General features: G+C 72.2%; 41 protein-coding genes and 1 rRNA gene (1 of these 42 running past the window's edge). 22 read left to right on the top strand and 20 right to left on the bottom strand.

What is annotated here, in order from left to right; genetic code table 11:
• A protein-coding gene (locus ACFY0K_RS10585) for a serine/threonine-protein kinase (RefSeq protein WP_390639513.1) crosses the window boundary here: on the bottom strand, positions 1 to 1,629 show its 5' portion. Its footprint begins 81 nt before the window's first position; the window shows 1,629 of its 1,710 coding nt (coding positions 1-1,629); it begins with the start codon at positions 1,627 to 1,629; its stop codon lies beyond the left edge, outside the window.
• Positions 1,630 to 2,075: 446 nt separating this feature from the next.
• Between ACFY0K_RS10585 and ACFY0K_RS10580 the strand changes: the two genes are divergently transcribed.
• From ACFY0K_RS10580 to ACFY0K_RS10540, 9 genes are all read left to right on the top strand, one after another.
• Positions 2,076 to 5,969, top strand: a complete 3,894-nt coding sequence (locus tag ACFY0K_RS10580) for an FHA domain-containing protein (RefSeq protein ID WP_390639512.1) — start codon at positions 2,076 to 2,078, stop codon at positions 5,967 to 5,969.
• A 153-nt stretch (positions 5,970 to 6,122) separates the two neighbouring features.
• On the top strand, positions 6,123 to 7,499 hold the full coding sequence (locus ACFY0K_RS10575; protein ID WP_390639511.1) for an ABC transporter substrate-binding protein: 1,377 nt from the start codon (positions 6,123 to 6,125) through the stop codon (positions 7,497 to 7,499).
• A 7-nt stretch (positions 7,500 to 7,506) separates the two neighbouring features.
• Positions 7,507 to 8,838 (top strand): carbohydrate ABC transporter permease, encoded by a 1,332-nt coding sequence (locus ACFY0K_RS10570; RefSeq protein WP_390639510.1) that lies wholly within the window; start codon positions 7,507 to 7,509, stop codon positions 8,836 to 8,838.
• Positions 8,835 to 9,674, top strand: a complete 840-nt coding sequence (locus tag ACFY0K_RS10565) for a carbohydrate ABC transporter permease (protein ID WP_390639509.1) — start codon at positions 8,835 to 8,837, stop codon at positions 9,672 to 9,674. Before ACFY0K_RS10570 ends, ACFY0K_RS10565 begins: the two co-directional genes overlap by 4 nt.
• Before the next feature lie 155 nt (positions 9,675 to 9,829).
• Entirely contained in the window at positions 9,830 to 12,091 is a 2,262-nt protein-coding gene (locus ACFY0K_RS10560; RefSeq protein ID WP_390639508.1) for a CDP-glycerol glycerophosphotransferase family protein, read from the top strand.
• Between the two features lie 124 nt (positions 12,092 to 12,215).
• Positions 12,216 to 14,408, top strand: a complete 2,193-nt coding sequence (locus ACFY0K_RS10555) for a bifunctional glycosyltransferase family 2 protein/CDP-glycerol:glycerophosphate glycerophosphotransferase (protein ID WP_390639507.1) — start codon at positions 12,216 to 12,218, stop codon at positions 14,406 to 14,408.
• Between the two features lie 2 nt (positions 14,409 to 14,410).
• On the top strand, positions 14,411 to 16,615 hold the full coding sequence (locus ACFY0K_RS10550) for a CDP-glycerol glycerophosphotransferase family protein (RefSeq protein WP_390639506.1): 2,205 nt from the start codon (positions 14,411 to 14,413) through the stop codon (positions 16,613 to 16,615).
• Positions 16,612 to 17,946 carry a hypothetical protein gene (locus ACFY0K_RS10545; protein WP_390639505.1) on the top strand — a complete coding sequence of 445 codons (1,335 nt, stop codon included), beginning with the start codon at positions 16,612 to 16,614 and terminating at the stop codon, positions 17,944 to 17,946. Before ACFY0K_RS10550 ends, ACFY0K_RS10545 begins: the two co-directional genes overlap by 4 nt.
• Positions 17,947 to 18,018: 72 nt before the next feature.
• Complete coding sequence (locus ACFY0K_RS10540) at positions 18,019 to 19,488, top strand: hypothetical protein (protein ID WP_390639504.1); 1,470 nt, start codon at positions 18,019 to 18,021, stop codon at positions 19,486 to 19,488.
• Here ACFY0K_RS10540 and ACFY0K_RS10535 read toward each other — a convergent pair.
• Positions 19,478 to 19,894, bottom strand: coding sequence for an organic hydroperoxide resistance protein (locus ACFY0K_RS10535; protein ID WP_093502276.1), 417 nt, complete (start codon positions 19,892 to 19,894; stop codon positions 19,478 to 19,480). The two genes, ACFY0K_RS10540 and ACFY0K_RS10535, sit on opposite strands and share 11 nt — an antisense overlap.
• Before the next feature lie 135 nt (positions 19,895 to 20,029).
• On the opposite strand from ACFY0K_RS10535, the gene ACFY0K_RS10530 reads away from it, so the two are divergent.
• Positions 20,030 to 20,527 carry a MarR family transcriptional regulator gene (locus tag ACFY0K_RS10530; RefSeq protein ID WP_352365155.1) on the top strand — a complete coding sequence of 166 codons (498 nt, stop codon included), beginning with the start codon at positions 20,030 to 20,032 and terminating at the stop codon, positions 20,525 to 20,527.
• Here the strand turns inward: ACFY0K_RS10530 and ACFY0K_RS10525 are convergent.
• Positions 20,524 to 22,089, bottom strand: coding sequence for a glycosyltransferase family 39 protein (locus ACFY0K_RS10525; RefSeq protein WP_390639503.1), 1,566 nt, complete (start codon positions 22,087 to 22,089; stop codon positions 20,524 to 20,526). The two genes, ACFY0K_RS10530 and ACFY0K_RS10525, sit on opposite strands and share 4 nt — an antisense overlap.
• Positions 22,090 to 22,489: 400 nt before the next feature.
• Here ACFY0K_RS10525 and ACFY0K_RS10520 point away from each other — a divergent pair, with 400 nt between their 5' ends.
• The gene (locus ACFY0K_RS10520) at positions 22,490 to 23,707 is read left to right on the top strand and encodes a glycosyltransferase 87 family protein (RefSeq protein WP_390639986.1); all 1,218 of its coding nucleotides are present in this window, start codon (positions 22,490 to 22,492) and stop codon (positions 23,705 to 23,707) included.
• Between the two features lie 65 nt (positions 23,708 to 23,772).
• Positions 23,773 to 24,753, top strand: coding sequence for a UDP-glucose 4-epimerase GalE (galE, locus tag ACFY0K_RS10515; RefSeq protein ID WP_390639502.1), 981 nt, complete (start codon positions 23,773 to 23,775; stop codon positions 24,751 to 24,753).
• A gap of 33 nt (positions 24,754 to 24,786) precedes the next feature.
• Here the strand turns inward: galE and ACFY0K_RS10510 are convergent, their stop codons facing one another.
• The 3 genes from ACFY0K_RS10510 to ACFY0K_RS10500 all read right to left on the bottom strand — a co-directional run bounded on the left by ACFY0K_RS10510 (position 24,787) and on the right by ACFY0K_RS10500 (position 26,871).
• A complete protein-coding gene (locus tag ACFY0K_RS10510; protein ID WP_390639501.1) occupies positions 24,787 to 25,713 on the bottom strand; it encodes an RNA polymerase sigma-70 factor in 927 nt (308 codons plus the stop codon).
• Between the two features lie 61 nt (positions 25,714 to 25,774).
• Positions 25,775 to 26,152, bottom strand: coding sequence for a DoxX family protein (locus ACFY0K_RS10505; RefSeq protein ID WP_390639500.1), 378 nt, complete (start codon positions 26,150 to 26,152; stop codon positions 25,775 to 25,777).
• A gap of 80 nt (positions 26,153 to 26,232) precedes the next feature.
• On the bottom strand, positions 26,233 to 26,871 hold the full coding sequence (locus ACFY0K_RS10500; protein ID WP_352365145.1) for a TetR/AcrR family transcriptional regulator: 639 nt from the start codon (positions 26,869 to 26,871) through the stop codon (positions 26,233 to 26,235).
• A 368-nt stretch (positions 26,872 to 27,239) separates the two neighbouring features.
• Between ACFY0K_RS10500 and ACFY0K_RS10495 the strand changes: the two genes are divergently transcribed.
• The gene (locus ACFY0K_RS10495) at positions 27,240 to 28,157 is read left to right on the top strand and encodes an ABC transporter permease (RefSeq protein ID WP_390639499.1); all 918 of its coding nucleotides are present in this window, start codon (positions 27,240 to 27,242) and stop codon (positions 28,155 to 28,157) included.
• A gap of 22 nt (positions 28,158 to 28,179) precedes the next feature.
• Complete coding sequence (locus ACFY0K_RS10490) at positions 28,180 to 29,046, top strand: ABC transporter ATP-binding protein (RefSeq protein ID WP_390639985.1); 867 nt, start codon at positions 28,180 to 28,182, stop codon at positions 29,044 to 29,046.
• Positions 29,047 to 29,165: 119 nt separating this feature from the next.
• On the opposite strand, the gene ACFY0K_RS10485 is transcribed toward ACFY0K_RS10490, so the two are convergent.
• The 3 genes from ACFY0K_RS10485 to ACFY0K_RS10475 form a co-directional block, all read right to left on the bottom strand.
• Positions 29,166 to 34,103: an NAD-glutamate dehydrogenase gene (locus ACFY0K_RS10485; RefSeq protein WP_390639498.1), complete on the bottom strand. Its 4,938-nt coding sequence runs from the start codon at positions 34,101 to 34,103 to the stop codon at positions 29,166 to 29,168.
• Positions 34,104 to 34,727: 624 nt separating this feature from the next.
• Positions 34,728 to 35,393, bottom strand: coding sequence for an HAD family hydrolase (locus tag ACFY0K_RS10480; protein ID WP_390639497.1), 666 nt, complete (start codon positions 35,391 to 35,393; stop codon positions 34,728 to 34,730).
• Between the two features lie 92 nt (positions 35,394 to 35,485).
• Complete coding sequence (locus ACFY0K_RS10475) at positions 35,486 to 36,001, bottom strand: DUF6912 family protein (RefSeq protein WP_390639496.1); 516 nt, start codon at positions 35,999 to 36,001, stop codon at positions 35,486 to 35,488.
• Between the two features lie 337 nt (positions 36,002 to 36,338).
• On the opposite strand from ACFY0K_RS10475, the gene ACFY0K_RS10470 reads away from it, so the two are divergent.
• Positions 36,339 to 36,800 carry an Rv3235 family protein gene (locus ACFY0K_RS10470; RefSeq protein WP_382734155.1) on the top strand — a complete coding sequence of 154 codons (462 nt, stop codon included), beginning with the start codon at positions 36,339 to 36,341 and terminating at the stop codon, positions 36,798 to 36,800.
• Positions 36,801 to 36,903: 103 nt separating this feature from the next.
• Here ACFY0K_RS10470 and secA read toward each other — a convergent pair whose 3' ends face one another.
• Positions 36,904 to 39,744 carry a preprotein translocase subunit SecA gene (gene secA, locus ACFY0K_RS10465; RefSeq protein ID WP_351958281.1) on the bottom strand — a complete coding sequence of 947 codons (2,841 nt, stop codon included), beginning with the start codon at positions 39,742 to 39,744 and terminating at the stop codon, positions 36,904 to 36,906.
• 291 nt (positions 39,745 to 40,035) lie between these two features.
• Here secA and ACFY0K_RS10460 point away from each other — a divergent pair, with 291 nt between their 5' ends.
• Both ACFY0K_RS10460 and ACFY0K_RS10455 read left to right on the top strand, forming a co-directional pair.
• The gene (locus ACFY0K_RS10460; RefSeq protein WP_390639495.1) at positions 40,036 to 40,611 is read left to right on the top strand and encodes a GNAT family N-acetyltransferase; all 576 of its coding nucleotides are present in this window, start codon (positions 40,036 to 40,038) and stop codon (positions 40,609 to 40,611) included.
• Between the two features lie 49 nt (positions 40,612 to 40,660).
• Entirely contained in the window at positions 40,661 to 41,851 is a 1,191-nt protein-coding gene (locus ACFY0K_RS10455; protein WP_390639494.1) for a winged helix-turn-helix domain-containing protein, read from the top strand.
• Positions 41,852 to 41,884: 33 nt separating this feature from the next.
• On the opposite strand, the gene ACFY0K_RS10450 is transcribed toward ACFY0K_RS10455, so the two are convergent.
• The 9 genes from ACFY0K_RS10450 to mtnA all read right to left on the bottom strand — a co-directional run bounded on the left by ACFY0K_RS10450 (position 41,885) and on the right by mtnA (position 51,512).
• Positions 41,885 to 42,634, bottom strand: coding sequence for a response regulator transcription factor (locus tag ACFY0K_RS10450; protein ID WP_351958284.1), 750 nt, complete (start codon positions 42,632 to 42,634; stop codon positions 41,885 to 41,887).
• A 207-nt stretch (positions 42,635 to 42,841) separates the two neighbouring features.
• Positions 42,842 to 43,534 carry a ribosome hibernation-promoting factor, HPF/YfiA family gene (gene hpf, locus ACFY0K_RS10445; RefSeq protein ID WP_390639492.1) on the bottom strand — a complete coding sequence of 231 codons (693 nt, stop codon included), beginning with the start codon at positions 43,532 to 43,534 and terminating at the stop codon, positions 42,842 to 42,844.
• A gap of 315 nt (positions 43,535 to 43,849) precedes the next feature.
• The gene (locus tag ACFY0K_RS10440; protein WP_390639491.1) at positions 43,850 to 44,779 is read right to left on the bottom strand and encodes a ComF family protein; all 930 of its coding nucleotides are present in this window, start codon (positions 44,777 to 44,779) and stop codon (positions 43,850 to 43,852) included.
• 229 nt (positions 44,780 to 45,008) lie between these two features.
• Positions 45,009 to 46,847 (bottom strand): LpqB family beta-propeller domain-containing protein, encoded by a 1,839-nt coding sequence (locus tag ACFY0K_RS10435; RefSeq protein ID WP_390639490.1) that lies wholly within the window; start codon positions 46,845 to 46,847, stop codon positions 45,009 to 45,011.
• Positions 46,837 to 48,876 (bottom strand): MtrAB system histidine kinase MtrB, encoded by a 2,040-nt coding sequence (gene mtrB, locus ACFY0K_RS10430; protein WP_390639489.1) that lies wholly within the window; start codon positions 48,874 to 48,876, stop codon positions 46,837 to 46,839. The genes ACFY0K_RS10435 and mtrB overlap by 11 nt, the downstream gene beginning before the upstream one ends.
• A 1-nt stretch (position 48,877) precedes the next feature.
• The gene (mtrA, locus tag ACFY0K_RS10425) at positions 48,878 to 49,567 is read right to left on the bottom strand and encodes a two-component system response regulator MtrA (protein WP_015659998.1); all 690 of its coding nucleotides are present in this window, start codon (positions 49,565 to 49,567) and stop codon (positions 48,878 to 48,880) included.
• A gap of 133 nt (positions 49,568 to 49,700) precedes the next feature.
• Positions 49,701 to 50,114 carry a hypothetical protein gene (locus ACFY0K_RS10420; RefSeq protein WP_390639488.1) on the bottom strand — a complete coding sequence of 138 codons (414 nt, stop codon included), beginning with the start codon at positions 50,112 to 50,114 and terminating at the stop codon, positions 49,701 to 49,703.
• A gap of 9 nt (positions 50,115 to 50,123) precedes the next feature.
• Complete coding sequence (locus ACFY0K_RS10415; RefSeq protein ID WP_390639487.1) at positions 50,124 to 50,300, bottom strand: hypothetical protein; 177 nt, start codon at positions 50,298 to 50,300, stop codon at positions 50,124 to 50,126.
• Positions 50,301 to 50,372: 72 nt separating this feature from the next.
• Positions 50,373 to 51,512 (bottom strand): S-methyl-5-thioribose-1-phosphate isomerase, encoded by a 1,140-nt coding sequence (gene mtnA / locus ACFY0K_RS10410; protein WP_390639486.1) that lies wholly within the window; start codon positions 51,510 to 51,512, stop codon positions 50,373 to 50,375.
• A gap of 140 nt (positions 51,513 to 51,652) precedes the next feature.
• On the opposite strand from mtnA, the gene ACFY0K_RS10405 reads away from it, so the two are divergent.
• Genes ACFY0K_RS10405 through ACFY0K_RS10385 form a run of 5 tightly spaced genes read left to right on the top strand, consistent with a single transcriptional unit; the run spans position 51,653 to position 57,317 of the window.
• Complete coding sequence (locus ACFY0K_RS10405) at positions 51,653 to 53,017, top strand: hypothetical protein (RefSeq protein ID WP_390639485.1); 1,365 nt, start codon at positions 51,653 to 51,655, stop codon at positions 53,015 to 53,017.
• Positions 53,018 to 53,021: 4 nt separating this feature from the next.
• Positions 53,022 to 53,825 carry a DUF4129 domain-containing protein gene (locus ACFY0K_RS10400; RefSeq protein ID WP_390639484.1) on the top strand — a complete coding sequence of 268 codons (804 nt, stop codon included), beginning with the start codon at positions 53,022 to 53,024 and terminating at the stop codon, positions 53,823 to 53,825.
• Positions 53,822 to 55,018 (top strand): DUF4350 domain-containing protein, encoded by a 1,197-nt coding sequence (locus ACFY0K_RS10395; protein WP_390639482.1) that lies wholly within the window; start codon positions 53,822 to 53,824, stop codon positions 55,016 to 55,018. Before ACFY0K_RS10400 ends, ACFY0K_RS10395 begins: the two co-directional genes overlap by 4 nt.
• Positions 55,018 to 56,007 carry a MoxR family ATPase gene (locus ACFY0K_RS10390; protein WP_351958310.1) on the top strand — a complete coding sequence of 330 codons (990 nt, stop codon included), beginning with the start codon at positions 55,018 to 55,020 and terminating at the stop codon, positions 56,005 to 56,007. The genes ACFY0K_RS10395 and ACFY0K_RS10390 overlap by 1 nt, the downstream gene beginning before the upstream one ends.
• Positions 56,007 to 57,317, top strand: a complete 1,311-nt coding sequence (locus ACFY0K_RS10385) for a DUF58 domain-containing protein (protein ID WP_390639481.1) — start codon at positions 56,007 to 56,009, stop codon at positions 57,315 to 57,317. The genes ACFY0K_RS10390 and ACFY0K_RS10385 overlap by 1 nt, the downstream gene beginning before the upstream one ends.
• 114 nt (positions 57,318 to 57,431) lie before the next feature.
• Here the strand turns inward: ACFY0K_RS10385 and rrf are convergent.
• Positions 57,432 to 57,548 (bottom strand): 5S ribosomal RNA (rrf, locus tag ACFY0K_RS10380).
• Positions 57,549 to 57,671: the final 123 nt, after the last annotated feature.

Below are 57,671 nucleotides of genomic sequence, written 5' to 3'. Positions count from 1 at the left end.
CCTGCCCTCCCCGACCCACGTGTGCAACGGGGTCAGGTCCCAGATCAGCCAGCCCGCGACGAACAGGATGACGACCAGGAAGAGGCAGCCCTTGAGGCAGCCGAGCCCGGGGATCTTCATCGGGTTGGCGCTGCGCTGCCGCGGCTCGCGCGGGGCCCGCTGCTGCGGCTCGGCCGGAGGCGCGTAGCGCTGCTGGGGCTGCTGCGGCGGCGGGGCGTACTGCTGCGGCCGGCCGCCGCCGTACCCGGCGGGCTGCTGCTGGCCGTACCCGCCCTGTCCGCCCTGCTGTCCGCGCGGCTGCGGGCGGCGTACCGGCTGCTGCTGCGGGGGCTGGCGCGGCGGCTGCTGCTGCGGGCGGGCCACCTGGCGCTGCGGGCGGCGCCGGAGGGGGTCCTCACCGGGGTCGAGGTACTGGACCTGGGTCTGCTCGTTGCGGTCGCGGGCCGCACGGAGCTGGCTCTGCCAGGGGTGCGGCTGCTCGGGCTGCTGCTGGCCGGGCTGACCGGGCTGGCCCTGCGGCATCGGCGGCATGACGGCCGTCGGGTCGGCGGCGCCGGTGTTGGGGAGCACGGCGGTCGGGTCGGCGGCGCCGAACGGCCCCGGCCGGCCGGTGTGCGGCAGGACGCTGGTCGCGGCGTTCGGGTCGTACGCGCCCATCGGCGTGCCGGTGTTCGGCAGCACCTGGGTCGGGTCGGCCGAACCCGGTACGGCGGCCGGTGCCGGGTCGGGGGCGAGCAGCGCGCCGACGCCCTCGGCGGCCGCGATCTGCGCGGAGTTCGCGTGCACGCCGACGCCCTCGGCGACGACCCGCAGGCCGCGCGCGAGGTTCTCGGCGCTGGGGCGTTCGTCGGGGTTCTTGCGCAGGCAGCGTTCTATGACCGTCCACAGCGGGTCGGGGACGGTGGAGGGGCGGCGGGGCTCGGCGCTGAGGTGCTGGTGGAGGACTTCCAGGGCGCTGCCGCCGGAGAACGGCGGGCGGCCGGTGACCAGCTCGTACAGCAGGATGCCGGCGCCGTAGATGTCCACGGCGGAGGTCTGCGGGCGGCCCTCGGCGGACTCCGGGGCGACGTACGCGGGCGTGCCGACGAACTCCTGGGTGCGGGTGAGGCCCGGGGAGTCGGCGAGGCGGGCGATGCCGAAGTCGGTCAGCATCGGGTGCATCTGGCCGTTGTACTGGGCGAGCAGCACGTTGGCGGGCTTCAGGTCGCGGTGCACCACGCCGTCGGCGTGGCTGGCGGCGAGCGCGTCGGCGACCTGGGCGGTGAGCAGGGCGGCGGCGACGGGCGTGAGGGGGCCGTTCTCGCGCAGGTAGCGGTGCAGGTCGGGGCCGTCGACGAGGTCCATGACCAGGGCGAGGAGATCGCCCTCCACGACGAGGTCGCGGACCCGGACGATGTTCGGGTGGGTGAGCCGGAGCAGGACGGAGCGCTCCCTGAGGAAGCGCATCACGATGTCGGGGTCGCTCGCGAGCTCTTCCTTGAGGACCTTGATCGCGACGGTCTCGCCGGGCTGCCCGGGCACGGCCGCCTCGGCGCCCGCGGTCTCCCGCTGGCGGGCACGCCAGACGGTGCCGGTGGCGCCGCGTCCCAGCGGCTCCTCCAGGAGGTACTTGCTGCCTACCGGCCGCACGTCATGCGCTCCCTGCTGCTTCTGAATGGCTGCTTGCTGAATGGCTGCTTTCGGAGTGTCTCCGACCCGTGTGTCCGACCCACTCTAGTGCCGTGGTGCCTGGGACCGGGCTGTCGTCCGGCTGTGCTTTCCCCTCCCCGGTAGGGGGCCGATAAGCGTCCCGACGTATCCCCATACGTTGGCGTTCCGGCCTGCGTTCGATGGAAAGACGCTTGCTTCGGTCCGCTGGTTGCCGGGCTCGGACGTGACCGATCTCAAGTGATCGCGCGCACGGTATTGGTCAGGCACTTTTGGGGGCAGAGCTGACCAATCAAGATCACTTACCATCGGGGCGTGGGCGCGTTGTCAGTGGCAGGTGCGAGGATGCGCTTGACAGCAGAACTGGCCGACGTGCTCGTGGCGGTGGGGGGAATTCCGCGCCCGCGCAGAAGGGACCGCTGACGGCGATGCAGATCCGGCTGACCGTCGTAGACCCGCTGGGCCCTGCCGCGCAGCGGGGCCGGGCCGCGAGCCGGGACGTGCTGGTGACGGCGCCTTCGGGCACGGACCTGGCCGCGGTGGCGTCGGGGCTGGCCTCGGCGGTCACCGGGGACGGCAGCCTGGGCGGCAGGGAGCCGAGCGGCGCCCCGGTCGTGCTGTACGCCGGGACGGAGCGGCTGGACGCCCGCCGCCGCATCCTCGGCGAGCCCCCGCTGGTCGACGGCGCCGTGCTGTCCCTGGGCGCCCCCGCGGCCCCCGAGCCGCATCCCGAGCTGGACGACGCCCCGACCCAGCTGCACGTGGTCGCCGGCCCGGACGCGGGCGGGGTGCACCTCCTGCACGGCGGCCAGATCACCATCGGCCGCTCCGCCGACGCCGACGTTCCGCTCGACGACCCGGACGTCTCCCGGCTGCACTGCGCGGTCACGGTCACCGCCGACGGCCGGGTCTCGGTCGCCGACCTGCACTCCACCAACGGCACCGCCCTGGACGGCACCCGCGTCACCGACCGCCCGGTCCGCCTCACCCCGGGCTCGCTCCTGCGCATCGGCGAATCGGCCCTGCGGCTTACGCCGTCCGGGGGGCCGGGGGCCCGGGTGGGCACGGCACCCGACGGAGACGGGTGCGTGCGGGTGCTGACGGGCGGCACGGAGACCTACGGCGACCGTTCCGCCGCCGACGGGAGCGGTTCGGCCGCGCCGGCCGGGCGTACCCACCACGCCTACGGCACGGCGGGCTGGGGAGCCGCGGGCGGGGCGGCAGGCAGCCAGGAGCACGGTCCGGCGGAGCCGCCGGTCGTACCGGCTCAGGGGGACGCGCCGAGGATCGAGAGCCGGGTCGGGCAGCCGTCGGCCGGCCGTGCCGACGGGCCGCCGTGGACCGGGCGGGCCGGCGGGGCCGGAGCCGGCGGACAGCCGGGCGGTTTCCCGTCGTCCGCGGGGCAGCGGACCGAGCCGCCGTCGGCCGACCGCGGTTACGACGGTGACCGGCACGGGCACCCGTCGACCGGGAACCGCGGCACGCTGCCGGGCCCGCGCGGCGCTGCCGCCGCCGCGCCCGACTCGGGCACCGCGCACGGATCCGGGGCCGCCTACGGCGCCGGTGCGCCCCACGGACGGGGAACCGCGTACAGCGCCGGTGCGCCCCAGGGACCGGGAACCGCGTACAGCGCCGGTGCGCCCCACGGAGCAGGCGCCGCGTACGGCCCCGACGCGGCGCAGGGCCCCGGCACCGCACCCGGCTCCCCCGTCAGGCACGGCGCGGGCGACACACACGCCGGCCGAGCCGGGGTGCTGGGCGACCACCCGAGCGGCCCCTCCGGCCCCTCCGGCAGTGCCGGAGACGTCGGAAGCAGCCGAAGCTCCACAGGCGCGGGAAGCACCGCCCCCCGCCCCATGACCCCCGACCCCACCGACGGCAGCACTCTCGCCCCCGACCCCGCCGACGCCCCGTCCCCCGCCGGCAGGCGCAAGGGCACCCCCCTCCGCGGTACCGAGGCCCCCGCCCTGCCCGGCGCCCGCAGGCGCGGCGGGCTCGGCGCCTGGGCGCGGCGGCTGGCCGGCGGCCGCGGTGAGCCCCCGTCGGCCGCCGACGGCGAGACGGCGCCGCAGGACGGCATCGCCGCGTCCGCCGGTGTGCCCGACCGGCCGGAGACCTGGCCCGACCCCGCCGCCCTGCTGCTGACCGCGCTCGGCCCCGGCCCCCGCCTCTGGGAGCGCGGCCCCGGCCATCCGGAGGCGCTCACCGTCCGGCTCGGCACGGCGGACCGCCCGACGCCCGACGGCTCGGGCCTGCTCCCCGCCGTCCCGGTCACCGCCGATCTGCGCGAGGCCGGCGCCCTCGGCCTGGCCGGTCCGCGCGCCCGCCTGGCCGGCCTTGCCCGCGCGGTTGTGGCCCAGCTCGCCGCACTGCACTCGCCCGACCTGCTGGAGATCGTCCTGATCAGCGCGGACCGGGCCCGCCCCCTGGAGGAGCGCACGGCCGAATGGTCCTGGCTCGGCTGGCTCCCGCACGTCCGCCCGGGGCACGGCCAGGACTGCCGCCTGCTGCTGGCCTACGACCGTGAGCAGGCGGCGGCCCGCGTGGAGGAGCTGCTGCGGCGGACGGAGGAGCTGTCCGCCGCCCGCAGACCGGCCACCCCGTCCGACCGCCCCGCCCCCGCGCCGGTCCCCGCCCCGGCCCGTACTTCGGCGGACGCCGCGTCCCCCGAAGCCGCCAAGGGCCCGGGCCCTTCCTGGGCCCGCCACGACCTGGGTGCCGACGACGGCAGGGGCGGTTTCCCGGGCCCGTACACGGTCGTCGTCGTGGACGGCGATCCCGGTGGCTCCGCACTGCGCGAGGCGGTGGCACGGCTGACCGTGGCCGGACCGCGTGCCGGAGTGCACGTCGTCTGCCTGGCGGAGACGGCCCCCACCTCGCCCACCTCCCCGGTCGACCGGACCTACGAGGAGGCGTGCGCGGTGTCGCCGACGTTCCGGGAGTGCGGGGCGGTGGCCCTGCTGAGCGGCGACGTGGCGACGGCCCTGCACCTCTTGCGGGTCTCCGCCGGCGGCCGCACCGGCCAGGCCGGTGCGGCCGGCCCGGTCGGTCCCGGCACCCTGGCCGCGGTGGACGCGGTCTCCGCCGCCTGGGCCGAGCGGTTCGCGAGGGCGCTGGCCCCGCTGCGCCCCGACGGCCCCGGCGCCGACCGGCACCCGCGCATGGCCGCCCCGCTCCCCCAGTCCGCCCGGCTGCTGGACGAGTTGGGGCTGGCGAGGGCCACCCCGGCCTCGCTGATGGCCCGTTGGGCGGACGCGGCCGACGACACCGAGTCGCTGGGCGGCCGGGCCCGGGCGGTGCTCGGCGCCGGGCCGCGCGGCCCGCTCACCGCCGACCTGGTGACCGAGGGACCGCATCTGCTGATCGAGGGGCCGCCCGGCAGCGGCCGTACGGAACTGCTGCGGGCGGTGGTCGCCTCGCTGGCCGCCGCCGAGCGCCCCGACCGGCTCGGGGTCGTCCTCATCGACGGCCGCGACGGCGTCGGGACGGGCGCCGGGCACGGCGAGGGCCTGCGGGTCTGTACGGACATACCGCATGTCACGACCCACCTGACCGCCAACGACCCGGTGCGGATGCGGGAGCTGGCGCAGTCCCTGAGCGCCGAGCTGAAGCGGCGGGCCGAGCTGCTGGGCCGTGCCGACTTCACCGACTGGCACGCGCAGCGGGAGATCTCCGGCCGTATCGTCCCGCAGCGCGCCCGCCCCGCCGCCTCGGGCGCCGCGGACATAGAGGCCCCGCCGAGTTCGACGCTCCGGCTGCGCCCGTCGGCCGGTGCCGCGGCCCGTGGCCGTACGGAGGCGCCGCCGCCCCCGCTCCCCCGGCTCGTGGTCGTGGTCGACGACCTGGACGCCCTGGTCTCCCCCGCGCTCGGTTCACCGGGCCGCCCGGCCGCCGGTTCCGTGATGCGGGCGCTGGAGGCGGTGGCGAAGGAGGGCGAGCGGCTCGGCGTCCACCTGGTCGCGGCGGCCGGCACCGGCGGCCGTACCGCGGAGACGGAGCCGGCCAGGCAGGCCACCCTGCGCATCGCCCTGGACACCCCGGCCGACGGGCCCGAGGAACCGGCGCCGGGCCGTGGCCGTCTGACCACCCCGGACGGCCGCATCACGGCGTTCCAGACGGGCCGCGTCACGGGCCGCATCCCCCGCACGGCGACCCAGCGCCCCACCGTGGTCCCCCTCGACTGGCAGCGTATGGGCGACCCCCCGACCCGCCGCCCCGTCCGCGAACTCGGCAACGGCCCGACCGACCTGGCCCTGCTGGCAAGCGCGGTGGAGCGGGCCGCCAAGGAGGTTTCCGCGGCGGAGGTCCCTTCACTCTTGTGACCGGGGGCACAATCCCGGGTCGCTGATCACAACGTGATCACGATCCCCCGCACTGACCTGTCGGCACACTTGCCGCGTACGCGGCCCCCGCGTACACCGGAGCGCACGGGACAGAGTTCTGACGTTCAACGAAGAACGACGAACGGGGAAGTGATGCGCGCTAACAGCAGCACCATCCGGACACACAGGGCCCTCGCTACACTCGCCGCCCTGCTCGCGGGATCCCTCGCACTGGCCGCATGCGGAAGCAACGACAAGAAATCCGACGGCGACACCAGCACCGGCGCCACCCGGTCCAGCACCCTCAGCCTCCCGAAGCTCGACGGGACCACCCTCGAAGTGGCCGCCGTCTGGACCGGGCAGGAGCAGAAGAACTTCAAGCAGGTGCTCGCGGAGTTCGAGAAGCGCACCGGCGCGAAGGTCACCTTCGTGCCCGCCCAGGACCCGATCATCAACTTCCTGGGATCGAAGATCGCGGGCGGCCAGCCGCCGGACATCGCTCTGCTGCCGCAGCCCGGCGCGATCAAGCAGGCCGTGCAGAAGGGCTGGGCGAAGCCGCTGAGCGCCGACACGGTCACGGAGGTGCAGAAGAACTACTCGCAGGGCTGGCAGGACATCGGCAAGGTCGGCGGCAAGCAGTACGGCGTCTACTACAAGGCCGCCAACAAGTCGCTGATCTGGTACAACGCGAAGGTCTTCGAGAACGCGGGCGCCAAGGAGCCCAAGACCTGGCAGGACCTGCTGACGACGGCGCAGGCGGTGTACGACTCGGGCGTCACCCCGTTCTCGGTCGGCGGCGCGGACGGCTGGACGCTGACCGACTGGTTCGAGAACGTCTACCTCTCCCAGGCGGGCCCGGAGAAGTACGACCAGCTCGCCCAGCACAAGATCAAGTGGACCGACCCGTCGGTGAAGCAGGCGCTGACCACACTGGCCGAGGTCTGGGGCAAGAAGGGGTACGTCGCGGGCAACGCGTCCGGCGCGCTGCAGACGGAGTTCCCGGCCTCGGTCACCCAGACCTTCACCGGCGGCGACCAGCCGAAGGCGGCCATGGTGTACGAGGGCGACTTCGTGCAGGTCAACATCGGCGAGACCAAGGCGAAGGTGGGCACGGACGCCAAGGTGTTCCCGTTCCCGTCGGTCGGCTCCACGGCCCCCGTGGTCTCCGGCGGTGACGCGGCGGTGATCTTCAAGGACTCCAAGGGCGCCCAGGCGCTGGCGAAGTTCCTGGCCTCCCCGGACGCGGCGACGATCCAGGCGAAGCTCGGCGGTTACCTCTCGCCGAACAAGAGCGTGCCGAACTCGGCGTACCCGAACGAGGTGCAGCGCACGATCGCCAAGTCGCTGATCGCGTCCGGTGACGACTTCCGCTTCGACATGTCCGACCAGGCCCCGCAGGCGTTCGGCGGCACCCCGGGCAAGGGCGAGTGGAAGGACCTCCAGGACTTCCTGCAGAACCCGACGGACGTCGCGGGCACCCAGGCGAAACTGGAGAAGGACGCGGCGGCCGCCTACGGCAGCGGAAGCTGACCCGGCGATGGCCGCGCCTACGACCACGGCCCCCGCTCCGCCGGGCCGCCGCAGAAGCGTGACCGGCACCCGCAGGAGCGTGGCGGTTCTCTTCCTCCTGCCCGCCCTGGTGCTGCTCGGCGCGCTCGTGGTCTACCCGATCGGGTACTCGCTGATCCGCAGCTTCTACAACGCGAACGGGGACGGGTTCGCCGGCTTCGACAACTACAAGGCGATCTTCACGGACGACGGCATCCGCACCGCCCTGAAGAACAACGTGATCTGGGTGGTGTTCGCGCCGACCGTCTCCACGGCCCTCGGCCTGATCTTCGCGGTGCTGACCGAACGGGTCCGCTGGGGCACGGCGTTCAAGCTGGTCGTCTTCATGCCGATGGCGATCTCGATGCTGGCCGCCGGGATCATCTTCCGCCTCGTCTACGACCAGGACCCGGGCAAGGGCGTCGCCAACGCGGTCTGGGTCGGTATCCACGACACCTTCGCCCAGTCCTCCGCGTTCCCGAACGCCCACCCCGGCCGCGAGTCGCCCCTCAAAGCGGACCAGGGCGGCTTCATCACGGCGGCGACCGTCCACACCGGGCAGACCGTCACCCTCCCGCTCGTCGGCGTCGCCCCCGACCAGATGCCCGGCGGCGCGAAGAAGGCCGTGGCGGCCAAGGCCGACCCGGGGAAGATCACCGGCACCGCCTGGCAGGACTTCACCCGCGGCAGGGGCGTCGGCACCCTCGGCGTCCCCGACCCGTCCGAAGTCGGCTACGACGGGATGCGGATCGAGGCGGTGAAGAACGGCAAGGTGGTGGCGTCGACGAAGGCGGCGGCCGACGGCACCTTCACCCTGCCCGCCGCGGCCGACGGGGCACAGCTCCGGCTGCCCGCGAGCAACTTCAAACAGCCCTACAACGGCGTCGACTGGCTCGGCCCGTCCCTCGTCACCCCGGCCATCATCGGGTCGTACGTGTGGATGTGGGCCGGCTTCGCGATGGTGCTGATCGCGGCCGGCCTGGCCGGGCTGCCCCGGGAGCTGCTGGAGGCGGCGCGGGTCGACGGAGCGACCGAGTGGCAGGTGTTCCGCAAGGTCACCATCCCGCTGCTCGCGCCGGTCCTCGCGGTGGTCACCGTCACCCTGATGATCAACGTGCTGAAGGTCTTCGACCTCGTGTACATCATCGCGCCGGGCTCCTCGCAGGACGACGCGAACGTGCTGGCCCTGGAGCTGTACCGCAAGGGCTTCTCGGAGGGCCAGCCGGGCATCGCGAGCGCGATCGCGGTGTTCCTGCTGCTGCTCGTGATCCCGGTGATGTGGTTCAACGTGCGCAGGCTGCGGCGGGAGGAGCGGCGATGAGCTGGCTGCTGGACAAGATCAACGGCGGTCTGGTGCGCGTCTTCCTGATCGTCGTGGCGCTGTTCTGGCTGGTGCCGACGATCGGGTTGCTCGCCTCCTCGCTCCGGTCGCCGGACGACATGAGCGCGAGCGGCTGGTGGCACGTCTTCAGCAAGCCGTCCCAGCTGACGTTCGACAGCTACCAGAAGCTCCTGGAGAACAGCGACATCACCAGTTCCCTCTGGAACACGGTCCTGATCACCGTCCCGGCGACGGTCCTGGTCGTGGTCATCGGGGCGCTGGCCGGTTACGCGTTCGCGTGGATGGAGTTCCCGGGCCGGGACTGGTGGTTCCTGGTCGTGGTCAGTCTCCTGGTCGTGCCCGTCCAGGTCGCGCTGATCCCGATCGCCGAACTCTTCGGCAAGATCGGCCTGTTCGGGACGATCTTCGGGGTGATCCTCTTCCATGTCGGCTTCGGGCTGCCGTTCGCGGTGTTCCTGCTGCGGAACTTCTTCGCGGAGATCCCGCGCGAGCTGCTGGAGGCGGCCCGTCTCGACGGCGCCGGGGAACTGCGGCTGTTCACGCGGGTGGTGATGCCGCTCGGCGGGCCGGCGATCGCGAGTCTGGGCATCTTCCAGTTCCTGTGGGTGTGGAACGACATGCTGGTCGCGCTGGTGTTCACCAAGTCGGGCACCCAGCCGATCACGGTCGCGCTGCAGACCCAGGTACGCCAGTTCGGCAACAACGTCGACGTCCTCGCGCCCGGTGCCTTCATCTCGATGGTGATCCCGCTGGCGGTGTTCTTCGCGTTCCAGCGGCAGTTCGTGTCCGGGGTGATGGCGGGCGCGGTCAAATAACCGCACAAGGGGTCGTCAGCGGGGGCGGGCCGGCCACCGGCCCGCCCCCGCCCGTTCACGGAACGTAACCCACATGACGTAACGAACCGTAACCAAATCATTCCATTGGCCGTTCCCGGGCAGAACGCCCGCGCCGACCGACCCATGGATGTCCCTTGCCCAGGTTCAGTGTCATCGTCCCCGCGTACCAGGTCCAGGCGTATCTGCCCGAGTGCCTGGACTCGGTGCTCTCGCAGTCGTACCCCGATCTGGAACTGATCGCCGTGGACGACTGCTCGCCGGACGCCTGCGGCACGATCATCGACGAGTACGCGGCCCGGGACTCGCGCGTGACGGCCCTGCACCTGCCGGAGAACCAGGGCCTGGGCGGGGCCCGCAACGCGGGGATGGCTCAGGCGCGCGGCGACTACCTGCTCTTCCTGGACAGCGACGACACGCTGACGCCGGACGCGCTGCGGGCGATCGCCGACCGGATCAAGGAGGCGGGCGATCCGGACCTGCTCGTGTACGACTACGCGCGGACGTTCTGGACCGGCCGGGCGGAACGCAACAAGCTCGCGCCGCAGCTGGCCGAGGAGGGTCCGGCGCCCTTCCGGCTCGCGGACCGGCCCGGTCTGCTCCGCGTGCTCATGGTGGCCTGGAACAAGGCGTACCGGCGGGAGTTCGTCGAGGAGAACGGCCTGGTCTTCCCGCCCGGCTTCTACGAGGACACGCCGTGGACCTACCCGGCCCTGCTGACCGCGGGGTCGATCGCGACCCTCGACCGGGTCTGTGTGCACTACCGGCAGCGGCGCCAGGGCAGCATCCTCGGCACCACCAGCCGCAGGCACTTCGACATCTTCGAACAGTACGACCGGGTCTTCGCGTTCCTCGCCGAGCGGCCCGAACTGGCGGACTGGCAGCCGGTGTTGTTCCGCCGCATGGTCGACCACTTCACCACGGTGTTCACCAGCCGGAACCGGCTTCCGAAGGGCAGCCGCGGGGAGTTCCTGCGCACGGCCCGCGCCCACTACGGGCGTTACCGGACGGGCGGCTCGAACGTCCCGCTCCGCACCCGGCTCCGCCACGGCCTCGTCCACTACGGCCTGCACCGCACCTACGGCGCCCTGCAGTGGGCGATGTCCGCCCGCCGCCGCGCGGTCAAGGCCGGCGTGAAGTCCCTCCGCGGTCTGCGCTCGGCCCTGCTCCAGCTGCACTACCGGATCCAGCTGCGCCTCCCGCTGCGCGCCGACCGCGCGGTCTTCGCCGCCTACTGGAACCGCGGGCACGGCTGCAATCCCGGTGCGCTGGAGGCGGCGTTCCGCGCCCACGCCCCGCACGTCCGCACGGCCTGGATCGCCCGCCCGGAACACCACCACACGATCCCGCCGGGCCCGCGCCGGCTGCGGCCGGGCACCTTCGCCTACTGGACGGCGCTGGCCCGCTCCAAGTACCTGGTCAACAACGTCAACTTCGACCGGCGGCTGAAGAAGCGCCCGGGCCAGGTGTTCGTGCAGACCCAGCACGGCACCCCGCTCAAGCACATGGGCCTCGACCTCCAGGAACGCCCGGCGGCGGCCGCCGGCATGGACTTCGAGGAGCTGCTCCGGGGCGTCGACAAGTGGGACTACGTCCTGTCCGCCAACCGCCACACCACCCTGACCTGGGAGCGCGTCTATCCCGGCGGATACCGGACCCTCGAATTCGGCTACCCGCGCAACGACGTCTTCCAGTCGGCCACCTCGGCCGACGTCACCCGGATCCGGGAGTCGCTCGGCGTCCCCGAGGGCGCGGTCGCCCTCCTGTACGCCCCCACCCACCGCGACTACCGGCGCACCCAGCGGCCCGCCCTCGACCCGGACCGGATCGTGCGCCGCCTCGGCCCCCGCTTCGTGATCCTGGCCCGCGCCCACTACTGGCACGGCGGCCGGTTCGCGTCCGGGGACCGGGTGATCGACGTCAGCGACCACCCCAGCGTGGAGTCGCTCTGCCTGGCCGCGGACGCGCTGGTCACCGACTACTCCTCCCTGATGTTCGACTACGCCAACCTGGACCGGCCGATCGTCGTGCACACCGAGGACTGGGACGCCTACAGCGCGGCCCGCGGCACCTACTTCGACCTGCGCTCCAGCCCGCCGGGCGCGGTCGCCCGCACCGAGGACGAGCTGATCGACATCTTCGCCGGCGGCCACTGGCGCGGCTCCCGCTCCGCCCAGCTGCGCGCCGCGTTCCGCGAGCGGTTCTGCCGGTACGACGACGGGCGCGCCGCCGAGCGGGTCGTACGGCACGTGGTGCTCGGGGAGACGGCCGGGCTGCCGGAGTTCATCCCGCTGGCGGATCGGCACCCGGTGCCCCCGGCGGCCTCGGGGCTCGCCCACTCCCCGTCGGCCACCGTTCCGCAACCTTCCGGACATCTGCCCGTCACCGAGAGCCGTTGATCGCCGTTTGCCTTGCAGGGAGCTCTCTCATGCCCCCCGACACCTCGCGGCCCACCCCGTCCCGGCCGTCCACCTGGCGGCCGACGGGAAGGCCGGGCCGCATGCACACCTGAGAAAGAGCAGCATGCCCCGCTTCAGCATCATCGTCCCGTCCCACGGGGTCGCCGGCCGGCTGTCCCAGGCGCTGGACTCGGTCCTCGCCCAGTCCTTCGGCGACCTGGAGCTGATCCCGGTCTGCGACGCGCCCGACGCCCCGGCCGCCTCGGTCGCCGCCGCCTACGCCGAACGGGACTCCCGGGTCACCCCGGTGCACTCACCGCCCTCCGCCGGGCTGAGCGGGGCCCGGAACACCGGGATGCGGGCGGCGCACGGCACGTACCTGCTCTTCCTCGACGGCGACGACGTCCTGGTCCCGGGCGCGCTGGCGCTGCTGGACGCCCGGCTCGCCGAGACCGGTGCCGTGGACGTCCTGTACGCCGAGCACGAGCGCGCACCCTGGTGGGAGGGCGAGCCGGGCAACCCGGCGGCGCCCTTGCTGGCGGGCGTTCCGAGCGGCGCGTTCGCCCCGGACCGGGCGCCGCGACTGACCGGCGTGGCCCTGCCGGCCTGGAGCGCGGTCTACCGCCGGTCCTTCCTCACCGAGCGGCGGCTGAGCTTTCCGGACGGGCACTTCACGGACCTCGGCTGGGGCGGGCTGACCACCGTCGCCGCCGAGCGGATCGCGGTGCTGCGCTCGGTGGTCGTACGGCACCGGCTGCGCCGGCAGGGCAGCCGGCTCAACCTGCCGGGGCCGCACCAGCACGAACTCCTCGACCAGGCGGAGCTGGTCCTCGAGCGGGCCGCCGCGCTGCCGGGCGATCGGGCTCGGGCGTTGTTCGAGCAGGTCTTCGCGGTGGTGCTGCGGACGGCCGCGCGGCCGGAGCGGATGCCGTCCGGGCACCGGGCGTTCTTCCGGCGGGCGGCCCGGCTGCACCGCGCGCACCGCCCCGAGGGGTTCCGGATGCCGGGCGGGAGCGTGGGTGTCCAGCACCGGCTGCTGGCGGCGGGCGCGTACACGGCGTTCCGCGCGCTGCGCGGCGCCAACCGGATCGCGTCCGGCGCCGCCGGACGGCTGCCCCGCCCGCACCTGCCGCTCACCCGGCTGCGGTACGCCCTCGACCTGCGCCGCCCGCTGGACCCGGACCTCGCCGTGTACTGCGCCTACTGGGGGCGCGGCTACGTCTGCAACCCGGCCGCGATCCACGCCGTGGCCCGCGAACTCGCCCCGCACATCCACTCGGTGTTCCTGGTCGAGGCCGGCCGGGAACACACCGTGCCGGACGACGTCGAGTCCGTGGTGATCGGCAGCCGCCGGTACTGGGAGGTGCTGGCCCGCGCCAAGTACCTGGTCAACAACGCCAACTTCGCCGAAGGGGTCGTCAAGCGGCCCGGCAGCGTCCACGTGCAGACGCAGCACGGCACCCCGCTGAAGAAGATGGGCGTCGACCAGTCGACGTACCCCGTGGTCGCCGCGCAGACCGGCAGCTTCACCAAGCTGCTGGGCCGCGTCGACCGCTGGGACTTCAACCTCTCCTCCAACCGCCACTCCACCCAGACCTGGGAACGCGCCTTCCCCGGCTCCTACCAGACCCTGGAGTACGGCTATCCGCGCAACGACGTCTACTACACGGCCTCCGGTCACGACGTGGTCCGGGCCCGCCGCAGGCTGGGGGTCCCCGACGGCAGGACGGCCGTGCTGTACGCCCCCACCCACCGCGACCACCACACCGGCTTCGAGCCCGGCCTCGACCTGGAGGCGTTCTGCGAGGCGGCCGGCGAGGACGTCGTCGTGCTGCTGCGCGCGCACTACTTCTACGACCGGGGCCGGGCGGCGGCCACCGGCCGGGTCATCGACGTCACCGCGCACCGCTCCGCCGAGGACGTCTGCCTGGCCGCGGACGCGCTGATCACCGACTACTCCTCCATCATGTTCGACTACGCCAACCTGGACCGGCCGATCGTGGTCTACGCCGACGACTGGGAGGTCTACCGGGAGACCCGGGGCGTCTGCTTCGACCTGATGGCCGAGCCGCCTGGTCCGGTCGCCCACACCCCCGAGGAACTGGCCCGGATCTTCCGCGACGGCTCCTACCGGGGCCCGGAGTCCCGGCGGCTGCGCGCCGAGTTCCGTTCCCGGTACTGCCAGTTCGACGACGGCCTGGCCGCCGAGCGGGTGGTACGGCGGGTGTTCCTCGGCCGGCCGCCGGAGGAGATCCCGAAGGTGATCCCGCTCGCCGAGCGCCTGCCCGCCCCGGCCGTGACCCTCGTCAGGAGCTGACCGTGCCCCGACTCAGTGTGATCGTCCCCTGTTTCAAGGTGCAGGGCTTCCTCCGCGAGTGCCTCGACTCGGTCCTGGAGCAGTCCTTCCACGACATCGAGGTGATCGCCGTCGACGACCGCTCCCCGGACGGCAGCGGCGCGATCCTCGACGAGTACGCGGCCCGCGACCCGCGCGTGCGGGTCCTGCACCTGCCCGAGAACGTCGGCCTCGGCCGCGCCCGCAACGCCGCACTCCCGTACGCCACCGGTGACTTCCTCCTCTTCCTCGACAGTGACGACACCCTCACGCCGGGCGCGCTGCGGGCGGTCGCCGACCGGCTGGCGGAGACCGGCGACCCGGACGTGCTGGTCTTCGACTACGCGCGCACGTACTGGTGGGGCGGGACCCGGCGCAACGCCCTGGCGGAGGTGCTCAGTGCCACCGACGGCGTCTTCACGGCGGCCGAACGCCCGGAGATCCTCGACCTGTTGATGGTGGTGTGGAACAAGGCCTACCGGCGTGACTTCGTCGAGGAGAACGGCTTCCGGTTCCCGCCGGGCTACTACGAGGACACTCCCTGGACCTTCCCGGTCCTGCTCAGCGCGGGCCGGATCGTCACCCTCGACCGGATCTGCGTCAACTACCGGCAGCGACGGCAGGGCAGCATCCTCTCCACCACCAGCCGCAAGCACTTCGACGTCCACGAGCAGTACAAACGGGTCTTCGCCTTCGTCGACGCCCACCCCGAACTGGCCGGCTGGCGGCCCCGCCTGCACCGGAGGATGGGCGAGCACTGCCTGGACATCCTCGCCAAACCGGACCGGCTGCCGCCCGCCGCCAGGGCCGAGTTCTTCCGGCGGACGGCGGAGCTGTACCGGGCGTTCCGGCCGGAGGGGGCCGATCCCGGTGACCTCCGTGACCTTGATGTGCTGGCGGGGTCGTACGCGTCGTACCGGCTGCGGGAGCAGGCCGGGCGGGCCGGACGGGCGGGCGGCAGGCAGGCGCTGCGGGTGCGGCGGGCGGCGGCCCGGGCCCGGCGGGCGCTGACCGGGCTCCGCGGCCGACGCCCGCTGGACGAGGACCTGGTCCTGTACTCGGCGGCCTCGCACCAGGGGCTGCGCGGCGACCCGGCGGCCGTGTACCGGGCGGCCCGGGAGATCGCCCCGCGGCTGCGCGGCGTCTGGGTGGTGCGGGACGCGGAGGTCGCGGCGGAGCTGCCGGCCGGCGTCGACCACGTACTGCTGGACTCCCCGGAGTACCTGCGGCTGGCCGCCCGCGCGAAGTTCTTCGTCAACGACGTCAACTGGAGCGGCACGCTGGTGAAACGGCCCGGCAGCGTGCACGTCCACACCCACCGGGGCACCCCGCTCAAGTACGTGGGCGCCGACCTGCTGGGCAAGCCCGGCGCCCGGCTCGGTCTCGACGTGCCGCAGATGCTGCGCCGGGCCGACCGCTGGGACCACAGCCTGGTCGCCAACCGCCACTCGGAGCTGGTGTGGGAGCGGGCCTACCCCTGCCACTTCGCCTCGGCCCGCACCGGCAGCCCGCGCAACGACGTCCTGGTCGCCGGCGGCCCGACGGACTTCCGGGTACGGCACGGCATTCCGGCCGACCACACCGTGGTGCTCTACGCGCCGACCCGCCGCGACTACGTCCGGGGCGGGCACGTCGACCGGATCGACCTGGCCCGGTTCGCCGCCGACCTCGGGGAGGGGCACACGCTGGTGGTCCGGCTGCATCCGGCCCTCGCGACCGGTCCGGCACGCGGGCTGGGCCTGGCGGAACTGCACCGGCGCGGCATCGTGGTCGACGCGACCGGCGAACCGCACGCCGAGGAGGTCATGCTGGCCTCGGACGCCCTGGTCACCGACTACTCCTCGATCATGTTCGACTACGCCAATCTGGACCGGCCGATCGTCGTGCACGCCGACGACTGGCCCACGTTCACCGCGAGCCGGGGCGCCTATCTCGACATCACCGCCGAGGCGCCGGGCCATGTCTCGCGCTCCTACCGGGAGCTGGCGTGGCTGTTCGCCTCGGGCGGCTGGCGGGACGAGGAGTCGGCGCGGCTGCGGGCCGACTTCCGGTCCCGGTTCTGCGAGTTCGACGACGGCAGGGCCGCCGAACGGGTCGTACGCACACTGCTGCTCGGCGAGGCGATGCCGGAGCCGCCGGGCCGGGTGCCCGGTCCGGCCGGCGCGCGTGACCTGCTGGCGTCGACGTGAGACCGCGCACCTGGGTGCTGGTGCTGGCCGCCGTCTTCGCCCTGCTGCAACTCGCCGACGTCACCGGCCGGGACACGCCGGACTCCAAGAACTACGTGTCCTACGCGCTGACCCTGGCCGGGGCGGGCAAGCGGGAGGCTGCGACCGAGACGGTGGACTGGGTGTGCGCCGGCAAGGCGTCGGCGGCGGAGCGCGCGCGGCGCGTCGACGTGGTGCACTTCCGCGCGCCCAGTCCGGCGGGCCGGGTGTTCGCCGCGTGCCGGGCCGGTGAACTGCGCCGGGTGGAGCGGCGGTTGCGGGCCGGGGGCGCGCAGACGGACGGGCACGTCGTGCCGTTCGTGGCCCCCCGGCTGCGGCGGATCTTCGAGGTGCGGCCGGGGTATCCGGTGTTCCTGGTGCCGTTCGTCACCGCGTTCGGGGTGACGTGGGGGGTGTGGCTGGCGAGTGTGCTGGTCGCGGGCGCCGGCGGGGTGCTGGTCTTCCTGGTGCTGCGGACGGTGTCCGTGCCGGTGCCGCTCGCGCTGACCGGGCAGGTCCTGTACTACGTCCTGCCGGTCGGCACGACCGCTATGCGGCCGATGACGGAGGGCCTGATGCTGGCCCTGACCCTGACGGCGCTGTGGGGGTGCGCGCTGGTCCTGACCGGGAGGGTGAAGGCGGGGGCGGCGTCGGCGGCGGGCGGGTTGCTCGCGCTGTTCGCCGTGAAGCATTCGCAGGCGCTCTTTCTCGGTGCGTGCCTGGCCGGGGCGGCGGCGGTGGTCGCGCTGTGGCGGCGCCGTCGGCACGCGCGGAGACTCGGTGGCGGACGGAGCGCCGGCGGCGGACGGAGCCCCGGGCGCGGACGGAGTCCCGGGCGCGGGGTGGCCGCGATCGCGGTGGTGGGGTGCGGGGCGGTGGCGGGCACCCTGATCCTGGCCCGGCTGCTGCGCTACCCCTCCGAGGCGGAGAGCGTGCAGGACCTGCTGACCGGCCACTACACCTACCCGGACCGGGCCCACCCGTGGCGGGACTTCCTCCATCTGGAGTTCGCCTTCTGGGTGGAGTGGCTGCGGCGGCAGCTGACGGAGCCGCTGTTCCCGGCCCTGCTGGCGGCCGGGGCGTGTGGAGCGCGACGGCGGCCCGCCTTCGGTGTCTTCCTGCTGGCGGCCGCCGGAACCGGGATCCTCACCCAGGCCGCGCACCCCGACATCACCGTCTTCGGCGACCGGATGATCGTACTGGCATGGCTGCTGCCGGTGGTGGGCGTGCCGCTGCTCCTCGAACCGCTGGTGCGCAGGCCGGTCCCGGTTCCCGTGCAGGGGCCGGCCAGGGCGGTCGGTGTCACTCGATGAGGTGATGGACGGCAGCGCGGCCGGGGCGGACGGGAACACTTGGCAAATGGTCCGTCCCGTCCGTTTCCTCCAGTGAGCACCGGCGCCCTGCTCCGGCGCGCCACGCCCGGCTGCACCGCCCTGCGCGGCGGCCGCGTCCGCAGGCTCACCCCGTACCAGGTCTTCGGCCTGCTGTTCTGGCTGCTGATGACCCTGGCGTACTGGCGGGTGCCGCCCTGCTGCGAGGCCGGACTGCACGCGGCGGCGGTGGCCCGGCTGCGGGCCGGCCTGATGGACACCGCCGTCTCCCCCTACGTACTCGCCCAGGGTGCGCTCGCCCGGCTGACCGGGCTGACGGGGTGGCAGCTGCTGCGGGTGTGCGGTCCGCTCCATCTGCTGGTGCTGCTGACGGGCCTCGGCCGGCTGGTCCGCGTGCTCACCCCGCGCCCGTGGGCGCCGGTGCTGGCGCTGGGCTTCGTGTCCGTGCTGTGGGGCACGCGACCGGCGTGGGGCGGCGGCTCGCTGGCCCTGCTGCCGCTGACCGGCAGCCTCGGCTACCCCTCCGCGTTCGCCCTCGGCCTGACCCTCTGGGCCTGGGCCCTGACCGGCGCCCGCGCCCGCGATCTGCGCCGGGTGCGCTACGTCGGCCCGAGCGGCCTGCGCAGCCTGTCCGGCTACGCGGCGCTCGGCCTGCTGTACGGGACGGTGGCGCTGGTCGACCCGGTGACCGGGGTGGGCGCGGCGGCCGGGGCGGTGGCGTTCGTGGCGGGCTGGCAGCGGGGGTGGCGGGCCGCGGTGTGGGGACGGTGGGCGCTGCTGTGCACGGTGGCGGCGGCCGTGCTCGCCTTGGGGACGCACGCGCGCGTGCTGCCGCCGTCGGCGTACGGGTCGTACACCGACCTGGGCGGGTGGGCCGGCCAGTGCTGGCTGGCGCTGCTCGGGCTCCCGGCGCTGTGGCTGCGGACCCGGCGGGCGGGCGGCGCCGTGGGACGGGGGGCGGCGGGTTCCGCGGCCTGGCGTGACCCGCTCGTGCTGCTGTTCGCCCTGGAGTGCCTGGTGCTGGTGTGCGGGCGGCTCGTCGGGCTGCTCGGGCTCGTGCTGCTGGCGCCGCAGTGCGCGCTCGCCCAGGAGCTGGCGGCGGAGCGGCCCTGGTGCGGGTGGCGGTGGATGCTGGGCTGGGCCGCGGCCGGCGGGGTCTGCCTGGGCTTTCTGGCCGCGCAGGCCGGGGCGGTCGTACCGCGCTCGGTGGACCCGGTCGGCTTCGTGCAGCCGCCGCGCTGGCCGTCGTACGACTGGGCGGCCCGGCACATCGGCCCGGGGGAACCGGTGGTCACGGACGCCTACTACGCCGTGCGGCTGCTCCCCGGCTACGGCATCGCCCTGACCGACGGCCACGACCACCGCCCCCGGGTGCGCTGGCTGCTGCTGACGCGGCAGGAGCGGCTGCCCGCGGGGGCGGTGGTCGTGGACTGGAGCCGGCGAACCGGGGAGGTGCTCGCGCGGCTCACCCGAACGGGTGCGGCGTCCCGGGTACCGCTGGTCACCCGATCGGTTACTCGATGACGAGCTCGACCGGGATGTTGCCCTTGGTGGCCTTGGAGTAGGGGCAGAAGTCGTGGGCCTGGTGGACCAGCTTCTCGCCGGTCTCGTTGGCGAGGGCCTCCGGAAGCTCGACGCGCAGGGTGACCTTGAGCGCGAAGCCGCCGTCGGACTCGTCCTTGCCGATGCCGACCTCGGCGGTGACGGAGATCTCGCCGGTGTCGACCTTGGCCTGGCGGCCGATGGCGCCGAGGGCGCTGGCGAAACAGGCGGCGTAGCCGGCGGCGAAGAGCTGCTCGGGGTTGGTGCCCTGGCCGTTGCCACCCAGCGCGGGCGGGAACGCCAGCGCGAGGTCCAGCTGGCCGTCCGAGCTGACCGCCCGTCCTTCCCGGCCGGTGGCGGTGGCGGCTGCGGTGTAGATGGCGTCCATCGAAGACCATCCCTCTCGAATTGCTCGAAGTATCGGTGTCCGGCGGCTCCTGTTCCCGCCGCCCTCACGACCACAAGTAGAGCACACAATTCAATTGCACACAACTAAATGACCCGCGAGCGCTACCCTTGAGCCATGACCGCGACGACCTCGACCCCCGGCCCCGCCCCGAGTCCCGCCCCCGAGGTGGAGTGGCTCCGCCTGGACCGCCAGATCTGCTTCTCCCTGCACGCCGCGTCCCGCGCCTTCAACGGCGTCTACCGCGTGATCCTCAAGGACCTCGGGCTCACCTACCCGCAGTACCTGGTGATGCTGGTGCTGTGGGAACAGGGCGACCTCCCGGTCAAGAAGCTCGGCGAACACCTGCGCCTCGACTCCGGCACCCTGTCCCCGCTGCTCAAGCGCCTGGAGACGGCGGGTCTGGTGCGCCGCGAACGCAGCACGCGCGACGAACGCTCGGTGGAGGTGCGCCTGACGGAGGAGGGCACCGCGCTGCGCGAACGGGCCCTGGAGGTGCCGCGGCGGATCGTGGCGGCGACGGGCTTCGACGTGGAGGAGATCCGGGACCTGAAGGAGCGCCTGGACCAGCTGACGGGGACCCTGGACGCGGCGGCCGCGGAGGCGGCCCTTTAGGGGGGCGGGGCGGTTGCCGATGGGCGACCGCCGCCGCGTAGGCGCGACCCTTCCCCACCGGCCTGCACTGCGGACTCGGCCGCACCCACCCGGATCGGCCGCACGTACAACCGCAGCGCGACCCGGTCGATCACCAGCTCCTCCCGCAACACGAACTGCTGGTTCAGCACGGCCCACTTGGCCCGCTCCGTCGGAAGCCGCGGCCGGTACCCGCTCACCAGCGCGTACTTCTCCATCACGGCCCACACCTCGTCGGCCCCCGCCAACCGCCGCCGCAGCGTCCCCACCCCCACCTCACGCCCGTACAACGTCCCCGACACCGGCCCCGGCTCGGCCAGTGCGACGTCCCTCGTGGACTTGAAGTCGGCGGGGTACGCGAGTTCCGCCCCGCGCGCGTGGGCCGGCAGGAACAGCACGGGGTCGCCGGGCCGCAGCACACGGGCCACGGCCGCCGCGACCGCCCCGAGGTCGTCGGGACGGGTGCCCGGCACCCGGTCCGCCCGCAGCAGCGGCACCTGGTGGCTGAAGGCGAGCAGCACCGCCAGGACCCCGGCCAGGGTGAGCGCGGGCGACCGGAGCACCGGCTGTGTGCGGTGGGACCAGAGCCGGCCGAGCACCCGGACGACCTGGTCCGCGCCGAGCGCCACCAGCAACGGCGCCCCGGCCAGCGCGTACAGCACGTACCGGTCGACGTACAACGGGGTGAACTGCGAGGCCAGCATCAGTGCCACCGGCGGCAGCACCGCGAGCGGCAGCGCGACCGCCGCGAGGGTCACCTCGCCGCGCCGGCCCACCAGCCGCGTCAGCCCCAGCAGTGCGAGCGCCAGGCACGCCCAGTACACCCCGTCGGTCGGTCCGAGGTACTGGCGCAGCAACTCCTGGGCGGTCTCCACGTCCGGCTCCCGCAGCCAGGCCACCTGGGCCGACTGCCCGCGGGAGACCACGACCATCGGCAGCAGCGACAGCGCCACGCCCCCGGCCGCGCAGCCCCACCTGCGCCACACCCTTCCCGACGAACGGGCCAGCGCCAGAGTTCCCGCGTGCGCGAGCAGCAGCAGGACGGCGAACTCGTGCAGCCAGCAGGTGAGTCCGAGGACGGCGCCGTACCACCACCAGAGCCGGCGCCCCTCCTCCCGCACCGCCCGGACGAGGAGCAGCGTCGCGCCGGTGGCGCCCGCGGCGACCAGGGCGTACGAGCGGCCCTCCTGCGCGTAGTGGCCGACCAGCGGGGTGACCGCGTACAGCAGCCCGGCCCACAGTCCGACGCGCGGCCGGGCCAGGCGCATGCCGAGGGCGGCGACCAGGCCCGCGGTGCCGGCCGCCGCGCACACCGAGGGCAGCCGCAGGACGACCTCGCCGGGGTGGCCGGGGTCGGCGGCGAGGACGACGTGCATCAGCAGGTAGTACAGGCCGTGCACGGCGTCGACCTCGTGCAGCAGCCGCCAGATCTGCGGCACCGTGCGCCGGGCGACCTGGTAGGTGACGGCCTCGTCGCGCCACATGCCGCCGCGGTGCAGCCCCCAGCACCCGACGGCGAGCATCGCCGCGGCCGGGCCGGCCACGGCGAGGAACCGGGCGGCCCGCGGCCACCGGGGCGGACCGCCCGACGGGCGCGGCCGACTCCGTGGAACCGACCGGCTGTCGTCTTCTGTTCGTGTCGTAAGCGGATGTGCTTTCACGAGAGGCCCGATACTCACCACGGCCCGATCTTTTGCGATTAGCCAACCTTTGCCGGGTATTGACGGCGTATCGGCATGGATACACCATCCGCGCGGCTTACGCTCGCGGTCGATGAATCGCCACCCGTGCACTCCGCTTCCGCGCGTCCCGTTCGCCTCTGCTGTTCGACTCCCGCGTCTGCGCCGGCCGTCCGGCGCCTCGCGTCTCGCCCCGCGGCTCCCCCCGCGCCGCGTCACGCCGCTCCTCCGCCTCGCCGTCGCCTGGGCCGCGACGCGCGCGCTGATGCTGTGGCTCCTCGCCCACAACAACGAGCGAAGCCTGGGACACGGATCGGTCGCGCGCGAAGTATGGCGGCTCTACTTCCACTGGTACGGCGTGCTGTCGCACGGCGCGTTCCCGGCGCACGACACGCTGTGGCAGTACCCGCCGGGTGCCGGCGCGGTGCTGCTGGCGCCGGGGCTGGTGCCGGAACTGAGCTACTTCCAGGCGTTCGTGGCGCTCACCCTGGCCACCGACGCCCTGGTCACGGCGGCACTCGCCCGCGCGGGCAGGCGTCCCGGCCGCACCCTGCTCGGCGCGGCCCTGTGGACCGGCGGCCTGCCGCTGCTGCTGCACCTTCCGCTGGCCCGCTACGACGTGGAGGTCACCGCCTTCGCCGTGCTCTCCCTGCTGGCGCTGCAGCGCTCCACGCGCGCGTGCGGTGCGCTCGCGGCACTGGGCGCGCTGGTGAAGGTGTGGCCGGCGCTGGTGCTGCTGGGCCTGGAGCGCGGCCGCCCCACCCGCAGGGCGTGGCTGACCGCGGCCTTGACGGGGACCGTGACCCTGGCCGTCTTCGTGGTGTCGTTCCGCAACCCGCTCGCGTTCCTCCGTCAGCAGGGCGGCCGGGGCGTGCAGATCGAGTCGCTCGGCGGGACCGCGCTGAGCCTCGCGCGGCACGCCGGCTGGCCGGGCACCTCCCGCTACCAGTACGGCGCCATCGAGCTGGTCGGCCCGCACGTGCACGCGGTCGCGACCGCGTCCCTCGCGCTCACCGCGGCCGCCTTCGCGCTGCTGCTGGTGTGGCGAGTACGGGCCCGGCACTGGTCCCCGGCCACCCCGTACGACGCGGCGCTGAGCGCCGTACTCCTGTTCACCGTCACCAGCCGGGTGATCAGCCCGCAGTACATGATCTGGCTGCTGGGCCTGGCCGCCGTCTGCCTGACCTCGCGGCACACCACCCAGCGCCCGGTCGCCGCGCTGGTCCTGGCGGCGACCGCGCTCAGTGCCGTCGCCTACCCCGCGTTCTACGCCGAGGTCGTCCACTGCACCTGGACCGGTTGCCTGCTGATGCTGGCCCGCAACGGCCTGCTGGCCACCGCCGCCGTGCTCTCCCTGACCCGGCTGTGGCGCGCCACCCGGCGCCGCGAGGACACGTCGGGTGTCCGCATGACCGCGGTGCGTCAGGCCGCCCGTCCGCGGATGTCCGCGGCACCTGGTTCACTGAGGAGTGACCGCGGCTGACGACTGCGGCTGACGACCGCGGCTGACGAACACCACGGGCCAACTCACGGAGGGGACGGCCACACATGACCTGGCTGATCACCGGCGGCGCCGGTTACATCGGGGCGCATGTCGTACGCGCGATGGCGGAGGCGGGCGAGCGGACGGTGGTCTACGACGACCTGTCCACCGGCATCGCCGAGCGCCTGCCGCAGGACGTGCCGCTGGTGGTGGGCTCCATGCTCGACGGTGAGAAGGTCGCGCGGGTCCTGGCCGAGCACGAGGTCACCGGGGTCGTGCACCTGGCGGCGAAGAAGCAGGTCGGCGAGTCGGTGGACCGTCCGCTGCACTACTACCACGAGAACGTCGAAGGCCTGCGCGTCCTGCTGCAGGCCGTGACGGAGGCCCGGGTCCCGTCCTTCGTGTTCTCCTCCTCCGCGGCCGTCTACGGCATGCCGGACGTCGAGCTGGTGACGGAGGAGACGCCGTGCGTGCCGATGTCGCCGTACGGCGAGACGAAGCTGGCGGGCGAGTGGCTGGTCCGCGCGACGGGCCGGGCCACCGGCCTCGCCACGGCCTCGCTCCGCTACTTCAACGTGGCCGGCGCGGCCCGCCCCGAGCTCGCCGACGTCGGCGTCTACAACCTGGTCCCGATGGTCTTCGAGAAGCTCACGGAGAACGCCCCGCCGCGCATCTTCGGCGCCGACTACCCGACGCCGGACGGCACCACCATCCGCGACTACATCCACGTGGTGGACCTCGCCGAGGCCCACGTGGCCGCGGCCCGCGCCCTCCAGGCCGAGCCGGGCCGGACACTCACCCTCAACATCGGGCGCGGCGAGGGCGTCTCGGTCCGCGAGATGATCGACCGCATCAACACCGTCACCGGCTACGACCTCCCCCCGGCCGTCACCGCCCGCCGCCCGGGCGATCCGGCCCGCGTCGTCGCCTCAGCCGACCGCATCACCACCGAACTCGGCTGGAAGGCCAAACACGACGTCCACGACATGATCACCTCGGCCTGGTCCGGCTGGCTACGCCTGCATCCGGAGGCGGACCGGGGCTGAACACCGGCCTGGCCCAGGGTGTGTGGGGCCCCGTCACTCCACCGTCCTGCGGGCCTGTTTGAGTTCCTCGGAGACGGCCCAGGCGTCGGCCACGGGGCCCATGTGGGCGAGTTTGTCGGGGTTGAGGACGAGGCGGATGGTCTGGATGCGGCCGTCGAGGATGTCGAGGGAGAAGGTCTGGAGGACCTTGCCGTGGCGGTCGTGGAGGATCGCACCGGGCTGGCCGTTGACCTCGTGCCGTTCGGCGGTCACCTCGATGCGGGCCAGCGCCGGGAAGACGGCGGCGAGGAGGCGGGCCACGTTCTGGGCGCCCAGGACCGCGCGGGCCAGCTGCGGGGCCTTGCCGCCGCCGTCGCCGACCAGCGACACGTCGGCGGCGAGCAGGTCCTGGAGGGCGGCGACATCACCCTCGTGGAGGGCCTCGAAGAAGCGCGCGGCCAGCTCCTCGCGTTCCCTGCGGTCCGCCTCGAAGCGGGGGCGGCCCTCGGCCATGTGGCGCCGGGCCCGCACCGCCAGCTGGCGGCAGGCCGACTCCGAGCGGCCCACCGCCGACGCGACCTCGGGGAAGCCGAAGTCGAACACCTCGCGCAGGACGAAGACCGCGCGCTCCAGGGGGCTGAGCCGTTCCAGGAGGAGCAGGGCCGCCATCGACACCGAGTCGGCCAGCTCCGCCGACCTGACCGGGTCCTCGTAGGGGTCGGCGAGCAGCGGCTCGGGGAACCAGGGGCCGACGTACTCCTCGCGCCGGACCCGGGCCGAGCGCAGTACGTCCATCGAGATCCGGGTCACGGCGGCCGACAGGAAGGCCTTCGGCGACCTGATCTCCGCCGGTGAGCCGGCGAAGCGCAGCCACGCCTCCTGGACGGCGTCCTCGGCCTCGACGACGCTGCCCAGCAGCCGGTACGCGATCGAGAACAGCAGCGGCCGCAGCTCCTGGAACTCCTCGGTCCTGGTCTTCATGTCCACTCCCCCATGCCCCGTGCCCCCATGTCCCGTCGAAAGTGCCAGAAGTGCCCGAGGTTCAGAAGGAGCCGGGGCCGAACCGGCCCACCGCGACGACCAGCGCGAGGGCCAGGTAGAAGAGGTTCAGCGCCACGAACGCCCGCTCCCCGCGCCGACCGTGGGTGATCATCGCGCCGGCCATCAGCAGGACCCAGGCGGCGGCGGTCACCGGGACCAGTACCGGCGCGACGCCGGTGACGGCGGGCAGGACCAGGCCCGCCGCGGCCAGGAGTTCGAGGACGCCGAGCGTCCGCACGAAACCGTCGCCGACGTCACCGGTCCAGCCGCCCCCGTGCGCCGCGGCCAGCTTCTCCCTCGGCACGAACGTCTTGCTGATCCCGCCGGCCAGCGCCACCGCGGCGAGCAGCCCGGCGGTGATCCACAGCGCGAGGTTCATCGTCCACTCCCTGTTCGAGGATGCCTGCGCCCTCTACGACGAGACGGCCGCGCGGCCTGTGACATCCCCGGCCCGAGTGGTCACAGCGCCTTGAGCGCCTCCGTGGTCCCGCGGGCCAGCGCCGCCAGATACCCCTTCGGCAGCTTCGGAGTGCGGATCACCACCGAACGCCAGTACAGCGGGCCGGAGATCAGGTCCATCGCAAGGTCGTCGTCGAGGCCCTCGGCGAGTTCACCCCGCCGCTGCGCCGCCTCGATGATCTTGCTGGCGACGCCCTCCTGGCCCTCGCGCAGCGTCTTCTGCATGGCCTCGGCGATGTCGGGGTTGCGTGCCGCCTCGGCCTGCAGGTCCGGGATGATCTGCGAGGCGACCGGATGGCGCAGCGCACGGGACGTGACCTCGTACAGCAGCCGCAGGTCGCCCTCCAGGGAGCCGGTGTCGGGCACCGGCAGGCCCATCACGGCGAGGGCGGAGACGACGTCGAGGACCAGGTGCAGCTTGGAGCGCCAGCGGCGGTAGACGGCGGTCTTGCCGACGCCGGCGCGGCGCGCGATGCCCTCGATGGACATCCGGGCATACCCGACCGCCGCGAGCTCCTCGAAGACGGCGGCCCGGATGGCCTCGGTCACGTCCTCGCGGAGGACGGCCGCGCCGGCGGGGGCTCGTCGGCGCGGACGCGTCTGGGACTCCTCGGCGTTCGTCGTCATGTGTCCCAGCATAGGGGCGTAACGACGAAACGGTTGCGTTCCGACGACGCACCGACACCGGGCCGCCACCCGAACGCCGCAGCGGGCCCGCAACCCGGTCCGGCTGACCACGTCCCAGCTCACCGCCGTACCGAACACGCGCCCGCAGCACACCGCAACGAATCGGTCGCGCCAGCACCACGAAAGTGTTACGGCACACATCCGTCCGTGACGACGAAACGGTTGCGTTCCGACGCCAACTCGGCCTACGCTCCCGTTGCGACGATACGGTCCCGTCCCGACGTGAGAAAACGTAAAGAGAAGCGTAAGGAAACGCCGGATGACGGGCCCGGCGCCCAGCCGGGCGCCGCACCCCCACCCCCCGAGTGAAAGCAGCGGATGTGACCCAGGTTCTCCACACACCGCCCCCGGCCCCGGTCACGGCCGAGGACGACCTCGCGGCGCTCGCCGCCCGGCACGGTCTCTCGGTCAGCGGCGCCCGTCCCTCCCTGCCCCAGTACATCCGCCAGCTGTGGGAGCGACGGCACTTCATCGTCGCGTTCGCCACCGCCAAGCTCACCGCCCAGTACGCGCAGGCGAAGCTCGGCCAGGTCTGGCAGGTCATGACCCCGCTGCTGAACGCGGCCGTGTACTACTTCATCTTCGGTGTGCTGCTCGGTACCAAGCGCGGCGTGCCGGACTACATCCCGTTCCTGGTCACGGGCGTGTTCATCTGGACGTTCACGCAGAGCTCGATCATGGTCGGCACCCGCGCGATCTCCGGAAACCTGGGCCTCGTCCGCGCCCTGCACTTCCCGCGCGCCGCGCTGCCCATCTCCTTCTGCCTCCAGCAGCTTCAGCAGCTGCTGTTCTCGATGGCCGCCCTGGTCGTCATCCTGCTCTGCTTCGGCGTGCCGGTGTCCGCCTCCTGGCTGCTGGCGATCCCCGCGCTGATCCTGCAATTCGCCTTCAACGCCGGCTTCGCGATGATCATGGCCCGGTGGGGTGCCAAGACCCCGGACATCGCCCAGCTGATGCCGTTCATCCTGCGCACCTGGATGTACATCTCCGGCGTCATGTGGAACATCGACAAGCTGACCAAGAACCACCACGGTCTGCCGAGCTGGGTGAACCCGGTGCTCAAGGACAACCCGGCCGCCGTCTACATCGACCTGATGCGCTTCTCCCTGATCGACAGCTTCCACGCCAGCGAGCTGCCGCCGCACGTGTGGATCGTCGCGACCGGCTGGGCCCTGGTCTTCGGCGTCGGCGGGTTCATCTACTTCTGGAAGGCTGAGGAGACGTACGGCCGTGGCTGAGAACGTGAGCGACACCCCCAGCATGAGCGACACCCCCACTGTGCGGGAGTCCCGCGCCGTGAGCGACGTCCCCACCGTCGTCTGCGACGGCGTCGACATCGTCTACCGGGTCAACGGGACCGGCGCCGGAAGGGGCTCCGCCACCGCCGCCCTCAACCGCATGCTGCGCCGCAAGCAGGCGGAGCAGGCGGCCGGCGTCCGCAAGGTGCACGCGGTCAAGAACGTCTCCTTCGTCGCCTACAAGGGCGAGGCGATCGGCCTGATCGGCACCAACGGCTCCGGCAAGTCGACCCTGCTCAAGGCGGTCGCCGGCCTGCTCCCGGTGGAGAACGGCGCCATCTACACCGACGGCCAGCCCTCCCTCCTCGGCGTCAACGCGGCCCTGATGGGCGACCTGACCGGCGAGAAGAACGTCTACCTCGGCGGCCTCGCCATGGGCATGTCCCGCGAGGAGATCAAGGAGCGCTACCAGGACATCGTCGACTTCTCCGGCATCAACGAGAAGGGCGACTTCATCACCCTCCCGATGCGCACCTACTCCTCCGGCATGGGCGCCCGGCTCCGCTTCTCCATCGCCGCCGCCAAGGACCACGACGTCCTCCTCATCGACGAGGCCCTGGCCACCGGTGACGCGTCCTTCCGCATGCGGTCCGAGGAGCGGATCCGCGAGCTGCGCCAGCACGCGGGCACGGTCTTCCTGGTCAGCCACAACAACAAGTCCATCCGCGACACCTGCGAGCGGGTGCTGTGGCTGGAACGCGGTGTGCTGCGCATGGACGGGCCCACCGAGGAGGTCCTCGCCGAGTACGAGGCCTTCACCGGCGACAAGTCCGACAAGACCAAGGCGAAGCCCAAGCCGCAGCCGCAGGCCGCCGCCCAGCCTTCCTGAAGCCGGTCCCGTTCCGGGCCACCGACGTGAGTTCCCGGACACCGACATGAAAGGCGCCCCGAGCCGTCACCGGCTCGGGGCGCCTTTCATGTCGTACGGATACGACTACGGCTGCGCTCCTACGAATGCGTGCGCAGCAGCGTCCGCATCGTCCGCATGGCCACCGAGAGGTTGGCCAGGTCGAAGGAGTCCGAGCTGCGGATCTCCTCCAGGGTGGTGCGGGCCCGGCCCAGGATCGCGGCGTTCTTCTGCTCCCAGGCCTGGTAGCGCTGCTCGGGCGTCGCCGTGCCGTCGCCCGCGGCGAGTACGTCGGCGGTGAGCATCGCGTGGGCCGCGTACAGGTCCTCGCGGATGGAGGCGCGGGCCATCGACTGCCAGCGGTCGGCCCGCGGGAGCTCGATGATGCGGTCCATCAGCTGGGTGACGCCGAGCCGGTCGGCGAGGTCGTAGTAGACCTCGGCGACGTCCAGCGGCTCCTTGCCCGTGCGGTCGGCCACCGAGACGATGTCCAGCGCCGGGAAGGCGGAGGAGAAGCCGGCCACGCGGGTGGCGATCTCGGCGGGCACACCGGCGCCGGACAGCTCGTCGTACACGTGCTGGTACCACTCCAGGTCCGCGCCGCGCAGCAGCTTCGGCAGCTGCTGCCAGACCTGCTCGACCCGCTCGGAGAAGAAGTCGACGGTCTCCAGGAGCTGGAGCGGCTGCGGCCGGTTGTTGAGCAGCCAGCGGGTGCCGCGCTCCACCAGGCGGCGGGAGTGCAGCCGGATCCGGGTCTGGACGGCCGCGTCGACCTTGTTGTCCAGCTCCTCGACCGCGTCCCACACCGGGGCCGAGCGGAAGATCGCGCGGGCCGCGGTCTGCGCCCGGACGATCTCCTCCAGGGAGGCCCCGGTCTCCTCGCGAAGCCGGTGCAGGTAGGTCGTACCACCGGTGTTGACCGTGTCGTTGACCAGCACCGTGGTGGTGATCTCGCGGCGCAGCGGGTGGGTGGCGAGCGCGGCGGCGAACCGCTCGCGCAGAGCCGTCGGGAAGTATGCGTGCAGCAGGCTGCTCAGGTACGGGTCGTCCGGCAGCGTGGTGGCCAGCAGCTCGTCGGCGACCGTGATCTTCGTGTACGCCAGCAGCACGGCCGTCTCCGGGCCGGTCAGACCCTGGCCGGTGCCGATGCGCTCGCGGATCTGGCGGTCGGTGGGCAGGAACTCCAGGGCCCGGTCGAGGTGGCCTTCCCTGACCAGGTGGCGCAGGAAGCGCTGCTGGGCGTGGAGCATGTCCCCGGACTGGGCGAGCGCGTTGGCGATCGCCACGTTCTGCGCGTAGTTGTTGCGCAGCACCAGGGCGCCGACCTCGTCGGTCATCTCGGCGAGCAGCTTGTTGCGCTGCTTGACCGTCATGTCGCCGTCGGCGACCGCGCCGTTGAGCAGGATCTTGATGTTCACCTCGTGGTCGGAGGTGTCCACGCCGGCGCTGTTGTCGATCGCGTCGGTGTTGATCTTGCCGCCCTGGCGGGCGAACTCGATCCGGCCCAGCTGGGTCAGGCCCAGGTTGCCGCCCTCGCCGACGACCTTGACGCGCAGGTCGGCGCCGTCGACCCGGATGGCGTCGTTGGCCTTGTCGCCGACGTCCGCGTTGGACTCGGTCGACGCCTTGACGTAGGTGCCGATACCGCCGTTCCACAGCAGGTCGACCGGTGCGCCGAGGATCGCCTTCATCAGGTCGGCCGGGGTCAGCTTGGTGACCTTCTCCTCGATGCCGAGGGCCTCGCGGATGTGGCTGTTGACCGGGATGGCCTTGGCGCTGCGCGGGAAGATCCCGCCGCCGGCCGAGAGCAGGTCGGTGTCGTAGTCGCCCCAGCTGGAGCGGGGCAGGTCGAACAGGCGGCGGCGCTCGGCGTAGGAGGTGGCCGCGTCCGGGTTCGGGTCGATGAAGATGTGCCGGTGGTCGAAGGCGGCGACCAGGCGGATGTGCTCGCTGAGCAGCATGCCGTTGCCGAACACGTCACCGGACATGTCACCGATGCCGACGACCGTGAAGTCCTCGGTCTGGGTGTCGACACCCAGCTCCCGGAAGTGCCGCTTCACGGACTCCCAGGCGCCGCGCGCGGTGATGCCCATGCCCTTGTGGTCGTAGCCCGCGCTGCCGCCGGAGGCGAAGGCGTCGCCGAGCCAGAAGTTGTAGCTGCCGGCGACCTCGTTGGCGATGTCGGAGAACGTCGCGGTGCCCTTGTCGGCCGCGACCACCAGGTAGGTGTCGTCCTCGTCGTGCCGGACCACGTCCTGCGGGGGCACGACGTCGCCGGCCACCATGTTGTCGGTGATGTCGAGCAGCGCCGAGATGAACGTCTTGTAGCTGGCGATGCCCTCGGCGAGCCAGGCGTCCCGGTCCACGCCCGGGTCGGGCAGCTGCTTGGCGACGAAGCCGCCCTTGGCACCGACCGGCACGATGACGGTGTTCTTCACCATCTGCGCCTTGACCAGGCCGAGGATCTCGGTGCGGAAGTCCTCACGCCGGTCGGACCAGCGCAGACCGCCGCGCGCGACCTTGCCGAAGCGCAGGTGCACGCCCTCGACACGCGGCGAGTACACCCAGATCTCGAACGCCGGGCGGGGCGCAGGGAGGTCCGGGATGGCCTGCGGGTCGAACTTCATGGAGACGTAGGAATGCGGCTTGCCCTCGGCCGTCTCCTGGAAGAAGTTGGTGCGCAGCGTCGCCTTGATGACGGTCAGGAAGGAACGCAGGATGCGGTCCTCGTCGAGGCTCGCCACCTGGTCGAGCGCCGCGTCCAGCTCCTCCAGCAGGGCGTCGGTGATCTCCAGGCCGGCCTTCTGCCGGTCCGGCGACATCCGCGCCTCGAACAGGGAGACGAGCAGCCGGGTGGTGTGGACGTTGTTGCGGAGAGTGGTCTCCATGTAGTCCTGGCTGAACGTGGAACCGGCCTGCCGCAGGTACTTCGCGTACGCCCGCAGCACCATCGCCTGCCGCCAGCTCAGCCCGGCGCTCAGCACCAGCGCGTTGAAGCCGTCGTTCTCCGCCAGGCCGGTCCAGGTCGCCGCGAACGCGTCCTGGAAGCGCTCACGGCCGTCGTCGCCCAGGTAGTCGCCGTTGCCGCCGCCGGACACCTTCGGCATGCGCAGCCCGAAGTCGTAGATCCACGCGGTCGTCCGGTCCGCGCAGCGCAGCTCGTAGGGCCGCTCGTCGATCACCTCGACGCCCAGCCGGTTCAGGACCGGCAGCACGGCCGACAGGGAGATCGCCGCACCCTTGCGGTAGATCTTGAAGCGGCGCTCGCCGGGAGCGGCGCCCACCGGCTCGTAGAGGCTGAGCGCGAAGTCGTTGCCCGGCTCCTCGGTGAGCCGCTCCAGGTGGACCAGGTCGGCGACCGCCGCGCGCGGTGTGTGGTCGGCCTTGTAGCCCTCGGGGAAGGAGTTGGTGTAGCGGCGCTGCAGCTCGGCCGCGCGCTCCTCGCCGCACTCGGCGTTGAGCGCCTCGGCGAAGGCGTCGGCCCAGGAGCGGGCCGCCTCGACCAGGCGGGCCTCGATGCGGTCCTTGTCGGCGTCGGACAGCTCGGGCAGCTCGGTGCCCTGCGGGACACGGACGACGAAGTGCAGCCGGGAGAGGATCGACTCGGTGTTCCAGGCCGTGAAGTCGACGCTGATGCCGCCGAGCTCCTCCTTCAGGATGTCGATGATCCGTAGCCGGACACCCGTGGTGTAGCGGTCACGCGGGAGGTAGACGAGGGCCGAGTAGTAGCGGCCGTACTCGTCCTGGCGCAGGTACAGCCGCAGCCGGCGGCGCTCCTGGAGGTACAGGACGGACGTGACGATCGACTCCAGCTCCGGGACCGGGGTCTGGAACATGTCGTCGCGCGGGTAGGTCTCCATGATCTGCATCAGGTCGCGGCCGTCGTGGCTGTTGGGCGAGAAGCCCGCCCGCTCCAGCACCTCTTCGACCTTGCGGCGGATGACCGGCACCCGGCGCACCGACTCGGTGTAGGCGGCGGACGAGAACAGGCCCAGGAAGCGGCGCTCACCGACCACGTTGCCGTCCGCGTCGAACTTCTTGACGCCGATGTAGTCCAGGTACGACGGCCGGTGCACGGTCGCCCGGCTGTTCGCCTTGGTGAGGACGAGGAGCTTGTGCTCACGGGCCTTGGCGCGCGCGTCGGCGGGGAGCCGCTCGAAGGAGGGGCTGACCGGGTGGCCCTCCTCGCCGGCGTGCTGCGGGTCGGAGCGCAGGATCCCCAGGCCGGTGCCGGGCACGGCGGCCAGCGAGTCGTCCTCGCGCAGCTGGTACTCGCGGAAGCCGAGGAAGGTGAAGTGGTCGGCGGCCAGCCAGCGCAGCAGCTCGCGGGCCTCCTCCACCTCGGGGCGCGGCAGGTCGGCCGGGACCGGCTCCTCGCCGAGGCTCTCGGCGACGCGGACGGCCGCCTCCCGCATCTTCTCCCAGTCCTCGACGGCCTCACGGACGTCGGAGAGCACGCGCAGCAGGTCGGCGGTGATCTGCTTGAGGTCGGAGCGGTCGGTCTCGCGGTCGATCTCGACGTGGATCCAGGACTCGGTGTACGCGTCGTGCGGCAGTTCGTCGCCGAGGGCCGGGGTGGGCAGCACCTCGATCATCTTGCCGGTGAGGTCGCGGCGGACCGCGATCTGGGGGTGGATGACGACGTGGATCCCGCGCCCCTGCCGGGTCAGCTCATTGGTGACCGAGTCCACGAGGAAGGGCATGTCGTCGGTGACGACCTCCACCACGGTGTGGGTGCAGGTCCACCCGTTCTCCTCGACGGTCGGGGTGTGCACCCGGACGTTCGCGGTGCCCTGGGGGCGGGTCTCGGCGAGGCGGTAGTGCGAGACGGCCGCGCCGAAGACGTCGACCGGGTCGCGGTCGGCCAGGTCCTCCGGTGCGGTGTGCAGGTAGTAGCGCTGGAGGAACGCGAAGACGGACTCCTGATCCGCCTCTCCCGTCGTCCCAGTCGGTAGGTGCCCCCCGGCCGGGCTGTTCTCAGCTACCCGGGCGGCCCGATCGAGCAGCTCGGCCTTTGCTTCGTCCAGCTTGGTCTGCATTGTCCTCTGGCTCCTGTCGCGCGCCATTGCGTGACGTAGAAGGAAGTACGGGCTCTTCCCCCTGCGGCTCGACGCCACGGCCGGGTTCTCCGGTCCGCTCCGACGCTATGCCGCAAGGTGAGACGAGCGGGGGGTATTGAGCCATATTTGAGCTGCTCCGCAGGTGTGATGCTGCTCTCGGCAGCGCTCCTGCCTGGGCCGCCTTCGGCGCCCTCCGCCCGGGAAGACCAGCGACCGCCGCCCGGTCACGGAGGTGTTCCGTGCTCACCGGGCGCAGGGCAGGGGCACCGATGCCCCCGCGAACTATCGCGCTGATCACGCCACCCAGGCTATCGCTCCCGACCGGGGGGCCGTCATGAGCCGTATGTGTACAAAACAGGGGGTGGAACTTTGACGTTCTGCACAGGGGCGCTGCGCCGGCTCGGCCGATGTGGGGGTTGGGGGGTGGCTGAAAACCGGCGGTGAGGGTGCGGGCGCGTGGGGGCTGGTCGCGCAGTTTCCCCGCGCCCCTTACGGGGCCACATAGCTGCGGGCAGTCGTGCCGCTGGCGCGGCACGGGTGGGCGCGGCGGCACCCCGCCAACGCGGGCGAGTGAAACCCCCGGCCCAGCCCACCCGCACAGGCTCACGCCACCAGGCGCTCCGCCTCCTCGACCGCCTCCGCCAGCGAGTCCACGACCGGCACCCCGGCCTCCTCCAGGCTCTCCCTGCCGTGCGACCCCCCGGTGTACAGCACCGCCTTCGCCCCCGCCGCCCGCGCCGCCACCGCGTCGTCCGCCGCGTCCCCGATCACCACGGTCCGGCCCGGCCGCACATCCGCCAGCTGCCGCAGATGCCGCACCATGTGCTCGGCCTTGCTGCCCCCCGACGGTCCGACCCGCCCCTCCACCCGTATGAAGTGCGGCTCGATCCCGAACCCGCGCACCAGCGGGACCAGTTCGTCATGCACGTACATGCTCAGCAGCGACTGGCTGCGCCCCGCCGAACGCCACCCCGCCAGCAGCTCGGCCGCCCCCTCGGTCAGCCCGCACCTGACACGGTGCTCGGCGTAGTACCGGTGGAAGATCACGTCCATGACCTCCCACTCGGCCTCCGTCGGCAGCCGCCCCATCAGCCGCTCGTAGAACTTCGGCACCGGCACGCAGTACAGCGCCCGGTACTGGTCCAGCGTGATCGGCGCCAGGCCCAGCTCGGCCGAGGCCGCGTTCGTCGCCCCGATGATCGCGTCGTTGTCATGGAACAGCGTCCCGTTCCAGTCCCAGACAATGTGTGCGCTTTCGTGCTTCCCCATGCCAAAAACGCTACCCGCCGCCACTGACAATCAAGACCGGGGGCACATCACCGCAGGTCACAGGTGCCCCGTCGGGCCCCCTCGGCCTCGTCTCAGTCGTCGAGCCCCACCAGGCCCGGGATCTCCTGCGTGGCGTACCAGAGCAGTTCGTGGTCCTCGGCCCCGTCCACGACGAACTGCGCGTCGTCGTCACCGCCGTCCGCCGCCGCCAGCGCCCCGGCGGCCGCCGTCACGTCCTCCTCGGCGTCGTCGGAGTCGACGTGCACCGAGGCCGCCCTGGCCAGCGCCACCGTCCCGGTCACCCGGACCTCGCCCAGCGCCGCCGGGTCGAGCCCGCGGTCCGGGTCGGCCGCCGCCGTGCCGTCGGGCACGTCGACGGCGACCACGACCCGGCGCCGCATCGCGTCCGGGTCGGCGGCCAGCAGCCGCAGGGAGGCCAGCGCGGCGCGGTTGAGCGCGGCGTACTCCAGTTCCTCCATGTCGTCGGAGAGGTACCACTCGCGCAGCGCGGGCGTCACGGCGTAGGCGACGAACGGACCGGTCCCCAGCTCGCCCGTCTTGTGCGCCTCGGCAAGCCCGGGGAGGGTCAGGGGGACGTAGACGCGCATGGCTGGGCCGCTCTCTTCTGGACTCTTCACTCTGCTTCGGCATGACCCCCGGAGGAGGCCTGGCGCCTTCCGGAGGGCCTTCAGGATACGTGCGGGCGTCCCCTTTCGGGTCCCGGGCGGTGACCTCGGGGGCGTCCATCCGGCGCCCCGGGATTCACCCGGTCCTGCCGCCCGCCCGGCGGGTTTCCGGCACCCCCGACCACTCGGATAGGTGAACATTCCCGGGCCCCCGACACGGACCGCCGCTGCCTTGCTGTCGCCGTCCCGGCCCCCGTACAAGATCCGTAACCGAAAGTTACCGCCCGGTACCCGCCGGGCCCGCCGAACGGGGACCCCCATGAACAAGGTCATGACCAGGACCGCCCAGCTCCGCCCGGCCACCCGGCCCCCCGGCCGCCGCGACTCACGCCGTCCCGGCGCCCCCTCCTCCCGTCGGCCGCTCACGCCTCCGGCGGCCCCGCCGGGCCCCCGTCCCACCGACCTCTTCGCGGAGCGTCTGCTGGCCGTCCTGAGCGGCCGCCGCCCCGTCCACTGGATGCTCCGGCACACCGCGGGACAGGCCTACGACGACCTGGCCCGCCTCGCCGAATGCGGCCCCCTGCGCACCCGCGGCGCCGACCCCGTCGTCCGCGACATCGGCTACTACGTCCCCCGCTCGGGCGCCCTGGAGGTCTTCGCCCGCATCGCCGCGGGCGACCGGCTGCGCGCACTGGCCTTCCGCCTGGAGCAGAGCGCGGACCTGCGCTGGCGCTGCACGGCGGTGGAGATGGGCGGCCCACGCCCGTCGCACGGCCCCTGACGGCCGGAGCCCGGCCGGGCCGCCCGCCGTGTCCACCCCATGCCGAAGGGCCGGCCCCCCTCTCCAGGGTGACCGGCCCTCGCGAACGCTCCTCGGCGCCGGGTTACTTCCTGCGGCCGCGGCGGCTCTTCGCCTGCTTGCGGCGCTCGGCACGCGTCAGGCCGTCGGCCTCGGACCGGGCCGGCTCATCGTCGTCGTAGTCGAAGTCGCCCTCGACGAGGCCGCCCTCGCCGTCCACCGTGGCGGCCGAGAAGTGCATGCCCCGCCGCTGCGGCGCCTCGAGACCCTTCGCGCGGATCTCGGGACGCGAGCCCGCCTGGGCCGGCACCGCGTCCTGGACGCCCGCCGCCTCGGTGTCCTCGACCGGGACCTCCTCGACCTGCTGCTCGACCTGGACCTCCAGGTTGAACAGGTAGCCGACGGACTCCTCCTTGATGCCGTCCATCATCGCGGTGAACATGTCGAAGCCCTCGCGCTGGTACTCGACCAGCGGGTCCTTCTGGGCCATCGCGCGCAGGCCGATGCCCTCCTGGAGGTAGTCCATCTCGTAGAGGTGCTCGCGCCACTTGCGGTCCAGGACCGACAGGACGACCCGGCGCTCCAGCTCACGCATGATCTCGGAGCCGAGCTGCGCCTCGCGCGACTCGTACTGCTCGTGGATGTCGTCCTTGATGGACTCGGAGATGTACTCGGCGGTCAGGCCCGCACGGTCGCCGGCCGCCTCCTCCAGCTCCTCGACGGTGACCTTGACCGGGTAGAGCTGCTTGAAAGCGCCCCACAGACGGTCGAGGTCCCAGTCCTCCGGGAAGCCCTCCGCGGTCTCCGCGCCGACGTACGCGTCGATCGTGTCGTCCATGAAGTGCTGGATCTGCTCCTGCAGGTCCTCGCCCTCCAGGACACGGCGGCGCTCGCCGTAGATGACCTCGCGCTGGCGGTTGAGCACCTCGTCGTACTTCAGGACGTTCTTACGGGTCTCGAAGTTCTGCTGCTCGACCTGCGACTGCGCGGACGCGATCGCACGGGTGACCATCTTGTTCTCGATCGGCACGTCGTCCGGCACGTTCGCCATGGACATCACGCGCTCGACCATCTGGGCCTTGAACAGGCGCATCAGGTCGTCGCCGAGGGAGAGGTAGAAGCGGGACTCGCCGGGGTCGCCCTGACGCCCGGAACGGCCGCGCAGCTGGTTGTCGATCCGGCGCGACTCGTGCCGCTCGGTGCCCAGGACGTAGAGCCCGCCGAGGTCCTTGACCTCCTCGAACTCCGCCTTGACCGCCCGCTCGGCCTTCTCCAGGGCGGCGGGAAGGGCCTGCGCCCACTCCTCGATGTGCTCGTCGGGGTCGAGGCCGCGCTGGCGCAGCTCCGCCTCGGCGAGGTCCTCGGGGTTGCCGCCGAGCTTGATGTCCGTACCGCGGCCGGCCATGTTGGTGGCCACCGTGACGGCGCCCTTGCGGCCGGCCTGGGCGACGATCGAGGCCTCGCGCTCGTGGTGCTTGGCGTTGAGAACCTCGTGCTGGATGCCGCGCTTGGAGAGCTGCTGCGAGAGGTACTCCGACTTCTCCACGGAGGTCGTGCCGACCAGGATCGGCTGGCCCTTCTCGTGCTTCTCCGCGATGTCGTCGACGACCGCCTCGAACTTGGCGACCTCGGTGCGGTAGATCAGGTCCGACTGGTCCTTGCGGATCATCGGCCGGTTCGTGGGGATCGGGACCACACCGAGCTTGTAGATCTGGTGGAACTCGGCGGCCTCGGTCATGGCCGTACCGGTCATGCCGGACAGGCCGGGCAGTTCCTTGCCGTTGTGGTCGTGGCGCTTGTAGAGGCGGAAGAAGTTCTGCAGGGTGATCGTGGCGAGCGTCTGGTTCTCGTCCTTGATGTCCACCCCTTCCTTCGCCTCGATCGCCTGGTGCATGCCCTCGTTGTAACGGCGGCCGGCGAGGATACGGCCGGTGTGCTCGTCGACGATCATGACCTCGCCGTCGAGGACGACGTAGTCCTTGTCCCTCTTGAAGAGCTCCTTCGCCTTGATGGCGTTGTTCAGGTAGCCCACCAGAGGCGTGTTGACCGACTCGTAGAGGTTGTCGATGCCCAGCCAGTCCTCGACCTTGCTGACGCCGGACTCGTGGATGGCGACGGTGCGCTTCTTCTCGTCGACGTCGTAGTCGCCGGTCTCCTCCTGGCCCTTGAGCGGGTTGCCGGCCTCGCCCTTCTTCAGGCGCAGGACCAGCTTGGCGAAGTCGCCGTACCACTTGGTGGCCTGGTCGGCCGGGCCGGAGATGATCAGCGGCGTACGGGCCTCGTCGACCAGGATGGAGTCGACCTCGTCGACGATGGCGTAGTTGTGGCCGCGCTGGACGAGCTCGTCCTGGGCCCACGCCATGTTGTCGCGCAGGTAGTCGAAGCCGAACTCGTTGTTCGTGCCGTACGTGATGTCGCAGGCGTACTGCTCGCGGCGCTGGGCCGGCGTCATGTTGGCGAGGATGCAGCCGACGCTCAGGCCCAGGAACTTGTGGACGCGGCCCATCATCTCGGAGTCGCGCTCGGCCAGGTAGTCGTTGACCGTGATGAGGTGGACGCCCTTGCCCGACAGCGCGTTGAGGTACGCGGGCAGGGTGCCGACGAGGGTCTTGCCCTCACCGGTCTTCATCTCGGCCACGTAGCCGAGGTGGAGGGCCGCACCGCCCATGATCTGCACGTCGTAGTGGCGCTGGCCGAGGGCGCGCTTGGCGGCCTCGCGGACGGTGGCGAACGCCTCGGGGAGCAGGTCGTCGAGGCTCTCACCGTCGGCATAGCGCTGCTTGTACTCATCGGTGAGGGCCCGCAGCTCGGCGTCGGAGAGGTCGACGAAGTCCTCTTCGATGGAGTTGACCTGGTCCGCGATGCGGTGCAGCTTGCGCAGGATCTTGCCTTCGCCTGCACGCATGATCTTCGAGAGGACGGACACGGGGGTTAGTCTCCTTGCCGGTCGGGCCTGGGAGGGTCGGTTTCCATTTGACGTACTGAGCAACGGCCATCGTATGCGAGGACCCGGCCGTGTCGGGAGGCCTGTCGGCCCGACGACCGTCCGCCGCTTTCCTGCGGGCCCTGCGAGCCCGTTTCACGCTTCACCCGGGACAACGGCCGGGGTACACGGATAGTGCCGCGCCGGAGCCGGGAATTGCGCGAAGCGCGATCGCTCGATCACGGAGAGCGAAATCGATGGCGTACCGGACGGCGGGGCGAGCAGAATCAGCCGATGGAACCCGTCACGCTCACCACCCCTCGTCTGCTGCTGCGCGCGGTCGGCCCGCAGGACACCGACGCGGTGTACGCGGCCGTCCAGGATCCCGACATCCAGCGCTGGACGACGATTCCCTCGCCCTACCTCGCCGAGCACGCCCGCAGCTTCACGGAGCAGATGGTCCCCGACGGCTGGTCCGAGGGCTCGATGTTCACCTTCGGCGTCTTCCTGCCGACGGGCGGGCTGGCCGGGATGCTCGCCCTGACCATGCGCTCCCTCGGCACGGCCGAGGTGGGTTTCTGGACCGCCAAGGAACACCGCGGCCACGGCTACACCGCCGAGGCCACCCTCGCGGCCACCCGCTGGGCGTTCACGCGGATGGCGATCGACCGCGTCGAATGGCGTGCCGAGGTCGGCAACCACGCCTCCCGCGCGGTCGCGGAACGCGCCGGCTTCACCGTCGAGGGCATCCTCCGCTCCTCCCTCAACAACAAGGGCGTACGACGCGACTGCTGGGTCGGCTCCCTGCTCCCCTCGGACCTGGGCCTGCCCTCCGCGGCGCCCTACCTGCCGGCCCCCGCGCAGGGCTGAAGCCCCAGCTCGTGCCGGACTGTCAGTGCCACCCTCTATCGTCCGACCCATGACGACCCTCCCGCGCCCCGCCGCCGCTCTCTCGGCGGACGAAGCCCGCCGTATCGCGCTGAAGGCACAGGGCTTCCTCGGCGCCCCCGACCGCCGTTCCGGCGTCCGGGGCGTGCTCCGCCACCTCGGCGCGGTCCAGCTCGACACCATCTCGGTCCTCGCCCGCTCCCACGAGCTGATCCCGTACGCCCGCCTCGGCCGGGTCGGCCGCCGGACGGTCGACGCCGCCTACTGGACGGACACACACGCCTTCGAGTACTGGTCGCACGCGGCCTGCATCCTCCCCATCGAGGAGTGGCCGCACTTCGCCTTCCGCCGCCGTGCCTACCGCGACCGCCCGCACTGGAGCCACGACCTCCCCGACGGCGTCTACGACCAGGTGATCAAGCAGCTGCGCGCCGAAGGCCCGCTGACCGCGACGGAGCTGGGCGGCGCGAAGAAGACCAGCGAGTGGTGGGACTGGTCCGGCACCAAGGTCGCCGTGGAGCGCGCCCTGATGTACGGCGAGGTGGTGTGCGTCGAGCGGCGCGGCTGGAAGCGGGTGTACGACCTGGCCGAGCGCGCGGTCCCGGCCGCGCTGCTCCACGACGAGCTGGACGACGCCGAGTGCCTGCGCCGCCTGGTCCGGCTGGCCGGGCAGTCGCTGGGCGTCGGCACGCGCGCGGACATCGCCGACTACCACCGGCTCAAGGGTGAGCAGGTCGACGCGGTGATCGCCGACTCGGGTCTGGTCCCGGTGGAGGTGGAGGGCTGGGGCAAGCCCGCCTGGGCCGACCCGGCGGCCCTGGCCGCACCCCCGCGCGGCCGGCACCGTACGACGCTGCTCTCCCCGTTCGACTCCTTGATCTGGGACCGGGCGCGCACGGAGCGGATCTTCGGCTTCACCCACCGACTGGAGGCCTACGTCCCGAAGCCGAAGCGGGTGTACGGCTACTACGCGATGCCGGTCCTGGCCGGCGGCCGGCTGGTGGGCCGGGTGGACCCGGCGCGCGAGGCGGGCGGCGTCCTGGTCGCCCGCCAGGTCACGCTGGACGGCCCGAAGGCTGTCCCTGCGGTGGCGGAGGCGCTGGTCGAGGCGGCGAGCTGGGTGGACTGCACGATGGTGCGCGTGGAGCGCGTGGACGCCCCCGAGCTGCGCGAGCCGCTTCTCAAGGAAGTGGCCCGTGCTCTGATCGCCGCGCTGCGCTGACCGTCGCCCGCGGCGAGGCCGGCTCCGGCGACCTCAGCGGATTTCGAGGATCTTCTCCCGCATCGCGTAGACCACCGCCTCCATCCTGGAGTGCAGCTGCAGCTTCTCCAGGATGTTGCGCACGTGGTTCTTCACGGTGTTCTCGGAGATGAACAACTCCTTCGCGATATCGCGGTTGTTCATCCCGGTGGCGACCAGCTTGAGCACTTCGAGTTCACGGTCGGTCAGCCGCGGTGCCGGCACCAGCCGACGCTCGTCGGTGCGCTGGATCATCGACTTGAACTCGGTGAGAAGTTTCGAGGCCATGGAAGGGCTGATCTGCGACTGCCCGTCGGCCACCGCGCGAATGGCGGTGGCCACCTCGTCGGTGGAGATCTCCTTGAGGAGGTATCCGGTCGCGCCCGCTTTGATCGCGTCGTAGAGGTCGGCCTCCTCGTCGCTGATCGTCAGCATGATGATCTTCGCGCTGGGCGCCACCTCCTTGATGGAGGTGCAGGCCTCGATGCCGCCGCGCTTGGGCATCCGGACGTCCATCAGCACGATGTCGGGCAGCAGGTCGGCGGCCTTGTCGACGGCCTCCGCGCCGTCACCCGCCTCTCCGACGACCTGGATGTCCTCCTCGGCGGCGAGCACGATCTCCAGTCCACGGCGGAAGAGGGCATGGTCGTCGACGACAAGGACTCTGATCGGTTCCTTGCGTGGAGTACCGCCCGCGTCCGGGCCCATGCCGACGACGCCGCCGTCGGCATCACCGTCCCGCATCGGTCCGAAGCTGTCCGCCATCGTTCCTCCCCCTGAAGGCTGTGGCCTGTGGTGCTGTGCCATCCGCCAACCCAAGGCAGCGGCCCACCGGTTGGGTCGCCCTGGCCATGATTCCATGTCCGGGCGACAACGGGGTGACCGAGCGGGGCGCGAAGTGGTCGCACACCGGTGCCCCTGGGGGCGCACACGCGCTTCCAGGGGCACAGGCTCACCTGCCGGCCGGTCCGGTCAGCCGCCCAGCGTGCCTCCCGCCGCGGGCGGTTGCGCCTGGGCGACCATCGGGTCCGTGTTGAGGTGGATGACACCGTAGTCGTATGCGTGCCGCCGGTAGACGACACTCGGCTCCTTGGTCTCGGAGTCGATGAACAGGTAGAAGTCGTGTCCGACCAGTTCCATCTCGTAGAGAGCCTGGTCGAGGGTCATCGGGGCGGCGACATGCGTCTTCTCGCGGACGACGAGGGGGCCTTCGCCCTGCACCTCGAGGGAGCCCATCTTCTTGGTGGGCACTCCGTCCGCGTCCTCGGGATGGACGGGGCTGCCGTTCCCGTTGAGCGTCGCCGCGCCCGGGACGTGGTCGGGGACCTCGGCCGCCGAGATCCGCCGCGCGCCGCGGCGGGAGAAGCGCTTGTCGTGCTGCTTGCGCAGCCGCGCGTCCAGCTTCTCCGCCGCCAGGTCGAGTGCCGCGTACGGGTCACTGGCCGCTGCCTCCGCCCGGATCACCGGCCCGCGGGAGCGGAGCGTGATCTCCACCCGGTCGCAACGGTCGGCCTGTCGGGGGTTGGGCTCCTTGGACACCTCGACGTCGAGGCTGATCACCTTGCCGTCGAGCTTCTGGATCTTCTCCAGCTTCAGCTTCTCGGCCACGTGCTTGCGGAACCGCTCGGGCACCTCGGTCTTGCGGCCCTTGACGACGATGTCCACGCAGAACTCCGTTCCCGGATCACTCCGCTGCACTGCGGAGCATCTCCCTTTTTGCACCCAGCTCCGGTGAACCCCGGAGCCTCGGACTAGGCGACTTCACCTCCTCCTCCCCCATGGGCAAGATCTGCACCCCGGCACCGCGATGATTGCGGAAAACCCGCGGCACGGCATTCGGATAGGGGAGACATGGCCTGCGGCTTTCTCCCTCACAACCGAACATATCTCGCCCGGACGGATGGCGTCACCCTCTACTGATGCGTACCTCCATTCAGGTGAATTGACCCCGTCACTACCTGCAACGATGTACGTTCACGGTCAGTTCCGGTTCATTTCGAAAGAATCCGGTGCGGCCGCGACCACAGCGGCACGGACCGGCCCTGCGAGGCCGTTCACCTCGGCCATTCCCGATGTGCTCCGTGCCCACTTCGCCCGCTCTTCCTCCGGTCCGGTCTTCCGTTCCTCCCTTCCTTCCCAGGCCGCGCGCCGATACACAGCCGTTGTCGCCTCTCCTGCCCCTTCGGCCCTCGCCGTCTCCCGCACCGCACGCGCCGCCTCCGCGAGGGTGGCGCCCGTGGTGACGAGGTCGTCGACGAGGACGACCCGGCCCCCGGCCAGCAGCCGGGCACCGCCCGCGGTCACCTCCAGCGCGCCCGCGAGATTCGCGTACCGCTGCCGGGCGTTGAGCCCCGACTGGTCGGCGACGGCCCTCCGCTGCCGCAGCACCGGGACCACCCGGGCCGGGATCCCGGCCCGCCGCAGCTCCGCGGCCGCCGCGAGGGTGATCCGCCGCACCGGATCATGGCCCCGAGCCCGCACGGCCCACGGCGCGGACGGCACGGGGACGAGCAGCACGGGCCCGGACGCGCCGGCGTCACCCGCCGCACCGTGCCACGAGGCGACGATGCGTACCGCCCGGCCGTCCCGAAGCCCGGCCGGGCCGTCCTGGTACCCGTCCCGCAGCCCGGCCCGCACGGCTCCCGCCAGCGCCGCGCCCAGCGCTCCGGCGAGGGCCAGCGCACCGCGCTCCTTGTGGGCGAGGAGAGCCGCCCGTACCTCGTCCGCGTAAGGTGCCGCCGCGTACACCGCCGGCAGCCCGGACGGCTCCGGCACCGGTCGCACCCGGCGCGGTACGGCCCCGCTCAGGGCGGCACGGCACCCGTCGCAGAGCACCGTGCGAGGCGTCCCACAGCCTCCGCACTCGGCCGGTAGCACCAGGTCGGTGAGGTCCTGCCACCACCCCCGCATGTGCCCACTGTGCCAACGACCGGTCCGACCGGCCACCCCTGTGGACCACTGCCTGTGGACAACTCTGCGAGACACGCACAGCCCGTCACCCACACGGGTGAGAGGGGGCGTTGCCGTGCCGGAGAACGGTTGCCCGGGGCAGCCAACGGCTCTCGTCCGCGCCAACGGAAGCGGCCGCCCCGCCGGCTCGACGCCGGACCGGGACGGCCGCTGACCGATGCCGCGGGGCTCAGCCGGGATAGACCAGCGCCGAACCGTCCTTGACCACCTTCTGCCACTGGTCCCCGGACGGCAGCCGGACGATCCCGTCGTCCTTCGAGCGGGCCACCAGCGGCACCCGGTCGTTCTCGGACGCGGCGATCTCCAGGACACCCGTGAGCGCCGCGGGCGCGGGCCCGTCCGGCGTCGAGCCGTCGACCTGGACGTACCGCGTCTGCTGCACGCCGCCCTGCTCGCGCCCGACCACCACGAGCCTGCTGTCCCCGGCCCAGGACATCGCGGTGACCTCCTCGGATCCGGGGGTCGCGGAGCGCAGTTCGAGGACCGAGACCTCCTGCCGGTCGTCGGACTTGGTGCGCTCGACCCGGCCGACGAGCAACGACTGCTTGCCCTCCTTCTCGACGACGAGCGCGATCCGCACCCCGTCCGCGGCGACCCGCACGTCCTTGATACGACCGTCCAGTTCGGGCATCTGCACAGCCACAGGCTGGCCCACGCCCTGCGCCAGCATGTACAGCTGCGGCTTGGCGGGATCGCGGTCGGCCACCCACAGGTCGCCGCGGGCGTCCCAGCTCGGCGCCGTCAGCCGGTCGTCCTCGGTCGCACCGTGACTGGTCAGCACGGCGTCGCCCAGCGAACCGTCCGACGCCAGCGAGCTGACGTACAGGGACTTGCCGTCGCCGGTGACCCCGGCCGCCGTCCGCTCGTCACGGGCGACCGCCACCGACCGCAGCAGCTTGGTGCCCGCGCCGAAGGGGCCCGGCACCGCGACCGCGCCGGTGCCGGTGCCTCCGGCCGCCATCCGCACCAGCCGGTGCTTGCCGTCGAGGAAGTACAGGTAGTCGGGGCGCTTGGTGGAGGCACGCCAGGCGGTCGCCTCGGCCTGCTCCTCGGAGACGTCGCACATGTGGGCGCCGTTGACGGACTGCAGCGCGACCGAGTCCACGGTGGGCGTCAGGTTGCGCAGCGTGAACAGCAACTGGGTCGCCATCTCGCCGCACTTGACGGAGCCGATCCGGGACGCCTTGACGTTGAGCGGCACCGTGAGCCGGTTCTGGTCGTCCGGCGTCAGCCCGGACACGCCCTTCTTCAGCGCCGTACCGGTCGGGAAACTCGACCGGACCACCGGGCCGAGCCAGGTGGTGGGACCGCTGAGCAGTGAACGCACCAGCTGGGTCGTCGGATCCACCCGGCTGCGCACGAAGACGGGATCCGCGACGGCCACCGGCTGCCCGGTCTCCCCTGCCGACGTGTCCGAGGCGAAGTAGTACTTGTCGACCGACGTGTAGTTGCGCTGGAAGTCGGACCTGCCCATCACGACACCCTGGGGCAGCGAGTCGATGCGCCACTGCCCGCTCTTGGCGTCCCTCGTCAGGTGCACGGTCCTGCGGTACGACCCGTCCGCGGGCGTGTACGCCTGCTGCGCGTCGACGGTGGCCACCCGGCTGCCCTGGAGCGTGTAGGTGATGCTGTTCGTGCCCTCGCGCCCGGCCGGCCGCGGGTCCGTCTGAAGGCTCGGCCCGTTCGCCAGCACCATGGCCTGCGACTCCGGCCGCCAGGTCTTCGCGGCGGCCTTGGTCAGGTACTTGCGTGCCGTGTCGTAGTTCGGATCGTCACTGGTCAGGGCCTCCAGAAAGCCCTGCACGATCTCCGTGGACGAGGCGTCCTGCTGCGGCGGCATGGCGAAGACCCGCACCTGTGTGTCCTGCCGGGGCGTCGACTCGACGTCCCGCAGGTCGCCGCTGTCCGGCATGGAGGCACAGCCCGCCAGAACCACGGCCCCACAGGCGGCGTACGCCACCGCGCGCACCGGCCTGCGGCGGGCGCTCCCCTCGCGGTCAGCGCCCACGAAATGCCTCCCCTGGCTTGTTCGACTCGTCCGCCCCGTCACCCTGACCCGCCTCGGGCCGGCCCTCCTGACGCCGGACGCCCTGGGCCGGCCGGGGCACCACGCGCGCGCCGTTGCCGGGCAGCGCGGTCGGGTCGGCGGTGGGGGCCACGGCGCCCGTCCGCTGCGTCATCGGGGCGAGCGACGACGCATGGCCACCGCCGGGCTGCACCGGCACGGTGGCCCGCTTGTCCTCGCCGCTCGGCAGACCGGCCTCGCCGAGCCCCCGGTTGCGCCGGGAGTCCTTGGGCTCCAGGGGTATCGGCGAGCCCCGCAACGGTTCGTCCGCCGTCCTGGGGAGCGTCAGCCGGAACTGCGAGCCGCCGCCCGGTTCCCCCCACGCCTGCAGCCAGCCGCCGTGCAGCCGCGCGTCCTCCAGGGCGATCGACAGCCCCAGGCCCGTACCGCCGGTGGTACGCGCGCGTGCCGGGTCGGCCCGCCAGAAGCGGCTGAAGACCCGGGTCGCCTCGCCGGGCTTGAGCCCGACACCGTAGTCGCGCACCGCGATGGCGACCGCCCCGCCGGCCGAGGCCAGCTTGACGACGACGTCCTTGCCCTCGCCGTGCTCGACGGCGTTGACGACCAGGTTGCGCAGCACCCGCTCCACGCGCCGGGCGTCCGCCTCGGCCACCACCGGCTGCAGATCGCCGAGCACGCGTATGCGCGTTCCCTTGCGCTCCGCGAGCGGCGCGGCCCCGCTGACCACCCGCCGTACGACCTCCCTGAGGTCTATCGGCTCCGCCTCAAGCGCCGCCGCACCCGCGTCGAAGCGGCTGATCTCCAGCAGGTCGGCGAGGAGCGACTCGAACCGGTCCAGCTGGTCGGCGAGGAGCTCCGCGGACCGCGCGGTCACCGGGTCGAAGTCCTCGCGGGCCTCGTGGATGACGTCGGCCGCCATCCGCACGGTCGTCAACGGCGTCCGCAGCTCGTGCGAGACGTCCGACACGAACCGGCGCTGCATCCGCGACAGGTCCTCCAGCTGCTGGATCTTCAGCTGGAGGTTCTGCGCCATCTTGTTGAAGGCCTCGCCGAGCCGCGCGATGTCGTCCTCGCCGGTGACCTTCATCCGCTCCTGGAGCCGCCCGGCCGACAGCCGCTCGGCGATCCCGGCCGCCATCCGCACCGGCGTGACGACCTGCCGTACGACGAGCCAGGCGATGGCCCCGAGGAGCACGACGACGAACAGCCCGGCGGTCGCCAGCGTGCCCTTCACCAGGCTGAGGGACTTCTCCTCCTGGGTGAGCGGGAAGAGGTAGTACAGCTCGTACGGGTCGTTGTTCGGGTCGCTGACCTGCTTGCCGATGACCAGCGCGGGCTGCGACTCCTTGTCGTCCGTGTAGATGATCCGGGTGTAGCTCTGCGCGGCCGTCGTGTTGCCGTTGATCCGCGTGCGCAGGTCGTCGGGCACGCTGGCCGTCGGGTCGACCTGCCCGGAGGCGCGGGTGCGCCCGCCGCCGCTGTTGTTGTCACCCGCAGGCAGCGTGACCACGTCGAAGGCGCCCTGGCCGCCGCTGGAGAGGGACTCGACGAGGTCGCTCATCCACGAGGTGACGTTCTGCGACTGCCGGCCGTCCGGCGTCACCGCGGTGTCGCCGGTGCCGGTCGCGGCCTCGTCGGCCTTCTGCTTGGCCACCGCGAAACCACCGGTGGCCTGGCTCTGCGAGGCCTTCACCTTGGCGTCCAGCAGGCCGTTGCGCACCTGCCCGATGACGACGAAGCCGAGCAGCAGGACGACGCCCAGCGACATCAGCAGGGTCGTGACGACGACCTTGAGCTGGATGTTGCGCCGCCACAGCCGCATGAGCGGCAGCAGCGGCCGCCGCACCCAGCGCATGAACAGGCGCAGCACCGGACTGCCCTGCACCCCGCCCTGGAGCAGTCCGCCCTCGAAGAGCAGCCGCCAGCGCGCACCGAACCGCTTCCCGCCGACAGGCCGCTCCGGACGGTCCCCGGACCGGCCGGGGGCCGAAGCGGCACTGTCCCCGGACATGTCAGCTCGGTCCCGCCTTGTATCCGACCCCACGGACGGTCACCACGATCTCCGGCCGCTCCGGGTCCTTCTCGACCTTGGAGCGCAGCCGCTGGACGTGAACATTGACGAGGCGGGTGTCCGCCGCGTGCCGGTAGCCCCAGACCTGTTCCAGGAGCACCTCGCGCGTGAACACCTGCCACGGCTTGCGGGCGAGCGCGACCAGCAGGTCGAACTCCAGCGGGGTCAGCGCGATCGACTGCCCGTCCCGCTTCACCGAGTGCCCGGCCACGTCGATGACCAGGTCACCTATGGCGAGCTGCTCCGGCGCCGGCTCCTCCGACCTCCGCAGCCGGGCCCGGATCCGGGCGACCAGCTCCTTCGGCTTGAACGGCTTCACGATGTAGTCGTCCGCGCCCGACTCCAGGCCCACGACCACGTCGACGGTGTCGCTCTTCGCCGTGAGCATCACGATCGGCACCCCGGACTCCGCCCTGATCAGGCGGCACACCTCGATACCGTCCCGACCGGGCAGCATCAGGTCCAGGAGCACCAGGTCGGGCTTGGTCTCACGGAAAGCGGCCAGCGCCTTGTCGCCGTCGGCTACGAAAGACGGCTCAAAACCTTCACCACGCAGCACGATGCCGAGCATCTCGGCCAGTGCGGTGTCGTCGTCGACGACAAGGACTCGTCCCTTCATAAACGACATCATCCCATTCTCATAACAGTGAAGGTTGCGCAGGTGACCAGGCTCACCGGCCAGTGACCCTAGCCGCTGGGGACCGTCACTGTCTGCCCCCGGCTGCCGACGTCGATGTCAGCCATGGATGTGGGCCCTGACCGGGTCAATCGCCTTCGGGCCCGCCGCCCGACCTGTCCGTGCGCGTCAGAACTCCCGGACAGTCCGGATCGACCTCGCCCGTGTAGTGGTCCCGCCAGAAGTAGCGCTCGGTGCGTGGCAGCGGCACCTCCACAAGCCGGCCATCATGAATCATCCACAGGCCGAAGCAGTCGTCTTCCTCGTCGTGGATCAGGACCTGCACGGAGTGTGGCGATGGCCAGGGCAACGACGCGAGGTGTTCCAGCAGGCCGATCCACCCGCTCCGTCGCGTGAACTCGACCGCCCAGCCGCCGAACATGCCATGCCCGATATCGGTGAAGTGGCCGGCCCACTCACGACTGTCGTCCGGCCGGGTCAGCGGTTCCATGATCTCTTGTGCGTCACTGGCCAACACGATGACCTCGGCAAATCTGCTCACAGGCGAATATCACCAGCCGCATGCGAGGAACGGCAATGGAGATTCGCCCTTGGAGCCCGGATCGTCCTGGACCCTGACGCCATAAACCCTCCAGGTCTCGGCCCGCGGCAGCATCCAGCTCTGCGGCCGGCAGATCCAGGCCGGCATGGCGCAGGCCCGCACGGTGGTGAAGCCGTCGGATGTCACGGCCCCTTGGCCTGCGAATCGCCGCAGGTGGAGGGGCCGTTCCCGTCGGTCGAGCCGACATCATCCGATCAGCTAGATCGTCACCTGGCGTGACCTGGCACACAGCTCCGCGAGAGCCTCAGCCGTCACCGGCGAAACAGCGCCTTCCTCGGTGACGATCGCCGTCACCAACTCGGGCGGCGTCACGTCGAACGCCGGGTTGTACGCCTGGGTCCCCAGAGGGGCCACCGGAATCCCGCCTCCCGCTCCCGTCACCGGCACCTGCGGTGCTGTGAGCTCGGTCACCTCGTATCCGGGACGCTGTTCGACCTCGATCGAGGCCCCGTCCGGTGTCTCCGGATCCACCGTCGTCAACGGCGCCACCACGATGAACGGCACATGGTGGTACCGCGCGAGCACCGCGAGCGGATAGCTCCCCACCTTGTTCGCCACCGATCCGTCGGCCGCGATCCGGTCCGCCCCGACCAGCACCGCATCCACCTCCCCCGCCGCGAACAGGGAACCGGCCGCGTTGTCGGTGAGCAAGGTGTACGCCATGCCGCTGCGAGCCGCCTCGTATGCCGTCAGGCGAGCACCTTGCAGCAACGGACGCGTTTCGCCCACCCAGAGTCGCCGCAGCCGCCCCGCCCGGTGCGCCCTGAGGGCCACCGCGAACGCCGTGCCCTCCCCGCCGGACACCAGCGAACCGGTGTTGCAGTGGGTGAGGATCCGGTGCCCTCCGCCGGGCAGCAGTTCCTCCAGCAGCGCCAGCCCGTGCCCGGCCATCCGGGCGCTGGCCTCGGCATCTTCCCGGTGCAGCGCCCGCGCCGCGTCCAGCGCCGCCGCGGCCGCCGCTCCGCCGTCCCCGCTCTCGGCCAGGGCGGACCGGTAGGCCGACGCTGCCCTGTGCACCCCGACGGACAGGTTCACGGCCGTCGGCCGGGCGCCCGACAGCGCCGCCGCGGCCTCGTCCACGTCGAAGCCCCGCGCGGCGGCGAGTGCAACGCCGTACGCCCCCGCTATCCCGAGCACCGGCGCGCCGCGCACCGCGAGGGAACGGATCGCCTCGACCAGCGCCGGCGCGTCCGTGCACACCAGCTCGACCTCCTCCACCGGCAGTCTGGTCTGGTCGAGAAGGACCACCACGGGACCTTCGGGCGGTTCCTCCCACCGGATCACTGGTATTCCCGTCGGCCGCTTGTCCTCGCCGGTTTGCGCGTACTGATCAGCCATGCGCTCAGTCTGCCCCGTATCCGGCGGACCATTGAAGGTGCGCAGCCTCTACCGCGGCCGGTCACTGGGCGCCCACCCCATGGCACGATGGCAGCCAACCTGCCGCCGCGCTCGCGGACGGGCACCGTGAAGGAGCTTCGATGAACGACACTCCGGGCTGGGCCTCGCCCGGATCCGCCCCGTCCGACGGGCGGGAACCCGGCGCGTCCGCCCCTGCCGACCGCCCCGTCCCCGCAGGGCCTGCCGAACCGCCCGCCGATCAGCCGGGCCCGGATCCACAGGGCTCCGGCTCGCAGTGGTCCAAGGAACAACCGCCGCCCGGCCAGTGGTCCACGCCCACCGGCGCCCAGGCACCGCCGCCCCCACCCCCGGGCCCCGGCTGGGGCGGCCAGCCCCCCGGCGGCGGTCACGGAGGCTACGGAGGGCCCGGCGGCTACGGCGGCCCCGGCGGCTACGGCCCGCCCAGGGGCTACGGTGCCTGGGGCGGCGGCTGGGGCGGTCCCCCGCCCGCGGCCAAGCCCGGCGTGATCCCGCTGCGCCCGCTCGGCGTGGGCGAGATCCTCGACGGCGCCGTCTCCACCATGCGCACCTACTGGCGCACGGTCCTCGGCATCTCGCTGACCGTCGCCGTCATCACCGAGGTCGCGGTGATCCTCCTCCAGGGCCTCGTCCTGAACGACACCCAGACCACCGACGCCCTCAACGACCCGAGCGCCTCCCTCACGGAGATCAGCCGCGCCGCCGGCGAGGTCGTGCTCAGCTCGGGCGCGGTCCTGCTGATCACCCTGGTCGGCACCATCATCGCGACAGCCCTGCTGACGACCGTCACCAGCCGCGCCGTGCTCGGCAAGTCCGTCACCATCGGCGAGGCCTGGCGCGACGCCCGCCCACAGGTCTTCAGGCTGTTCGGCCTCATCCTCCTCACCGGGCTCATCGCGGTCGGTGTCCTGCTCGTCGGCGCACTGCCCGGTATCGTCGTCGCGCTCGCCGGCGGCCCGGGTGGCGCCATCGCCGCCCTGCTCGTCCTCGGCATCCTCGCCGGTGTCGTCGTCACCGTGTGGCTGATGGTCCGCTTCTCGCTGGCCTCGCCCGCCCTGATGCTGGAGAAGCAGGGCATCACCACATCCCTGGGCCGCTCCGCCAAACTCGTCCGCGGCTCCTGGTGGCGCGTCTTCGGCATCCAGTTCCTCGCCTCGATCATCGCCAACATCGTCTCGTCGCTCGCCGTGGTCCCCTTCACCCTGATCGGGGCCTACGCCGGCGGCAACGGCCTGACCGGCTTCCTGGAAAGCACCAACGACAACTACGGCTGGACGTTCCTCGTCATCAGCGGCATCGGTTCGGTGATCGGCGCCATGCTCACCTTCCCGATCAACGCGGGCGTCACCGTGCTCCTGTACATCGACCAGCGCATCCGCCGCGAGGCCCTCGACCTCGAACTGGCCCGCGCCGCAGGCGTCGAGAACTACGGCGCCGGCACCCCCGGCACCGTCCCGGGGAGCTGATGCGGTGAGCCTGACGGGGGGAGTCCTCGCAGCGGTGCCCGCAGCTCTGCCGCGCGCCGCAGGCGAGGCCGTACGAGGGCTGTCGCAAGCCCGGCACACGGCGCTGTCGGCGCTGACCGGCTCGGACGACCAACCACCCGTGACCATCCCGCGCGACCCCGCACGGGAGGCGGCACGGCGTGAACTGTCCAAGCGGATGTACCACGAGAACGACCCGGGGCTCATCCAGCGCGCCCTGAACGCCGTCCTGGACTGGGTCGACCGCCTGCTCTCCGCCGCCGCGTCCGCGACGCCCGGAGGCGCACTGGGCCTGGTCGTCGTGGTCCTGGCCGTCGTCGCCGTCGCAGGTGCCCTGTGGTGGCGCCTGGGCACCCCCCGCCGGCAGCCCGTCTCCGCCGCCACCCTGTTCGACGACCGCCCCCGCAGCGCCGCCGAACACCGCGCGGCCGCGGAGGCACACGCCGCCCAGGGCCACTGGAACCAGGCCCTCCAGGAACGCATGCGTGCCGTCGTCCGCGCCCTGGAGGAACGCGCGCTGCTCGACGTCCGCCCCGGCCGTACCGCCGACGAGGCCGCCGCCGAGGCGGGCCGCGCCCTGCCCGCCCACACCGACCGGCTGCGCGCCGCCGCCCGGGAGTTCGACGACGTGACGTACGGCGGCCGCCGGGCGACCCAGGCGTCGTACGACCGCATCGCCGAGCTGGACCACGACCTGGAACGCACCAAGCCGGTCCTCACCGGCAGCGGCAACAGCTCCAGCAGCGCCCACAGGGCGGCCCACAACACCCGCCAGGGGGCCGCCCAATGAGCACCGGCGTACCCTTCCCGGCCACCTCCACCGCGCCCACCACCCGCCAGGTGTGGACCCGCACCAGGGGCATCGTCCTCGCCTTGGTGCTCGTCCTCGCCGGAGCCGTGGCCATCGCCGTGATCCGCTCCGACACCCGGCACGGCGACCTCGACCCACGCTCCGCCGACCCCTACGGCAGCCGCGCCGTCGCCGAACTCCTCGCCGACCGGGGCGTGGACACCCGTGTGGTCACCACCCTGGCCGAGGCCCGCACCGCGGCCGGCCCCGACACCACCCTTCTCGTCGCCGTCCCCGACCTGCTGACCCCGCACCAGCAGTCCCTGTTGCAGAGGTCGACGGCCCGGTCGGGCGGCCGCACCGTACTGGTCGCGGCCGGCAGCACGTCGGTCGAACGGCTCGCCCCCGGCGTCACCGCCGACCCCGCCAACAGCGTCCGGTCCACGCTCGACCCCCACTGCACGCTGGCCGCGGCCCGGCGGGCGGGCAGCGCCGACACCGGTGGCATCCGCTACACCACCACCCACCTCGACGCGAACACCTGCTACCCCAGCCAGCGCCTGGCCACGCTCCTCCGCATCCCCGCGGCCTCCGGAAACGGAGACACCGTCGTCCTCGGCGCGCCCGACATCCTGCTCAACGACCGTCTCGACAAGCAGGGCAACGCCTCGCTCGCCCTCCAACTCCTCGGCTCCCGCCCCCATCTGGTCTGGTACCTCCCCTCGCTCTCCGACGCCACGGCCACCGGTGCCGGCGACCAGAAATCCCTGTTCGACCTGCTGCCCTCCGGCTGGCTCTGGGGCACGCTCCAGCTCTTCATCGCCGCCGCCCTCGCCGCCTTCTGGCGGGCACGCCGGCTCGGCCCCCTCGTACCCGAGAAACTCCCCGTGGCGATCCGCGCCTCCGAAACCGTCGAAGGCCGCGCCCGCCTCTACCGCAAGGCCAGCGCCCGCGACCGCGCGGCCGCCGCTCTTCGCTCCACCGCCCGCACCCGTCTCGCCCCCCTCGTAGGCGTCCCCGTCTCCCAGGCGCACGCGCCCGAGGCCCTGCTCCCCGCCCTCTCCGCGCACCTGCACGGCGACGGACAGGCCCTGCAATCAGTCCTCTTCGGACCGCCGCCCGGCGACGACGCGGCCCTCATCCACCTCACCGACCAGCTCGACGCCCTCGAAAGAGAGGTACGCCGTCCATGATGGACCCGACCACTGACAACGCCGGGAACACCGGGAACCCGGCCGACGCCCGGGCCTCCCTGGAGGCCCTGCGCGCGGAGATCGCCAAAGCCGTGGTCGGCCAGGACCCCGCCGTGACCGGCCTCGTCGTCGCTCTCCTGTGCCGCGGACACGTTCTCCTTGAAGGAGTCCCCGGAGTCGCCAAAACGTTGCTCGTCCGCGCCCTCGCGTCCGCGCTCGAACTGGAGACCAAGCGCGTCCAGTTCACCCCCGACCTCATGCCGAGCGACGTCACGGGCTCCCTCGTCTACGACACCCGCACCGCCGAGTTCTCCTTCCAGGCCGGCCCGGTCTTCACCAACCTGCTCCTCGCGGACGAAATCAACCGCACTCCGCCCAAGACCCAGTCGTCCCTCCTCGAAGCCATGGAGGAACGTCAGGTCACCGTCGACGGCGTCCCGCGTCTCCTCCCCGACCCGTTCCTGGTCGCCGCGACCCAGAACCCCGTCGAGTACGAGGGCACGTATCCCCTTCCCGAAGCCCAGCTCGACCGCTTCCTCCTCAAGCTGACGATCCCTCTCCCGTCCCGCCAGGACGAGATCGACGTCCTCACCCGCCACGCCGAGGGCTTCAACCCGCGCGACCTGCGCGCCGCCGGCGTACGCCCCGTGGCAGGCCCCGCCGACCTCGAAGCCGCCCGCGCGGCGGTCGCCAAGACGAACGTCTCCCCGGAGATCACCGCGTACGTGGTCGACATCTGCCGCGCGACCCGCGAATCGCCGTCCCTCACCCTCGGCGTCTCCCCGCGCGGCGCCACCGCCCTCCTGGCCACCTCACGCGCCTGGGCCTGGCTGACCGGCCGCGACTACGTCATCCCCGACGACGTCAAGGCCCTCGCCCTGCCCACCCTCCGCCACCGCGTCCAACTCCGCCCCGAGGCCGAGATGGAAGGCGTGACCGCCGACTCCGTCATCAACGCGATCCTCGCCCACGTCCCGGTCCCCCGCTGATGCCCCTCACCGGACGCGCCGCCCTGATCGCGGCCATCGGATCGATCCCGGTCGGCATCTGGGGACCGAGCTGGACGGGCATCCTCGCCGTCGACGGCCCACTGGTTCTGGCCTGCGCCTGCGACTTCGCCCTCGCGGCTCCGGTACGACGCCTCGTGCTCAACCGCTCCGGCGACGCGTCCGCCCGCCTGGGTGAGACGGCGGACGTCACCCTGACGGTGACCAACCCGTCCGGGCGATCTCTCCGGGCCCGGCTCAGGGACGGCTGGCCGCCGAGCAGTTGGCAGCCCGGCACCGAGGTCGAGGCCTCCCGCCACCAGTTGACCGTCCCCCCGGGTGAACGTCGGCGCGTCACGACCCGCCTGCGCCCCACCCGCCGCGGCGACCGCCAGGCGGACCGCGTCACGATCCGCTCCTACGGCCCCCTCGGCCTGTTCTCCCGCCAGGGCGGCCACCAGGTGCCCTGGACCGTACGGGTGCTGCCCCCCTTCACCAGCCGCAAGCATCTGCCGTCGAAACTCGCCCGGCTGCGTGAACTCGACGGCCGCACCAGCGTGCTGACCCGCGGCGAGGGCACGGAATTCGACAGCCTTCGCGAGTACGTTCCCGGCGACGACACCCGCTCCATCGACTGGCGGGCGACGGCCAGGCAGTCGGCGGTCGCGGTGCGCACCTGGCGTCCTGAGCGCGACCGGCACATCCTTCTCGTACTCGACACCGGACGCACCTCCGCCGGCCGAGTCGGCGACGCGCCCCGCCTGGACGCCTCCATGGACGCGGCCCTTCTCCTCGCCGCCCTCGCCTCACGCGCCGGCGACCGGGTGGATCTCCTCGCCTACGACCGCAGGGTCCGCGCTCTGGTCCAGGGCCGCGCCGCAGGCGACGTCCTCCCCTCCCTGGTCAACGCGATGGCCACGCTGGAGCCCGAGCTCGTCGAAACGGATGCCCGCGGCCTCACCGCCACAGCACTCCGTACGGCTCCACGGCGTTCCCTGATCGTTCTCCTCACGACGCTGGACACCGCTCCGGTCGAGCAGGGTCTGCTTCCCGTGCTCTCCCAACTGACCCAACGGCACACGGTTCTCCTCGCGTCAGTGGCCGACCCGCACATCGCCCGCATGGCGACGGCTCGTGGAAACACCGACGCGGTGTACGAGGCGGCGGCGGCCGCACAGGCCCAGAGCGAACGGCACCGGACCGCAGAGCAACTCCGCCGACACGGTGTGACAGTCGTGGACGCGACGCCCGATGACCTCGCTCCAGCGTTGGCGGATGCGTATCTGGCGTTGAAAGCAGCGGGCCGGCTCTGATTCTCCGACGGCAGGAGCTGACTGCGGCTCCTGCCATTTCTCGCCGAGCTCTCGAGAGCCCTTAAACGCGAAAGAGCCCCACACCGTGAGGTGTGGGGCTCTTTCCTAATATTTGTTCGGCGGTGTCCTACTCTCCCACAGGGTCCCCCCTGCAGTACCATCGGCGCTGTGAGGCTTAGCTTCCGGGTTCGGAATGTAACCGGGCGTTTCCCTCACGCTATGACCACCGAAACACTATGAAGTTAGACCGGAAAAAAACACGGTCGTTGCCTCAGAACTAACACAGTGGACGCGAGCAACTGAGGACAAGCCCTCGGCCTATTAGTACCGGTCACCTCCACCAGTTACCTGGCT

This window comes from Streptomyces sp. NPDC001507, assembly GCF_042894765.1.
Taxonomy (GTDB): domain Bacteria; phylum Actinomycetota; class Actinomycetes; order Streptomycetales; family Streptomycetaceae; genus Streptomyces.
This window is presented reverse-complemented; position numbering and strand designations above follow the sequence as displayed.

What these genes read in the sequence shown, in the direction of transcription:
- ACFY0K_RS10580 (WP_390639512.1), top strand. Translation starts at nt 2,076, where the DNA reads ATGCAGATCCGGCTGACCGTCGTAGACCCGCTGGGCCCTGCCGCGCAG.
- ACFY0K_RS10575 (WP_390639511.1), top strand. Translation starts at nt 6,123, where the DNA reads ATGCGCGCTAACAGCAGCACCATCCGGACACACAGGGCCCTCGCTACA.
- ACFY0K_RS10570 (WP_390639510.1), top strand. Translation starts at nt 7,507, where the DNA reads ATGGCCGCGCCTACGACCACGGCCCCCGCTCCGCCGGGCCGCCGCAGA.
- ACFY0K_RS10565 (WP_390639509.1), top strand. Translation starts at nt 8,835, where the DNA reads ATGAGCTGGCTGCTGGACAAGATCAACGGCGGTCTGGTGCGCGTCTTC.
- ACFY0K_RS10555 (WP_390639507.1), top strand. Translation starts at nt 12,216, where the DNA reads ATGCCCCGCTTCAGCATCATCGTCCCGTCCCACGGGGTCGCCGGCCGG.
- ACFY0K_RS10535 (WP_093502276.1), bottom strand. Translation starts at nt 19,894, where the DNA reads ATGGACGCCATCTACACCGCAGCCGCCACCGCCACCGGCCGGGAAGGA.
- ACFY0K_RS10530 (WP_352365155.1), top strand. Translation starts at nt 20,030, where the DNA reads ATGACCGCGACGACCTCGACCCCCGGCCCCGCCCCGAGTCCCGCCCCC.
- ACFY0K_RS10520 (WP_390639986.1), top strand. Translation starts at nt 22,490, where the DNA reads ATGCTGTGGCTCCTCGCCCACAACAACGAGCGAAGCCTGGGACACGGA.
- galE (WP_390639502.1), top strand. Translation starts at nt 23,773, where the DNA reads ATGACCTGGCTGATCACCGGCGGCGCCGGTTACATCGGGGCGCATGTC.
- ACFY0K_RS10510 (WP_390639501.1), bottom strand. Translation starts at nt 25,713, where the DNA reads ATGAAGACCAGGACCGAGGAGTTCCAGGAGCTGCGGCCGCTGCTGTTC.
- ACFY0K_RS10505 (WP_390639500.1), bottom strand. Translation starts at nt 26,152, where the DNA reads ATGAACCTCGCGCTGTGGATCACCGCCGGGCTGCTCGCCGCGGTGGCG.
- ACFY0K_RS10500 (WP_352365145.1), bottom strand. Translation starts at nt 26,871, where the DNA reads ATGCTGGGACACATGACGACGAACGCCGAGGAGTCCCAGACGCGTCCG.
- ACFY0K_RS10490 (WP_390639985.1), top strand. Translation starts at nt 28,180, where the DNA reads ATGAGCGACACCCCCACTGTGCGGGAGTCCCGCGCCGTGAGCGACGTC.
- ACFY0K_RS10485 (WP_390639498.1), bottom strand. Translation starts at nt 34,103, where the DNA reads ATGCAGACCAAGCTGGACGAAGCAAAGGCCGAGCTGCTCGATCGGGCC.
- ACFY0K_RS10480 (WP_390639497.1), bottom strand. Translation starts at nt 35,393, where the DNA reads ATGGGGAAGCACGAAAGCGCACACATTGTCTGGGACTGGAACGGGACG.
- ACFY0K_RS10475 (WP_390639496.1), bottom strand. Translation starts at nt 36,001, where the DNA reads ATGCGCGTCTACGTCCCCCTGACCCTCCCCGGGCTTGCCGAGGCGCAC.
- ACFY0K_RS10470 (WP_382734155.1), top strand. Translation starts at nt 36,339, where the DNA reads ATGAACAAGGTCATGACCAGGACCGCCCAGCTCCGCCCGGCCACCCGG.
- ACFY0K_RS10460 (WP_390639495.1), top strand. Translation starts at nt 40,036, where the DNA reads ATGGAACCCGTCACGCTCACCACCCCTCGTCTGCTGCTGCGCGCGGTC.
- ACFY0K_RS10455 (WP_390639494.1), top strand. Translation starts at nt 40,661, where the DNA reads ATGACGACCCTCCCGCGCCCCGCCGCCGCTCTCTCGGCGGACGAAGCC.
- ACFY0K_RS10450 (WP_351958284.1), bottom strand. Translation starts at nt 42,634, where the DNA reads ATGGCGGACAGCTTCGGACCGATGCGGGACGGTGATGCCGACGGCGGC.
- ACFY0K_RS10440 (WP_390639491.1), bottom strand. Translation starts at nt 44,779, where the DNA reads ATGCGGGGGTGGTGGCAGGACCTCACCGACCTGGTGCTACCGGCCGAG.
- mtrB (WP_390639489.1), bottom strand. Translation starts at nt 48,876, where the DNA reads ATGTCCGGGGACAGTGCCGCTTCGGCCCCCGGCCGGTCCGGGGACCGT.
- mtrA (WP_015659998.1), bottom strand. Translation starts at nt 49,567, where the DNA reads ATGATGTCGTTTATGAAGGGACGAGTCCTTGTCGTCGACGACGACACC.
- mtnA (WP_390639486.1), bottom strand. Translation starts at nt 51,512, where the DNA reads ATGGCTGATCAGTACGCGCAAACCGGCGAGGACAAGCGGCCGACGGGA.
- ACFY0K_RS10405 (WP_390639485.1), top strand. Translation starts at nt 51,653, where the DNA reads ATGAACGACACTCCGGGCTGGGCCTCGCCCGGATCCGCCCCGTCCGAC.
- ACFY0K_RS10395 (WP_390639482.1), top strand. Translation starts at nt 53,822, where the DNA reads ATGAGCACCGGCGTACCCTTCCCGGCCACCTCCACCGCGCCCACCACC.
- ACFY0K_RS10390 (WP_351958310.1), top strand. Translation starts at nt 55,018, where the DNA reads ATGGACCCGACCACTGACAACGCCGGGAACACCGGGAACCCGGCCGAC.
- ACFY0K_RS10385 (WP_390639481.1), top strand. Translation starts at nt 56,007, where the DNA reads ATGCCCCTCACCGGACGCGCCGCCCTGATCGCGGCCATCGGATCGATC.